Source organism: Clostridium sp. K04 (assembly GCF_019734375.1).
Classification (GTDB): domain Bacteria; phylum Bacillota; class Clostridia; order Clostridiales; family Clostridiaceae; genus Clostridium; species Clostridium saudiense.
On sequence record NZ_JAASHD010000003.1, the window covers coordinates 5879 to 63549 of the forward strand.

General features: G+C 28.3%; 53 protein-coding genes, 2 tRNA genes and 1 riboswitch (1 of these 56 cut by a window edge). Of the genes, 47 read left to right on the plus strand and 8 right to left on the minus strand.

All coding sequences use genetic code 11. The features are described 5' to 3' along the window. The 3 genes from HCG70_RS01805 to HCG70_RS01815 all read left to right on the plus strand — a co-directional run. Positions 1 to 258 (plus strand): hypothetical protein (locus HCG70_RS01805; RefSeq protein ID WP_221697427.1); only part of this gene is annotated, 258 nt, incomplete at its 5' end. A gap of 555 nt (positions 259 to 813) precedes the next feature. Further along, positions 814 to 2976 (plus strand): Tex family protein, encoded by a 2163-nt coding sequence (locus HCG70_RS01810; protein ID WP_042402469.1) that lies wholly within the window; start codon positions 814 to 816, stop codon positions 2974 to 2976. 52 nt (positions 2977 to 3028) lie between these two features. Beyond that, positions 3029 to 3143: riboswitch (FMN riboswitch) on the plus strand. Between the two features lie 180 nt (positions 3144 to 3323). Next, the gene (locus tag HCG70_RS01815) at positions 3324 to 3908 is read left to right on the plus strand and encodes an ECF transporter S component (RefSeq protein WP_042402466.1); all 585 of its coding nucleotides are present in this window, start codon (positions 3324 to 3326) and stop codon (positions 3906 to 3908) included. A gap of 22 nt (positions 3909 to 3930) precedes the next feature. Here HCG70_RS01815 and rimI read toward each other — a convergent pair whose 3' ends face one another. Genes rimI through tsaE form a run of 3 tightly spaced genes read right to left on the minus strand, consistent with a single transcriptional unit; the run spans position 3931 to position 5535 of the window. Beyond that, entirely contained in the window at positions 3931 to 4377 is a 447-nt protein-coding gene (gene rimI / locus HCG70_RS01820) for a ribosomal protein S18-alanine N-acetyltransferase (protein WP_042402464.1), read from the minus strand. Beyond that, a complete protein-coding gene (gene tsaB, locus HCG70_RS01825) occupies positions 4361 to 5077 on the minus strand; it encodes a tRNA (adenosine(37)-N6)-threonylcarbamoyltransferase complex dimerization subunit type 1 TsaB (protein ID WP_042402461.1) in 717 nt (238 codons plus the stop codon). Before tsaB ends, rimI begins: the two co-directional genes overlap by 17 nt. After that, positions 5074 to 5535, minus strand: a complete 462-nt coding sequence (tsaE, locus tag HCG70_RS01830; RefSeq protein WP_042402459.1) for a tRNA (adenosine(37)-N6)-threonylcarbamoyltransferase complex ATPase subunit type 1 TsaE — start codon at positions 5533 to 5535, stop codon at positions 5074 to 5076. The genes tsaB and tsaE overlap by 4 nt, the downstream gene beginning before the upstream one ends. Before the next feature lie 213 nt (positions 5536 to 5748). Between tsaE and HCG70_RS01835 the strand changes: the two genes are divergently transcribed. The 4 genes from HCG70_RS01835 (at position 5749) to licT (ending at position 9688) form a co-directional block, all read left to right on the plus strand. Next, positions 5749 to 5822, plus strand: a tRNA-Trp gene (locus HCG70_RS01835). A 167-nt stretch (positions 5823 to 5989) separates the two neighbouring features. Continuing rightward, entirely contained in the window at positions 5990 to 8200 is a 2211-nt protein-coding gene (gene recQ / locus HCG70_RS01840) for a DNA helicase RecQ (protein WP_042402457.1), read from the plus strand. A 225-nt stretch (positions 8201 to 8425) separates the two neighbouring features. Continuing rightward, positions 8426 to 8499, plus strand: a tRNA-Trp gene (locus HCG70_RS01845). A 325-nt stretch (positions 8500 to 8824) separates the two neighbouring features. Further along, positions 8825 to 9688: a BglG family transcription antiterminator LicT gene (gene licT, locus HCG70_RS01850; RefSeq protein ID WP_042402455.1), complete on the plus strand. Its 864-nt coding sequence runs from the start codon at positions 8825 to 8827 to the stop codon at positions 9686 to 9688. Positions 9689 to 9794: 106 nt separating this feature from the next. Here licT and HCG70_RS01855 read toward each other — a convergent pair whose 3' ends face one another. Further along, on the minus strand, positions 9795 to 10634 hold the full coding sequence (locus HCG70_RS01855; protein WP_221697428.1) for a phosphatase: 840 nt from the start codon (positions 10632 to 10634) through the stop codon (positions 9795 to 9797). Between the two features lie 183 nt (positions 10635 to 10817). Between HCG70_RS01855 and HCG70_RS01860 the strand changes: the two genes are divergently transcribed. The 9 genes from HCG70_RS01860 to rpsA all read left to right on the plus strand — a co-directional run bounded on the left by HCG70_RS01860 (position 10818) and on the right by rpsA (position 21134). Beyond that, a complete protein-coding gene (locus HCG70_RS01860; RefSeq protein WP_154820851.1) occupies positions 10818 to 11768 on the plus strand; it encodes a PD-(D/E)XK nuclease family protein in 951 nt (316 codons plus the stop codon). 55 nt (positions 11769 to 11823) lie between these two features. Then, positions 11824 to 12078 carry a hypothetical protein gene (locus HCG70_RS01865; RefSeq protein ID WP_042399836.1) on the plus strand — a complete coding sequence of 85 codons (255 nt, stop codon included), beginning with the start codon at positions 11824 to 11826 and terminating at the stop codon, positions 12076 to 12078. A gap of 146 nt (positions 12079 to 12224) precedes the next feature. Then, the gene (locus HCG70_RS01870) at positions 12225 to 12407 is read left to right on the plus strand and encodes an alpha/beta-type small acid-soluble spore protein (protein WP_042399833.1); all 183 of its coding nucleotides are present in this window, start codon (positions 12225 to 12227) and stop codon (positions 12405 to 12407) included. A gap of 214 nt (positions 12408 to 12621) precedes the next feature. Next, positions 12622 to 13755 carry a DNA repair exonuclease gene (locus tag HCG70_RS01875; protein ID WP_042399830.1) on the plus strand — a complete coding sequence of 378 codons (1134 nt, stop codon included), beginning with the start codon at positions 12622 to 12624 and terminating at the stop codon, positions 13753 to 13755. Further along, positions 13745 to 16450 (plus strand): ATP-binding protein, encoded by a 2706-nt coding sequence (locus tag HCG70_RS01880; RefSeq protein ID WP_221697429.1) that lies wholly within the window; start codon positions 13745 to 13747, stop codon positions 16448 to 16450. Before HCG70_RS01875 ends, HCG70_RS01880 begins: the two co-directional genes overlap by 11 nt. An 84-nt stretch (positions 16451 to 16534) precedes the next feature. Continuing rightward, the gene (locus tag HCG70_RS01885; RefSeq protein ID WP_221697430.1) at positions 16535 to 18331 is read left to right on the plus strand and encodes a MutS-related protein; all 1797 of its coding nucleotides are present in this window, start codon (positions 16535 to 16537) and stop codon (positions 18329 to 18331) included. Between the two features lie 19 nt (positions 18332 to 18350). Then, positions 18351 to 19256, plus strand: coding sequence for a 3'-5' exonuclease (locus HCG70_RS01890; protein WP_055292169.1), 906 nt, complete (start codon positions 18351 to 18353; stop codon positions 19254 to 19256). Positions 19257 to 19368: 112 nt separating this feature from the next. Continuing rightward, the gene (locus HCG70_RS01895) at positions 19369 to 19788 is read left to right on the plus strand and encodes a CBS domain-containing protein (RefSeq protein WP_042399821.1); all 420 of its coding nucleotides are present in this window, start codon (positions 19369 to 19371) and stop codon (positions 19786 to 19788) included. A 200-nt stretch (positions 19789 to 19988) separates the two neighbouring features. Next, on the plus strand, positions 19989 to 21134 hold the full coding sequence (gene rpsA / locus HCG70_RS01900) for a 30S ribosomal protein S1 (RefSeq protein ID WP_221697431.1): 1146 nt from the start codon (positions 19989 to 19991) through the stop codon (positions 21132 to 21134). Between the two features lie 124 nt (positions 21135 to 21258). Here the strand turns inward: rpsA and pyk are convergent, their stop codons facing one another. Then, positions 21259 to 22677 (minus strand): pyruvate kinase, encoded by a 1419-nt coding sequence (gene pyk, locus HCG70_RS01905; protein WP_042399818.1) that lies wholly within the window; start codon positions 22675 to 22677, stop codon positions 21259 to 21261. Between the two features lie 135 nt (positions 22678 to 22812). Here pyk and HCG70_RS01910 point away from each other — a divergent pair, with 135 nt between their 5' ends. The 26 genes from HCG70_RS01910 to HCG70_RS02035 all read left to right on the plus strand — a co-directional run bounded on the left by HCG70_RS01910 (position 22813) and on the right by HCG70_RS02035 (position 47964). Beyond that, on the plus strand, positions 22813 to 24264 hold the full coding sequence (locus HCG70_RS01910) for an aminoacyl-histidine dipeptidase (protein WP_055292167.1): 1452 nt from the start codon (positions 22813 to 22815) through the stop codon (positions 24262 to 24264). Positions 24265 to 24562: 298 nt separating this feature from the next. Continuing rightward, positions 24563 to 25360 (plus strand): SPOR domain-containing protein, encoded by a 798-nt coding sequence (locus HCG70_RS17630; RefSeq protein ID WP_221697432.1) that lies wholly within the window; start codon positions 24563 to 24565, stop codon positions 25358 to 25360. A 273-nt stretch (positions 25361 to 25633) separates the two neighbouring features. Continuing rightward, a complete protein-coding gene (locus HCG70_RS01920; RefSeq protein ID WP_042399811.1) occupies positions 25634 to 26200 on the plus strand; it encodes a Maf-like protein in 567 nt (188 codons plus the stop codon). 40 nt (positions 26201 to 26240) lie between these two features. After that, the gene (radC, locus tag HCG70_RS01925; protein ID WP_042399808.1) at positions 26241 to 26930 is read left to right on the plus strand and encodes a DNA repair protein RadC; all 690 of its coding nucleotides are present in this window, start codon (positions 26241 to 26243) and stop codon (positions 26928 to 26930) included. A gap of 17 nt (positions 26931 to 26947) precedes the next feature. Then, a complete protein-coding gene (locus tag HCG70_RS01930; RefSeq protein ID WP_042399805.1) occupies positions 26948 to 27967 on the plus strand; it encodes a rod shape-determining protein in 1020 nt (339 codons plus the stop codon). Continuing rightward, a complete protein-coding gene (gene mreC / locus HCG70_RS01935) occupies positions 27967 to 28809 on the plus strand; it encodes a rod shape-determining protein MreC (RefSeq protein WP_042399802.1) in 843 nt (280 codons plus the stop codon). Before HCG70_RS01930 ends, mreC begins: the two co-directional genes overlap by 1 nt. Positions 28810 to 28813: 4 nt before the next feature. Next, positions 28814 to 29302, plus strand: a complete 489-nt coding sequence (mreD, locus tag HCG70_RS01940) for a rod shape-determining protein MreD (RefSeq protein WP_042399799.1) — start codon at positions 28814 to 28816, stop codon at positions 29300 to 29302. Next, positions 29302 to 32268: a penicillin-binding transpeptidase domain-containing protein gene (locus tag HCG70_RS01945; protein ID WP_221697433.1), complete on the plus strand. Its 2967-nt coding sequence runs from the start codon at positions 29302 to 29304 to the stop codon at positions 32266 to 32268. The genes mreD and HCG70_RS01945 overlap by 1 nt, the downstream gene beginning before the upstream one ends. Positions 32269 to 32491: 223 nt before the next feature. Then, complete coding sequence (gene minC / locus HCG70_RS01950) at positions 32492 to 33142, plus strand: septum site-determining protein MinC (protein WP_042399791.1); 651 nt, start codon at positions 32492 to 32494, stop codon at positions 33140 to 33142. Positions 33143 to 33157: 15 nt separating this feature from the next. Continuing rightward, positions 33158 to 33955: a septum site-determining protein MinD gene (gene minD, locus HCG70_RS01955; RefSeq protein WP_042399788.1), complete on the plus strand. Its 798-nt coding sequence runs from the start codon at positions 33158 to 33160 to the stop codon at positions 33953 to 33955. Between the two features lie 14 nt (positions 33956 to 33969). After that, positions 33970 to 34239 (plus strand): cell division topological specificity factor MinE, encoded by a 270-nt coding sequence (minE, locus tag HCG70_RS01960; protein WP_042399785.1) that lies wholly within the window; start codon positions 33970 to 33972, stop codon positions 34237 to 34239. A gap of 433 nt (positions 34240 to 34672) precedes the next feature. After that, positions 34673 to 35809 (plus strand): rod shape-determining protein RodA, encoded by a 1137-nt coding sequence (gene rodA, locus HCG70_RS01965; RefSeq protein WP_042399782.1) that lies wholly within the window; start codon positions 34673 to 34675, stop codon positions 35807 to 35809. Between the two features lie 95 nt (positions 35810 to 35904). Continuing rightward, positions 35905 to 36297, plus strand: coding sequence for a hypothetical protein (locus tag HCG70_RS01970; protein WP_042399779.1), 393 nt, complete (start codon positions 35905 to 35907; stop codon positions 36295 to 36297). A gap of 211 nt (positions 36298 to 36508) precedes the next feature. After that, positions 36509 to 37372: a site-2 protease family protein gene (locus tag HCG70_RS01975; protein WP_221697434.1), complete on the plus strand. Its 864-nt coding sequence runs from the start codon at positions 36509 to 36511 to the stop codon at positions 37370 to 37372. Between the two features lie 165 nt (positions 37373 to 37537). Further along, the gene (locus HCG70_RS01980) at positions 37538 to 39397 is read left to right on the plus strand and encodes a TIGR03960 family B12-binding radical SAM protein (RefSeq protein WP_042399774.1); all 1860 of its coding nucleotides are present in this window, start codon (positions 37538 to 37540) and stop codon (positions 39395 to 39397) included. Further along, positions 39381 to 40082 (plus strand): TIGR03936 family radical SAM-associated protein, encoded by a 702-nt coding sequence (locus tag HCG70_RS01985; protein WP_042399856.1) that lies wholly within the window; start codon positions 39381 to 39383, stop codon positions 40080 to 40082. Before HCG70_RS01980 ends, HCG70_RS01985 begins: the two co-directional genes overlap by 17 nt. Positions 40083 to 40094: 12 nt before the next feature. Beyond that, positions 40095 to 41537, plus strand: a complete 1443-nt coding sequence (locus HCG70_RS01990) for a ribonuclease E/G (protein WP_195948571.1) — start codon at positions 40095 to 40097, stop codon at positions 41535 to 41537. Between the two features lie 133 nt (positions 41538 to 41670). After that, positions 41671 to 41982: a 50S ribosomal protein L21 gene (rplU, locus tag HCG70_RS01995; RefSeq protein WP_042399768.1), complete on the plus strand. Its 312-nt coding sequence runs from the start codon at positions 41671 to 41673 to the stop codon at positions 41980 to 41982. A 9-nt stretch (positions 41983 to 41991) separates the two neighbouring features. Continuing rightward, entirely contained in the window at positions 41992 to 42366 is a 375-nt protein-coding gene (locus HCG70_RS02000) for a ribosomal-processing cysteine protease Prp (RefSeq protein ID WP_042399765.1), read from the plus strand. A gap of 5 nt (positions 42367 to 42371) precedes the next feature. Next, entirely contained in the window at positions 42372 to 42671 is a 300-nt protein-coding gene (gene rpmA, locus HCG70_RS02005; protein ID WP_042399852.1) for a 50S ribosomal protein L27, read from the plus strand. Between the two features lie 156 nt (positions 42672 to 42827). Continuing rightward, positions 42828 to 44114 (plus strand): GTPase ObgE, encoded by a 1287-nt coding sequence (gene obgE, locus HCG70_RS02010; RefSeq protein WP_055276678.1) that lies wholly within the window; start codon positions 42828 to 42830, stop codon positions 44112 to 44114. Positions 44115 to 44125: 11 nt separating this feature from the next. Continuing rightward, the gene (gene yhbY, locus HCG70_RS02015) at positions 44126 to 44431 is read left to right on the plus strand and encodes a ribosome assembly RNA-binding protein YhbY (protein ID WP_042399757.1); all 306 of its coding nucleotides are present in this window, start codon (positions 44126 to 44128) and stop codon (positions 44429 to 44431) included. A gap of 2 nt (positions 44432 to 44433) precedes the next feature. Continuing rightward, positions 44434 to 45042 (plus strand): nicotinate-nucleotide adenylyltransferase, encoded by a 609-nt coding sequence (gene nadD / locus HCG70_RS02020; RefSeq protein ID WP_042399756.1) that lies wholly within the window; start codon positions 44434 to 44436, stop codon positions 45040 to 45042. A gap of 1 nt (position 45043) precedes the next feature. After that, positions 45044 to 45613, plus strand: a complete 570-nt coding sequence (gene yqeK / locus HCG70_RS02025) for a bis(5'-nucleosyl)-tetraphosphatase (symmetrical) YqeK (protein ID WP_042399754.1) — start codon at positions 45044 to 45046, stop codon at positions 45611 to 45613. Positions 45614 to 45653: 40 nt separating this feature from the next. Next, complete coding sequence (locus HCG70_RS02030; RefSeq protein WP_221697435.1) at positions 45654 to 46994, plus strand: LCP family protein; 1341 nt, start codon at positions 45654 to 45656, stop codon at positions 46992 to 46994. 67 nt (positions 46995 to 47061) lie between these two features. Continuing rightward, on the plus strand, positions 47062 to 47964 hold the full coding sequence (locus tag HCG70_RS02035; protein ID WP_042399752.1) for an RluA family pseudouridine synthase: 903 nt from the start codon (positions 47062 to 47064) through the stop codon (positions 47962 to 47964). Between the two features lie 64 nt (positions 47965 to 48028). Here HCG70_RS02035 and HCG70_RS02040 read toward each other — a convergent pair whose 3' ends face one another. Beyond that, the gene (locus HCG70_RS02040) at positions 48029 to 49339 is read right to left on the minus strand and encodes a D-alanyl-D-alanine carboxypeptidase (RefSeq protein ID WP_195955491.1); all 1311 of its coding nucleotides are present in this window, start codon (positions 49337 to 49339) and stop codon (positions 48029 to 48031) included. 140 nt (positions 49340 to 49479) lie between these two features. On the opposite strand from HCG70_RS02040, the gene HCG70_RS02045 reads away from it, so the two are divergent. From HCG70_RS02045 to rlmD, 4 genes are all read left to right on the plus strand, one after another. Continuing rightward, positions 49480 to 50190: a helix-hairpin-helix domain-containing protein gene (locus HCG70_RS02045; RefSeq protein ID WP_052330705.1), complete on the plus strand. Its 711-nt coding sequence runs from the start codon at positions 49480 to 49482 to the stop codon at positions 50188 to 50190. Between the two features lie 125 nt (positions 50191 to 50315). Next, positions 50316 to 50987, plus strand: a complete 672-nt coding sequence (locus HCG70_RS02050; protein WP_221697436.1) for a hypothetical protein — start codon at positions 50316 to 50318, stop codon at positions 50985 to 50987. Between the two features lie 43 nt (positions 50988 to 51030). Next, positions 51031 to 51438: a hypothetical protein gene (locus HCG70_RS02055; RefSeq protein ID WP_042399743.1), complete on the plus strand. Its 408-nt coding sequence runs from the start codon at positions 51031 to 51033 to the stop codon at positions 51436 to 51438. A 161-nt stretch (positions 51439 to 51599) separates the two neighbouring features. Beyond that, positions 51600 to 52967 carry a 23S rRNA (uracil(1939)-C(5))-methyltransferase RlmD gene (rlmD, locus tag HCG70_RS02060; protein WP_042399741.1) on the plus strand — a complete coding sequence of 456 codons (1368 nt, stop codon included), beginning with the start codon at positions 51600 to 51602 and terminating at the stop codon, positions 52965 to 52967. Between the two features lie 148 nt (positions 52968 to 53115). Here the strand turns inward: rlmD and HCG70_RS02065 are convergent, their stop codons facing one another. After that, a complete protein-coding gene (locus tag HCG70_RS02065; RefSeq protein WP_221697437.1) occupies positions 53116 to 55893 on the minus strand; it encodes an ABC transporter ATP-binding protein/permease in 2778 nt (925 codons plus the stop codon). 349 nt (positions 55894 to 56242) lie between these two features. Here HCG70_RS02065 and HCG70_RS02070 point away from each other — a divergent pair, with 349 nt between their 5' ends. Continuing rightward, positions 56243 to 57004, plus strand: coding sequence for a YwaF family protein (locus tag HCG70_RS02070; RefSeq protein WP_042399735.1), 762 nt, complete (start codon positions 56243 to 56245; stop codon positions 57002 to 57004). 124 nt (positions 57005 to 57128) lie between these two features. On the opposite strand, the gene HCG70_RS17750 is transcribed toward HCG70_RS02070, so the two are convergent. Further along, on the minus strand, positions 57129 to 57671 hold the 3' portion of the coding sequence (locus HCG70_RS17750; RefSeq protein ID WP_082423953.1) for a lysoplasmalogenase. The gene runs 141 nt beyond the window's last position; the window shows 543 of its 684 coding nt (coding positions 142-684); the start codon falls outside the window, past its right edge; its stop codon occupies positions 57129 to 57131.

Genomic DNA, 57671 nt, shown 5'->3' on the forward strand with positions numbered 1-57671 from the left:
TCCGACGTTAAGGAGGAGGAGTTTCTTTTGAGCATTCCAAATTTTAATTTGGCAAATCGAAGTTACTCATCCGACGTTAAGGAGGAGGAGTTTCTTTTGAGCATTCCAAATTTTAATTTGGCAAATCGAAGTTACTCATCCGACGTCGAGGAGGAGGAATTTCTTTTGAGCATTCCAAATTTTAATTTGGCAAACAAAATTTATTCATCCTATGTTAAATATGAAAAGTTTCCTTTTAGATTATTAACTTTTATTTAAATACTATATTCTAAATTTTAATGTAAGCAATAGAATGTTATTTTTATATGGAAATGTTTATGATAAGTTTATGTTTAATTTAAGCTTTATTTTGAATAAGCTCAAATAAGCATTGGAATAAAGAAAATAAAATACATATATATACAAATATGTTGAGCTGATCTTTTAATACGTAAAAAACTCCACCGATTATAACTGAAAATAATATAACACCACTAATAAACTTTAAAAAGTTAGATTTGCCAGTTAAGAGTTGTGTTGTAGCAGTAAATAATATAATTATTAGAGTTAAAAAAATAAATACATTTCTAAGGTTAGTTGAAAAGTCAATTACATAAAATTGATTTAGTGCTAAGAGTGTAATAAAAACTATAAGACAGATATTTAAGAAGCCATACAAAAATTTATTCAAGATAAATTCACCTCGCATAGTAAATGGTAATATTTTACAAATAAATTATACTATTCTATTAACATAATAGCAATAGTGTAAAATTATGTTATACTAATTAATAGAGTTATTTGTGTAAATAATATAATTTATAGGAGGCACTTATGGTAAATATAGAAGAAAGATTAGTTAAAGAGTTAGGAATAACTTTAAAACAAGTTCAAAATGTAATTAAATTATTAGATGAAGGAAATACGGTTCCTTTTATCTCTAGATATAGAAAAGAACAAACTGGCGGATTAAGTGATGATGTATTAAGAAAATTCTTCGAAAGATTAACATATTTAAGAAATTTAAAAGAAAGAAAAGAAGACGTTTTAAGGTTAATAGATGAGCAAGGAAAGCTTAATGATGATATAGTTAAAGCTTTAGAAAAAGCAGATACATTAACAGAGGTTGAAGATATTTATAGACCATACAAGCAAAAGAAGAGAACTAGAGCAACAATAGCATTAGAAAAAGGGTTAAAGCCATTAGCTGATTTGATTTTAGAAGGTAATTTTAAGGGAAATTTAAATGAAGAAGCAAGTAAATATATAAATGAAGAAAAGAAAGTACTTACTGAAGAAGAAGCTATAAATGGAGCATTAGACATAGTTGCAGAAGTAATTTCGGATGAAGCTGCTTTTAGAAAGTGGATAAGAGAGTTTGTAATGAGGGAAGGAAAAATTGAATCAAAGGGTTCAAGTGAAGAACCAACACCTTTTGAAATGTACTATGAATATAGTGAAGATGTAAATAAAATTCCTGCTCATAGAATATTGGCTATAAATAGGGGAGAGAAGGAGAAGGTCTTATCTGTTAAGATAGTAGCAAATGAAGATAAAATAATAACATATCTTCAAAATAGATTGCTAAAAAATAATGAAGTAACTGATGAATATTTAAAATTAGCAATAAAAGATTCATTTAAGAGATTGATTTATCCATCAATAGAAAGGGAAATTAGAAGTGAATTAACTGATAAAGGTGAAGAAGGAGCTATACTAATATTCAAAGAAAATTTAAAAGCATTACTTATGCAAGCACCTATTAAAGGTAAGGTAGTTATGGGTTATGATCCTGGATTTAGAACAGGTTGTAAGGTTGCAGTATTAGATCCAACAGGTAAGTTCTTAGAAAAAGCTACTGTATATCCAACTGTTCCTAAGAAAGATATAGAAGGAACTAAAAAACTATTAAAAGAGCTTATATATAAGCATAATGTTGATGTTATTTCTTTAGGAAATGGTACTGCATCAAGAGAATCAGAAGAAGTAATATCTGAAATGTTAACTGAAATTAAGAATGAAAGTGGAAAAGAGTTAGCTTATGTTATTGTTTCAGAAGCAGGAGCATCAGTTTATTCGGCATCTGAGCTTGCAGCTAAGGAATATCCAGATTTAGATGTAACTATAAGAGGAGCTATTTCTATAGGAAGAAGATTACAAGACCCTATGGCAGAGCTTGTTAAAATTGATCCAAAGGCTATTGGGGTTGGGCAATATCAACACGATGTTACACCTAAGAGATTAGATGAGTCATTAACAGGTGTAGTTGAAGATAGTGTTAATAAGGTAGGAGTTGATTTAAATACTGCAACACCGTCATTGTTAACTTATATTGCAGGAATTAATGCTTCTATAGCTAATAACATAGTTGCATATAGAGATGAAACTGGTGGATTTAAAAGCAGAAAAGAATTGTTAAAGGTAAAGAGATTAGGTCAAAAGGCATATGAACAATGTGCAGGATTCTTAAGAGTTATGGAAAGTAAAAATCCCTTAGATAACACAGCAGTTCATCCAGAATCATATGAAGCAGCTGAGAAATTAATAAATATTTTAGGATACTCTATGGATGACTTGAAAAATAAAAAATTAAGTGATATTGAAGATAGAGTAAAGGAAAAGGGATTAAAGAATTTAGAGTCAGAATTAGAAATTGGTGAATTAACACTAAAGGATATAATTAAAGAATTACAAAAACCTGGTAGAGACCCAAGAGAAGATATGCCAAAACCAATTTTAAAGACAGGGGTCATAGATTTAAAAGATTTACAGCCTGGAATGGAATTAATGGGTACAGTAAGAAATGTATCAGATTTTGGAGCTTTTGTTGATATTGGGGTTCACCAAGATGGATTAGTTCATAAGAGTCAAATGGCAAATAAATTTGTTAAGCATCCTTTAGATATAGTTAAGGTTGGAGATATAATTAAAGTTAAAATTATGGAAGTTGATGAAAAAAGAAAGAGAATTTCTTTAACTATGAAGGACGTTAAATAAAAGTATTGCAAAGTTCCATAATTAGTAATATAATGAAGTCAAAATAAATAATAAATATCTTCAGGGCAGGGTGTAATTCCCTACCGGCGGTATAGCCCGCGAGCAAGTTTTGCAGATTCGGTGTAACTCCGAAGCCGACAGTAAAGTCTGGATGAAAGAAGGTAAATAGTGATTTGAGTAATAACGATTTTTTTTGTTATATTTAATTATTGTTTTGTTTTTAATGCCCTGATGTAATTTTACATCAGGGTTTTTTGCATTAAATAATTAAATATTGGACAAACTAAAATAAGAATTATTTGAATAATCTATTGCCCCGAAGGATATCTTTTGGGAGGAGAAAATATATGAATTCATCAAAAAATTTAAACAAAATGGTTAAAATCTCTTTATTAGCTGCAATTGCTGTAGTGTTAATGTATTTTGATTTTCCAATAATACCTGCATTTCCATGGCTTAAAATTGATTTAAGTGAAGTGCCTGCATTAATGGGAGGCTTTGCTTATGGTCCGATAACTGGTGGAATAATAGTTATATTAAAGGTATTTTTAAGATTCTTAATAAAGGGGACAGAAACAGGATTTGTAGGAGAAACAGCAAATATTATAATTGGTCTTGCATTAGTTGTTCCTGCAGCTTGGTTATATAATAGAAATAAGAGTAAAAAGACCGCTATAGTAGGAATGGTTATAGGTGCATTAGTTATGCAAGTCCTAGGTATAGTTGCAAATGCATTTTTCTTATTACCTGCATATGGTATGAATTTAGAAGGAGCAGCTTTACTAAATTATATATTCTTAGGATTAGTACCTTTCAATGGTGTAAAAGCTTTAATAGTGTGTATAGCAACATATTTATTATATAAAAGAGTATCACGTGCGATATTTAAAGTTGATAGCAAGTTTGAAAGTAAGAAAAGAGAAGTAGCTTAATAATAAAAAGAGGATAGCATTGCTATCCTCTTTTCCACATTATAATGGCATCTTCACCATTATCAGAATAATAACCTTTTCTTAAACCTTCTTCTTTAAAATCAAATTTTTTATAAAGATTTTGAGCTGGTATATTTGAAGCTCTAACTTCTAAAGTAATATCTTCACAATTAAAAGTTTTGCACATTTCAAATAGTTTTATCAACAAATTTGATGCAATGCCTTGCTTCCTATATTTTGGGCTTACAGCAATATTTGTAATATCACCTTCGCCAGCAATTATCCACACACCAACAAATCCAATGACTTCTCCTGTTGATAAATCTTGTGCAATAACATATTTTGCTAATGGATTATTTAATTCATTACTAATAGAATCTAAGGTCCAAGGAATAGCAAAACATTCTTTACTTAACTCATATACACCGTTTATATGAGATTCATTCATAAGACTATAATCTATTTTCATTTTTCATAGCCAGCCTTTGCTCAAGTTCTCTTTCTGCTTGAGGTTTTTTAATATAAAGAGGAGCAGAATTCATATCATCAATATCTCCAGCTTTAATTTTTTCCATTCCAAGCTCACCTAAAGATGAAGCTCTTATGATACTTAAATGATTTGGAGCAAATTCACAATTGTTAACATTATTAATTAAGAATTCTTTATGTTTAAATACTCCATCACCAGTAAATATAACCTTTTCGCCTTTTTCATTTAATATATTAGCAAGTTCAGTTAAATCTAAAGCTGTACAGTCTAATATTTTTGTCAATTTTCCTTCTATATTTTTATAAAGACCAGTATAAACATTATCTCTTAATGCATCCATTACTGGACAAATTATACCATCAAAAGTTAATAAAGAATTAGCTAGTGCATCTAAACTAGAAATGGAAACGTACGGTTTATTAGATCCCATACTTAAACCTTTAATAGTAGCCATTCCGATTCTAAGTCCTGTAAATGAACCAGGGCCCTTAGAAACGACAAATCCATCAATTTCGTTTATATCAACTTCACAGTCTTTTAATAACATTTCTATTTTTTCCATTAATATAATAGAATGCTCTCTTTTGAAGTTTAATGTATATTCGCCTAAGATATACTCATCTTTAAGTAAAGCTACAGTAGTCACTAAAGATGAAGAATCTACGCTTAAAACTATCATATTTTTAGCTCCTTTATATAATCATATCTTTCTCCATATGGAGTTATAGTAATTGTTCTGTAATCTTCGCCCTTTTCTAAATCTTTTTCTATATAAATATGTAGAAAATCTTTTGGAAGTATTTCTTCAATATAATTAGCCCATTCAATAATTGAAACGGCATCTGAAAAAATGTAATCATCAAATCCAATTGCGTATATTTCATCAGGATCTGAAACTCTATAAACATCAAAATGATTCAATTTTAAACGACCAGAATCATATTCATTTACAATTGTAAAAGTTGGGCTTGTTATGTAATCAGTTATTTCTAAGCCTTTCGCAATTCCTTTTGTTATATGGGTTTTGCCAGTACCTAAATCCCCAGTTAAACAAACTATATCCCCAGGTTTTAATATTTTACCAAGTGATATACCAAGGTTTGTAGTTTCTTCAACACTATTAACAGAAAAAACCATGTTAAAATCCTCCCTTTTAGGTTAGTTAGGAGTTAGTAGTGATTAGTTATAAGCTAAATTAAATTTTAACTCTAAACTTTTAACTAGTAACTCTTAATAGTATTTGCTATTTTATATTTTATCCAAAAAGTACGAAAAAGAAAAGAATTATAAAAAAATAGTAGAAAAAATATTGATTTTATTAATAACATAATGTATAATAATTTTGTACTAAGGGGTATCGTATATCGGTAGTACAGTAGTCTCCAAAACTATTAGGCTAGGTTCGATTCCTAGTACCCCTGCCATAGAAGCTAGTAAGAATTTCTTGCTAGCTTTTTTTTATTATTTTTTTATAAAAAAGAGATAAAGCAAATTTGTGATATTACACAAAGAGAACAAATGTTTGAATAAGTTTAGTAGTAATGTTAATAATTAAGAAGAAAAATATTTTATTGAGTAGTAAGGAGAATTTATGGATAGAGCATTAGATATATTAAAACAATATTATGGATATAGTTCATTTAGAGAAGGGCAAGAAAATATAATAAGAGAAATACTAAATGGTAATGATGTTTTAACTATAATGCCAACTGGTGGGGGAAAATCTATTTGTTATCAAGTACCTGCAATGTTGTTAGATGGTATAACAATAGTAATTTCTCCATTAATCTCGCTTATGAAAGATCAAGTTGATAATATAAATAATTTAGGGATTAAGTCAGCATATATTAATTCTTCATTAAATAATATTGAAATAAATAATATTTTAGATGAAGCTGCAAAAAATGAAATAAAAATATTATATGTGGCACCAGAAAGATTAGAATCACATGTGTTTTTAGAACTTATAGCTAGTATTAATGTTTCAATGGTGGCTGTAGATGAAGCACATTGTGTATCGCAATGGGGGCACGATTTTAGAAGTAGTTATAGGAGAATTAGTAGGGTAGTTTCACTTTTGAGAAATAGACCTATAGTTGCAGCATTTACAGCAACAGCAACTGCTGAAGTTAGAGATGACATAATAAAATTATTAGAATTAAATAATCCTAAGATATTTATATCTGGTTTTGATAGAAAAAATCTTAAGATAATAATAGAAAAGGGTGTAAATAAGAAAAATTACATTTTAGACTATATAAATAGCAATAAGGATGAATCAGGTATAATTTATTGTTCTACTAGAAAAGAGGTTGATAGTTTATATGACTTATTAATTTCTAAAGGATTAGAAGTGGAAAAATATCATGCTGGATTAAATGATGAATATAGGAAAGAGGCTCAAGAAAGTTTTATTTATGATAAGGTAAATATAATAATTGCAACAAATGCTTTTGGTATGGGGATTGATAAACCAAATGTTAGATATGTAATACATTATAATATGCCTAAAAATATTGAGGGATATTACCAAGAAATAGGTAGAGCAGGGAGAGATGGAGAAGACAGTGAATGTATAATGCTATTTTCACCTGGAGATGTTCAAACTCAAAAATATATTATTGAAACTGCAACAGAAAATACTGTAAGAAAAGAAAATGAGCTTGAAAAACTTCAAACTATGATAAATTTAGTTTACACACAAGATTGTTATAGGAAATATATATTAAATTATTTTGGTGAACAATATGATGAAAGATGTAACAATTGTAGTAATTGTGAGGCACCTGGAGAGTTAGTTGATAAAAGTGTAGATGCGCAGAAAGTAATATCTTGTGTTTATAGAATGGGACAACGATTTGGAATTGGAATGGTTGTAGATGTTCTAAGAGGGTCTAAAAATAAGAAGGTATATGAATTGGGATTTGATGAATTATCTACTTATGGAATAGTGAAAAATTATACAAAAGATGCATTAACTGAATTTATAAATATGTTGATTTCACATGGATATTTAAATTATAAAGGAGAATATCCGGTTTTGAAATTAAATCAATTATCTATGGATATTGTAAAAGGTGAAAAGCAAGTATTTGTTAAGGAACAAGTAGTTAAGAAGATTAAAATAGAAGAGAATGAATTATTTATTATATTAAAAGAATTAAGAATGGAGATTTCAAGGGAAGAAAAGATACCTCCTTACATGGTATTTGGAGATTCAACTTTAAAGGAATTGAGCAATAGGATGCCAATAACGGATGAACAATTCTTAGATATAAGTGGAGTAGGTAATTCAAAGCTAAATAAATATGGTGATAAGTTCATGGCTAAGATTAAAGAATATATTGAAGAAAAAAATATAGAAGTTAATTGGAGTTTTAATAGGACTAAGAGCACTAATATATCATTTGATGAAGTTTTAGAAAATGATGATAACAAAAAATATAGTAAAACTAAAGAAGAGGGAGAAAAGAGAAAATCTCATGACATTACAGTTGATTATATTAAGTTAGGAAAATCGTTAAAAGAAATTGCTAAAGAAAGAAATCTAGCATTAACTACAATAATGGGGCATGTACAGCAATATATTTCTGAGGGTAATGAAATTAACTTTAAAATAAACTTAGAAGAGTTTTTCGATAATGATGAAGAAAAAATAATATTAAAGGCAATAGATGAAGTGGGATATAATAAATTAAAAGATATAAAAGAGATAGTACCATCAGAAATAACATATGATGCAATAAGAGCAGTAGTATTAAAAAAGGTAATTAGAGAAGTTACTAAAAATATTGTGAAATAATATTTTTAGTTAGTAATTAAAAATGAGTAGTGAGTAGTTAAGCAATAAATTTAGCTAAGCTAAATTTAGAAAAATATAAGAAACAAGAAACTCCGGTAGGAGTTTCATCCTTAACTATTAATTATTAACTATTAACTTTTTGTTATTACACGTAAAGTCTATAATAGTTAGTAATATTTTCAGTTGACAATAATTATATTGCCATGGTAAAATAGTCAATGTTGAAGGGGTATCGTATATCGGTAGTACAGTAGTCTCCAAAACTATTAGGCTAGGTTCGATTCCTAGTACCCCTGCCAAACTTAAAAAGACTTAGCATAAAATGCTAAGTCTTTTTTTACTTATTATAGAGATATTAAAGAAAATAAAGGGTATAATTGGGGGAATATTATTAGAAAATTAAATATAATAATAACAACTACTTTGTAAGTCGTAATCTTGGAGAAGGTAGTGAATTTATTATTGTATTGCCAATAAAACAAATATAATTTAAGAATTATTATAGTCAATTCATTTAATTGACAAGTAAATATTTAAAGTGTTAGAATACTAATATAATATGCCTAAATTAGGAGCAATCTTAGTTTAGGCTATTTTTTTAGTACCATAAGGAGAGTTTTATAAATGATAGTTGAAAAAGTTTTAAATAATAATGTTGTTGTTTCAATTGATCCTAAGACTAAAAAAGAAGTAATTCTTATGGGCAGTGGAATAGCATTTAATAAAAAGCCGGGGCAACAAATAGATGAAAAAAAAATAGAAAAGACATTTGTAGTAGATGACGAAAATTTAGGAAACAAAATTAAAAAGTTAATTAATCAAATTCCAGAAGGAATATTTGAAATTACTGATGAAATAATTACTCATGCCATAGTGGAACTTAATACAGTTTTAGATAAGCAAATTTATGTTTCATTAGCTGATCATATTGCATTTGCTGTAAAAAGATTTAGAAGTGGAATTATCATAAAAAATGAATTGTTAAATGAAGTAAGAAGAGTGCATAAAGCTGAATTTAAAGTTTCGTTGTGGGCAGTTGATTATATAAATGAAAAATTGGGGATTGAATTACCAGAGGATGAAGCAGGATTTATTGCATTACATTTTGTAAATGCAGGATATAGAGAAACAACCATGAAATCTATAACTTCAACTAAAATTATTAAAGATATATTAAATATAATTAAGTATAATTTTGCAATAGAATTAGATGAGGATGATTTAAATTATGATAGATTACTAACTCACTTGAAGTATTTTGCAAAACGTATCGTAAATAATAATCAAAATAATAGTACCGATTCCGATTTTATTAAAATGATTTCAACAACATATCCTGAAGCATATGAATGTGCAGTTAAAATAGGTGATTATATATTGAAAAATAATGATTACCATGTAAATGATGATGAGATAGTTTACTTAACTATGCATATACAGAGGGTTATTACTGTAGCACGTGAAAATAATATTAATATGGATAAATAAGAATTTAGTATGGCGGTAAGTTTAAAGTTAAGGAATAAATTAATCTAAATTGATATAAAAAGTTTTATCCTTAACTTTAAACTTACTACTTAAGAGGAAGAAGATCTTATGCCTCCTTAATCCATTCAGAATAAGGTGTTGAATAGTTGTCAGATTTATTTTTTTCAACATAATTATAAAAATCTTCTAAGAACTCTAATTGGGCAGAATTGTCATGAAGATTAACTCCACCAATATTATATTGATAACCTAATAATTGGTCTAATGATAAATTACTAGCATTTTTTAATGCTTGATACATAACCATGAATGATGTGGTTCTTCCTTCGCCAGCGTCACAGTGAAAGTGAAGGTGTAAATCATCGGGTTTATTCTTTATGAATTCTACAAATTCATCAACAATGGTAGGCGTTGGGGCACCGTTATCTTTTACAGCAAACCTTTTATATTGCATTCCTACATCAGTAACTACTGTAGATTCGTTACTAACGAAGTCAACAGTTAAATTCTCAATAAGAGCACCAGTACGTCTATAAAGTGGAACTGTGCTGCCAATCTTAATTTTGTTTAGCAAAGAGTTCTCTTTATTAATGGTTTCTTCTGTTGTAAAACCGTTATTTAAATCCTTATATCTATCAAAAAAACTTATAGCAAATTCATTTATCATTCCATGTGATTCTTGTCTTAAATCTACAATGCATATATTTTCTTTTGAAATAGAATCTTTTAAGTTTTTAGCTTGCTTCTTAGTAAATTGGGCACTTCCAGAAATATTTAAAGTAGGAATATCTCTAAATCTATCAGGAAGACCAACTTTAGAGTTACCATCACTAACAATTAATACTTCGTTTTTATTAGAAGAATTTAAAGGAAGAGCAGAAACTAAAGAACTGCATAAAAAAAATAAACCAATACAGCTGAGTAATTTAAAAGAAAAATTTTTCATAATTAACCTCCAATAATTAAATTTAATAATATTTTTTGTAAATCAAGAAAATTTATTCTGAATTAATGAAAACATAATTTATACTATAATTAAGAAAGTAAATTTTTATTTTATTAATTTAAGAAAATATATTTATATAATAATGTAAAAGTATTATTAAGTAATAAATAGGAGAATGAAAAAATGAGTGAAGGATATGAAGAGCGCAAATACCCAGAAAAATCTTGGTCTATTTCAAGAATGAAAACATTAGATTCTTGCCAAAGAGAATATTATTATACTTACTATGGAAGTCATAATGGATGGATTTTTAATAGTACAGATGAACAAAAGATAGCATGGAGATTAAAAAAATTAACTAACTTGTGGATGTGCTTTGGAGAAGTTGTTCATAAAAAAATTAGAGGAATAATTAATATATGCAAAAAAGATAAAAGTAAATTTATGAATGCAAATAGATTCAATGAAATTACATTGAATGAGTTAAGAGGGGTTATTAGAGAAAGTATTAATAAATATAAAACCAAGGAGTGGGATGAGTATCCTAGGGGTTATATGCTTCAAGAATATTATTATGGCGGTAAAATATCTAAGGAAACTGGAGATGAATTAAAAGAAAGATTGATTCAATGTGTTAATAGTTTTTATGTTTCAACAACTTTTGAAGAAATATTAAATAATGAAACTATAATTATCGAAAATGATGAAGATATATTTAGTAGTTTTAACCATGATAGCTTAAAGGTTTATTCAAAAATAGATTTACTATACAAAAGTCCTGATGGTTATTATGTAATTGTAGATTGGAAAACGGGAAAACCTTCTGAAGATGATAAAGAACAATTACTTGTTTATGCATGGTATGTAATGAAAAAATATGATATTCATTATTCACGAATTAAGGGGAGAGTTGAATATTTATTAGAAGGTCATTCTGAGGAAATTATATTTAAAAGCGAAGATATTGAGTATATAAAAGCAAAAGTTGATAATGATTTAAAAATTATAAATTATTATTTAGATGATATTAGTTTAAATAAGCCGAAAGAAAAAAGTGTTTTTGAAAAAACACAAAAGAGTTATAAATGTGGTCAATGTAAGTTTAGACTTTTATGTAAAAGCGATAATGATTAAAATATTGTAATTTGGATAGAACTTAAAATAAATTATTTTAATATGAGGTGAATCAATGAGTTTTGTTCAAATACAAGGAGTAATATTTTTTAGTATAATATTTTGTTCATTAATAGGTGGAAAGAAAGCATCGTTAATGGCAAGTTTAGTGTGGATAATTGAAACTTTTATAGTATATAAAATGAGTAAGGTTAATTATCTTCAAGTTATTGCCGTTTCATTATCATTTCAAATAGGAATGGTATTAGCTATTGTGCGTGATTTTATAGTTAAGAAAGTGAAAAAAGTTGGTAATAAGGAAAACAGTTAAAACAAATCCAAATTAATAAATTATAGGTATTATTTACTTGTAATATAAAAATTCATAGTGGTTAATATAATAGTGTAAACAAGATACGACTTAAATAAATTTAAGTTATGTTTACAAAATACCGGAAGCCAGAGGAGGAATTCATTATGTCAAAAGCATTAGTTCCAGAATCAAAACAAGGATTAAGCGCATTCAAAAATGAAGTTGCCGCAGAAATGGGTGTACCATTCACTGATTACAATGGTGATTTAACTTCAAGACAATGTGGTTCCGTTGGTGGTGAAATGGTTAAGAGAATGGTAGAACAATACGAAAGTGGATTAAAGTAGAAAACCACTAACGAGTACAAAGCTAACGAATTAGAGGAAACAATACTTCGAGAGGGTGAGTACTGTTATGGGTGAAATACCACCAGAAAATTAAACTATCATTCAAAAAAGAGAAGAGTTACATTAGAGTAGAAATTCTATGATAATGTGACTCTTTTCTTATGCCCATAAAAATGGTAAAATATGAACAGAAGTTCGCAAAGTGGGTGATAGTATGAAACAAGTTAAAATTTTACATTGTGCTGATTTGCATTTTGATACACCTTTTAAGGAGCTTACAAAAGAAGTTTCAGAAAATAGTAAAGAAGAACTATTAGAGGTATTTAAAAATATAATAGATTTAACCATAAAAGAAAATGTAGAGGTATTACTTATTGCAGGAGATGTTTTTGATAATTTAACAGTTAATAAGAATACCTTATTTTTTATAGCAAATGAACTAAAGAGAATAGAAAAGGTTAAAGTATTTATTTCACCAGGAAACCATGATCCTTATAATGAAAAATCATTTTATAAGATGGTCAATTGGCCAGATAATGTCTATATATTTAAAGGAGAACTTGAGTATAAAGAAGTTAGTGAATTAAATTTAGTAGTTTGGGGTGCTGGATTTAATGCTAGCTATGAGCATGAAAGCTTATTAAAAGAAATTAATGTAGATAGAAGTAAAATAAACATTATGGTTATCCATGGTGAGGTTGAAAAAGGAAATTCCAAAAATGAATATAATCCAATTTATTTAAATGAAATAGGAAAATCAGGTTTAGATTATATTGCAATAGGGCATAGACATAAATTTTCGGGAATCCTTAAAGAAGGAAACACTTATTATGCATATAGTGGTTGCCCTCAAGGACGGGGATTTGATGAAGAAGGAGAAAAGGGAGTAATTATTGGAGATGTATACTGTGGAGGAGTATCACTTTATTTTAAACCTATTTGTAAAAGAAAATATATAACTCGAGAAATAGATATTAGCGATATTAATACTTATGATGAATTGATATCAAAGATATTATCTGAGGTAAATTCAGAAGAGTTTAAGCAGAATTTTTATAAGATAATTTTAAAGGGGGAGATAAAAGAGCATTTTTCCTTAAATGAAAGGATATTGAGTGAAAAGATAAAGGGGAAATTTTACTATATAAAGATTGTTAATACTACGAGTATTGCAGTAGATTTAGATCAGGTAAGTCAGGATTATTCTGTAAAGGGTAAGTTTGTAGCTAAAATAATGAAAAAGATAGAAGAAGCAAGTAGTGATGATGAAAAAGATTTATTAAGGCTTGCATTAAAATTAGGAATTCAATGTCTCTCAGAAGAAGAGGTGAATTTAAATGATTATTAAAAATGTAAATATAATTGCTTTCGGTGGAATTAAAAATAAAAAAATAAATTTTAATAAGGGATTAAACTTAATATATGGAGAAAATGAAGCTGGTAAAAGCACTATTCAAGCATTCATAAAAGTTTGGTTGTATGGTTTTTCTTCTTATAAAGGTAAGGATTATAAGTTAAATGAAAGAATTAAATATACACCTAATAGTGGTGAAACTATTAGTGGTGAACTTAGTATATTACATGAAAATAAGGAGTATATAATACGAAGAACATTTGGAAGAACTAAAAAAGACGATGTTTCAATTATTATAGATGCTATTACTGGTGAAGAAATAAGCTTTATTAATAAAGATGAACCAGGAAGGTATTTTATAAATATAAATAGAGCTACATTTGTAAATACATTATTTATTGGACAATTAGCGGTAGCAGTTAAAAAGGATAAAGAAGAAGAGATATTAGATAAACTATCAAATTCAATAGGAACTGAAGAAGGACAAGTATCTGTAGATGTGGCATTTAATAAGCTAGATAAATATAAAAAGTCTATATCAAATGTAAGAAAGAATGGAAAGCTTGATTGTTTAAAAAATAAATATAGTGATTTACTTAGTGAAAGATATGAAGCTTATAAATTATCAAATCATAATATAGATAATGAAGAAAAATTAATTCAGTTAAATGAGGAAAAGAAAAACTTAAATAAAGAAGTTATTAATTTAGAAATATATAAAAAATACTTGAAAAAGACGAAAATAAAAAAAGAGTATCAGGAAATAGCAGAGTATTTTAAAAAGAAAGAAGATCTAAAAAATAAAGAAGTATCAATAAACAAATCATTAACCTTTAAAGATGAAATAATAAATTATAATTTTATAGAAAATCTTAAAGAAGAATATACTATGTATTTAAATTTATTAGATATAACTAAAGAAGAAGAGGAAAGGATTTCTATTAAAGAAGAGAAATTAATAGATTTAAAGGCTCCATTACGTAGTTATTATTATATGGAGAACTTACCTGAAAATATATTAAGTAATTTAGAAGCATTAAAAATAAAAAATGAGCTATTAAATGAAAAGGTTGAAATAAATAATTCAATAGAAAGTGAAATTAACTTTTTAAAAGTTAAGGAAAAAGAAGCTCAAAAGCTAATAGGTTCAGCAATAGAAATTAAAAATTTTAAGAGTGATATAGAAAAACTATTTGCAACATATGAAGATAAGCTTAAAAGTTTAAAATTCATAATGGAAAATAAAAATGAAGTTATTGTACAAAATACAAGGTTTTTAATTTTATTAGGGGTAGTATCATTAATAAGTATTATTTTAGGTATATTTATTAATAATCCTTTTGAGTTTATATTTTATACAATTGGTATAGTTATACTGGGATTCTTAGGTATTAACTTATATAGTAGTAAATTAGGATCAGAAAAAAACAAAACAACTTATCAATTAAATGAAAGTATTAGAAAAATTGAAGCTGAATTAAATAAATATTGTAATAAATTAAATGTTAGTAACTATACAGAATTATTAAAAAAATTAAAGGTTTATGATGATTATTTAAGCTTACAAGAAAAGATTAATAGTAAGATGAGTGAAAAATTAACTCAGAAGAAATTGCTATCATTGGATAAAGCTTTACGTGAGCATGAAGAAGTAAATAGTGAGATAGAAGAGTATTTAAGAATTTCATCATTAAATAGCTTAGAAAAATTAATTTCTGAGATTTATAAATATAAGGAGTTATCCAAAGGGTTTACTAATTTAGAAATTGAACTAAGCAATTTAAAGAATAGTTTAAATAGAACGAAGGAACAATTATTAATCAGAGAAGAAAAATTAAATAAAAGTTTAAGTTCCATAGGATTTAATAATGTAAATTTAGTTGATGTTGATGAAATTATTAAAGAATTAGAGAATAAGTTAAGAAAAAGAGATGAAATAAATAAAAGTCTTGCATCAGTTGAAGAAGCATATTCAGTATTAACAAGAGGAAAGGATATTGAAGCAATAAAGGAAGAGTTAAGTGATGTAATAAATATAAATTTTGATTATTCTTATGAAAATGAAGATGAAATAGATGATGTTATTAGAGAAAAGAATATAAGATTTGTAGAGGTTGAAAAGAAAATAAAAGATATAGAAAATGAAATAAAAAATAGATTTAATGGCAAGAGAGATATTCCAACTATTGAAGAAGAAATCAAAGAGGTTGAAAGTTATATAGCAGAATATGAGAATCAGCTTAAAGCTAGTAATATTACCAGTGAAATATTAAATGAAGTTTATAATGAGATAAGAGGAAGCTTTGGACCTATTCTTAATAAAAATGTTATGTATTCTTTTAAAGAATTGACTAATAACAAATACAATGATGTTATGGTATCAGATACCTATGAGATGAAGGTGAAAGCTGATAATAACATATTACCAGCAGAGATATTAAGTAATGGTGCAAATGATCAATTATATTTATCTTTAAGGCTAGCTTTTATAGAAATGATATTTAAGAATAAAAATGTCCCTATATATTTAGATGATGCATTTGTTCAATATGATGATATGCGTATAGAAAAGACTATTAAGTATTTAGTAAAAGAAAACTTTGAGCAATGTATTTTATTCACTTGTCAAAGAAGAGAAGAAAATATAGCTAGAAAAAATAGCATTGAACATAAATATATTAAGTTATAAGTAGTAATCAATAAATTATTATGGATTAAATGGGAAAAATAGTCTAAACTATTGATTATAGAATTATTTTAAGAGGTATCAAGAATGGGAAAAGCATTAAATTATTACAATGATAATATAAAAAGTGTTAAAGAAAAATTAGCAAAATTAGAGAAAAACCTGTTAGTTTTTTCAACATTAAGATTTATGATTGTTATTTTATGTATTGGAATGATGTATTATTTTTATAAACAAAATAGTATGGAGGCAGTTGGAGGTAGTTTTTTAATTTCCTTAATATTATTTATAATAGTTGCATTTTTCCATAATGAACGAATAAATTCTAAAAAAAGATTACTAGTTATATTAGAGTATAATGAAAAAGGGTTAAAGAGATTGGATAATACTTGGAAAGAATTTAGTGATATAGGTGAAGAATTTATTGATAGAAATCATAAATTTTCAAGTGATTTAGATATATTTGGTAAAAACTCCTTATTTCAATGGATTAATTTGACTAAGACTACATTTGGAAGAAAAAAACTTGCAAGTAAGATGATAATGAATTCGTTACCGACTAGGTATGAAATAGAAGAAGAGCAAGAAGCAATTAAAGAATTAGCTAACAAAAGAGAATTTTGTGAAAAGATTTATTTTGAAGCAAGTATAGAAAGTAAGAAAAAAGAAAAGCTTAAAGAATTATTAGATTGGGCTTCAAATGAAGAGAAAAATAATTTTACAGTTAAATATATATCGTATATATTTATTGCAATTACATGCATAATATTATTTTTAACTATCATTGGACGATTATCTATTTCCTATTTAATATTAGATTTAGTTATTAATTACTTAGTTATTAAATTGTTTACTAAAAAATTAAGTGATGTAATTGATATTTTTATAAATAATAAGAGAGAGATAGAAAAATACAGTAAATTGCTTTCAATTATACAAGATGAAAACTTTCAATCTAAAAAGCTATTGGATATTCAAAAAGATTTAGTAAGCTCAAATATTAATTGTAAGAATGAAATGAAAAAATTAAAAAATATTATTTCTTGGTTAGGGGATAGTACTTCAAATGCCTATTATTTATTAATAAATGTATTTTTTATGAGTGATATTTTTATTTTAAGTAATTTACAGGAGTGGAGAATTAAAAATGGATATAAGCTAGAAAAGTGGCTTGAAGACATGGGGGAAGTAGAAGCGCTTGTAAGTCTTTCTACAATATCATTTGAGCATGAAGAATGGACTTATCCAACTATTTCAGGAATTAATGAAATTGAAGCTATTGAATTAGCACATCCTTTATTAGGAGAAAGAGCAAAGGCTAATAATTTTAACCTTAAGGGAAGTGAGAAGGTTGCATTAATTACTGGATCAAACATGTCAGGAAAGAGTACTTTTTTAAGAACTATAGGGTTTAATATGGTACTTACTTATTTAGGATTACCTACTTTTTCAAAAGGATTTAAGTGCGGAATAAGCAATATTTATACTTGTATGAGAACTCAAGACAATTTAGATGAGAATATATCATCATTTTATGCTGAGATATTAAGAATAAAATTAGTTATAGAAGCGGCTAAAAATGGAGAAAAGGTATTTTTCTTATTAGATGAAATATTTAAAGGAACTAATTCACAAGATAGGCATGATGGTGCAAGGATTTTAATTGAACAGCTTGTAAAACTTCAAGGTGTAGGATTAGTATCAACACATGATTTAGAGTTATGTGATTTAGAAAATGAAAAAAGCTGGTTAGTTAATTATAATTTTAGAGAATATTATAAGAATAATAAAATAAATTTTGATTATGTGCTTAGAAGAGGTATGAGTGAAACTCAAAATGCAAAGCATTTAATGAAGTTAGCAGGTATTGATATAGAAGAGTAAAGAGAGTGGGGGAATAAGGGTGGCTTTTATAATAATTGATTTAGAGTTTAATAACCTAAGTGGTATACATAAATGTATACCGAATGTTTATAATGATAATCCAGGACTGAAAAATTTAGAATTAGATAATGAAATAATAGAAATAGGTGCAGTGAAGTTAGATGCACATATGCAGCCGTGTGAAGAACTAAAGGTATATATAAAACCATCTGTTATTCCAATTATAAATCCTAAAATTTTAGAAATAACTAAAATTAATATTAAGGATTTAGAAAATGGAGTAGGATTTGTTGAAGGTATTAATAAATTAAAGGAAATGGTTGATGAAGGAGATATTATTTGCTCATGGGCAAAAGATGATATTGCAGAAATAATAAGAAATGCAAATTACTATGGATATGATGATTTAAGTTGGATAGATAATTACTTAGATATTCAAGAGTATGTAACTAAAATACTTGGATATAGGAAATCATTAAGCTTAAAAAATGCTCTTAAAGCATTAAAAATAAAAGTAAATGAAGATTTATTACATGATGCTTTAAATGATTGCATTTATACAGCACATGTATTTAAAAATATGTATAATTCACGAGCAGTGAAAAATTATATAGTAGAAGATATTTTTAAAATGCCAGCTTTAGAGGTAAGATCATTAGAAGGGGTTGAATTAAATTACGAAAAGATAAATCAAATATGTCCAAAATGTAAAAAAAAGTTAGAAATTGATTATCCTTTTAGTATAGTTGGATGGAGATTTATATCATTAGGAACTTGTTCTAAGTGTAATAGCAGAGTTTTAGATGAACTTATAGTAAAGAAAAGCTTATGTGGTGAAGAAATTTATAAGGAAGTTGCTACTGTTATAGATGAATATGATTATTTAAGATATGAAAATAAGTTAAAAAATAAAGTTTATAATTAATTATGAATAAAATAAATAAATAAATTATTAAAAGTTTGATGTCATATAACATTTAGATTTTATATATGATAAAATGTAAGAGAAGTAAGATTTAAAGGAAAGGACAGAAGATATGAATATTGCATTTCTTTTAACTCCTAAAAGTGAGGTTATTTATGAATATATAGATGCAACCATGAGACAAGTAATTGAGAGAATGGAGCATCATGGTTACACGGCAATACCATTAATAGACAAGCAAGGAAAGTATGTAGGAACTTTAACTGAAGGTGATTTATTATGGAAGTTAAAAAATACAGCTAATCTTAATTTTAAAAATACTGAAAATGTTAAAGTAAGTGAAATAGCTATAAGAACAAAACATAAAAGTGTTTCGATTAATGCTGATGTTGAAAGTATTATTAGATTAGCAACTACTCAAAACTTTGTTCCAGTAGTTGATGATGAAGGCATATTTATTGGAATAATAAAAAGAAGTGACATAATAAATTATTGTTACAATGCCATTAAGAAAGAAAAGAAATTACTATAATATAAAAAATTAATATAATAAAGTGAGAATCGAAATTTTAAATATGCTCTCTTTATAGTAGACAGTTAGAATAAAAAAACTGTTATTATGAAGGGGGCATATTATATAATCAAAATGGCTTTTTTCTTGTTTTGCTTGTATAAAATTTACTGTTGACTTAAAATTAAATGTGAAAAGTTTTTACAAAGGAGTGATTAGTTATGTCAGTTGAATTAAATGAGAATTCAATGGGAGATCTTTTAAAAGAATTTGATGTAAAAAGAATTAATTCAGGAGATATATTAAAAGGTCAAATTATAGATGTTAATGATAAGGAAGCTACAGTTAATATTAATTATGCATTCGATGGTGTAATAGCTAAGGAAGAGTTAGTTATTGGAGATATTTCACCAGTTGATGTTGTTAAACCAGGTGATATATTAGATGTATACGTTATTTCACCAAATGATGGAGAAGGATATGTTCAACTTTCTAGATTAAGAGCACTTCAAATAACTGAAAAAGAAGATTTAAAGAAAGCTTTTGATAAAGAAGAAACTATAAAGGTTGTTATTAAAGAAGAGGTTAAAGGTGGATTAGTTGCTTACTATGGATCTATTAGAGTATTTATACCAGCTTCTTTAGCTTCAAGAGAAAGAATAGATCTTAAAACTTTATTAGGAAAAGAAATTGAAGTAAGATTAACAGAATTAGATTTAAGAAACAGAAAGGTTGTTGCTTCAAGAAGAATTTTAGAAGAAGAAGCTTACAATGCAAAGAAGAGAGAACTTTGGAAAAATGTTAAAAGTGGTGAAAAAAGAGAAGGTACAGTTAAGAAGATAATAAAGGCTGGTGCTATTGTAGATATTGGAGGAATAACTGGATTAATTCACATTAATGATTTAGCTTGGGAAAGAGTAAAAAGGGTTGAAGATGTAGTTAGTGAAGGCGATAAGGTTACAGTATTTGTAGGTGATGTAGATGCTGAACATGAAAGAGTTTCACTAATATTAAAAGATGTAGATAAAGAACCATGGAAGGTACATGCTGATAGTATAAAAGCTGGAGATGTATTAGAAGGTAAAGTAGTTAAGTTTATGTCTTTTGGTGCATTTGTAGAATTATTCCCAGGTGTTGAAGGGTTAGTCCACATCAATGAAATTACTGATGAAAATATAGCTAAACCTTCAGATGTTCTTGAAGTGGGACAAATGGTTAAAGTTAAGGTTCTTGATGTTAATAAAGAAAACAAGAGAATTTCTTTAAGTATTAAAGATGCTGTTGAAAGATCAAATGAATACTTACAATACAATGATAACGATGGTGATGTTACACTAGGAGATCTATTCAGCGGATTATTCAATTAATTACGGGTAAACGTGAAAAAGAAAAAGTAATGATATTATCTACAGGAGTTAGTATAATTTTCGTTAAGAATTTATATCCTCCCTTTCATAAAATCATTACTTTTTTCGTTATTCCATTAAGTATCTAAAGTTTTTCGATTTTAAGCATGTTGGTTCCACCAGTATAATTTGTTGGCATACCGGCAGCAACAATAATGTCATCACCTTTATCTGCTAAGTTCAATTCTGCTACAATCTTCTTTGATTCATTTAAAATGTCATCAGTAGTTGCAAATTCTTGACATAAGACTGGATAAACACCAAAATTTAAGCTTAATCCACGCATTACTTCCTCATGAGGAGTAATAGCTATTATAGGGCATTTTGGCTTATACTTAGAAACAAGTTTTGCTGTTGCGCCAGAGTTAGTTGCTGCAACAATTGCTTTAGCATTAAGAACATTAGAAGTTCTACAAGTAGAATAACTAATAGCTTCAGCAAAGTCATACATTGCAGGTTCTTTTAAACGTTGATTTAAATAATTATAATCTAAATGAAGTTCAGTTTCTTTAGCTATTTTAGACATAGTATTAGCTGCTTCGATTGGATATTGTCCGCTAGCACTTTCACCACTTAACATAATTGCATCCGTTCCATCAAAAATAGCATTACAAATATCGCAAGCCTCAGCTCTAGTAGGTAAAGAGTTTCTTATCATTGAATCAAGCATTTGAGTTGCTGTAATTACTATTTTTCCAGCTTCATTACATTTCTTTATGATTTTCTTTTGAATAATAGGAACTTTTTCTATTGGAATTTCAACACCCATGTCACCTCTAGCAACCATTATTCCATCAGCTACTTCTAAAATAGAATCAATGTTATTTACACCTTCTTGACTTTCTATTTTAGCTATAATTTGAATATTTTTACCGTTATTTTTGTTAAGAAGGTCTCTTATTTCTTTAATATCTGAAGCTTTTCTAATAAAAGAGGCTGCTACAAAATCTACGCCCATCTTACATCCAAAAACTAAGTCATCTTTATCTTTTTCAGTTACAGAAGGTAAATTAATACTAACATTAGGAACATTAACCCCTTTATGATTTTTGATAACTCCATCGTTTAATACTTTACATATTATATCTTTTCCGTTTATATCAATAATTTCAAAGTTAATTAATCCATCATCGACTAGTATAGTTCCTCCAATATTTACATCCTTATATAATTCGGAATATGAGATAGAACATTCTTGTGTATTACCTGTTATTTCTGTACCACATTTGAAGGCAAATATTTGATTTGCCTTTAATTCAACTCCATCATTTATAAAATTATGAGTTCTTATTTTAGGTCCTTTAATATCAAGCATTATTGCAGTAGGAGTATTGAGATTAGTTCTTATTTTCTTTATTAAGTCTATTTTTTCTTTATGAGTTTCATGTGTTCCGTGAGAAAAGTTTAATCTAGCCACATTCATACCAATTTTAATAAATTGTGTTAATGTTTCTTCATTATCACTTGCTGGTCCAATTGTGAAAATCATTTTAGTTTTTTGCATAAAAACACCTCACTTTATCAAAAATAAAAATTATAAAATAATAAAATAATAAAATATATTTGTTCTATATAGATTATGTTGCACTAATTGATATATAATTATTTTAACATAATTAAACAGTAAGGAGACGTAAAAATGAAGATTTTACAAAATTTAGAACCAAAAGCGGTTTTTCAATATTTTGAAGAGATTTCTAATATTCCAAGAGGATCAGGAAATGAAAAAGGAATAAGTGATTACTTGTTGAATTTTGGTAAAGAATTAGGTCTTGAAAGCATACAAGATGAAGCATTAAATGTTATTATAAAGAAACCAGGTACGCCAGGATACGAGAATGCACCAACAGTAATTATTCAAGGTCATATGGATATGGTGTGTGAAAAAAATAATGGGGTAGAGCATGATTTTGAAAAAGATCCATTAAAATTAAGAATAGTTGATGATTATATATATGCAACAGATACTACATTAGGAGCAGACAATGGGATAGCAGTAGCTTATGCAATGGCTATATTAGCTTCAAATGACATTCCACATCCGCCAATAGAAGTATTATTAACTACAGATGAAGAAACAGGAATGTCAGGTGCAATGGCAATAAAAAAAGAAAATTTACAAGGAAAGATTTTAATCAATCTTGATAATGAAGAAGAAGGATATCTTTTAGTTAGTTGTGCAGGAGGAGTAAGAAGCACAGCTACTTTAAAAGTAGATGAGCAAGAGATTGGTAGTAAAAAATTAATAAAAATTAATATATCAGGGTTAAAAGGCGGTCACTCTGGTATGGATATAATTAAGGAAAGAGGAAATTCTAATAAAATATTAGGAAGAGTACTTAAAGGATTATTAAGAGAAGTGAAATTTAATCTTGTTAGTTTAAATGGAGGATCTAAAAATAATGCTATACCTAGAGAAGCAGAAGCAATAATAGCTGTTAATCCTAATGATGAGAATACTGCAATAGAAGTAATAAATAATTGGAATAATATTATTGAAAATGAGTTAAGAGCACAAGATCCAGGATTAAAAATTGAAGCATCAATAACTGATATTAAAACATGCAAAGAGTTTACTGATGAAAGTACAAAGAAAGTTGTAGATTTATTATACATTTATCCAAATGGTATTAATAGTAAGAGTACAGAAATTGAAGGATTAGTAGAAAGTTCAACTAATTTAGGAGTACTAACTACAAAAGATGGAGTGGTAGAATTTGATTCAGCAATTAGAAGTTCAATTCCTTCATTAAAAGAAGAAATAGTTTTAAGAAGTAAGACTATAGTAGAACTTTTAGGTGGAAAATTTGAAACTACATCTGATTATCCAGGATGGGAATATGATCCTAATTCAAAAGTTAGAGATATATGCCAAAAGGTTCATAAAGATATGTATGGAAAAGAAGCAAAAATTGTTGCTATCCATGCAGGGGTTGAATGTGGATTGTTTAATGAAAAACTTGGAAATTTAGATATGATAAGTTTTGGACCAAATCTTTATGATGTACATACTCCAGATGAACATATGAGTATTTCATCAGTTAAAAATTGTTATGAATATTTATTAGGAATATTAAAAGAAATAAGATAATAAAAAATCATTAGATTTCTATTTAAAAAATTTCTATTTTAAAATCTATTTTAATGAAGGCTTGTTAATTATAAGGTGTCTATTTGGCACAGTATAGTTAACTAGGCCTTTATTTTTTATTATTATGAAAAAATATTTTTAGTACAGTATAAGTAAAAGATTGAATTTAAACAATTTAATTTACAAACTAGTATGGGAATTAAAAGTTTTTTGTTATGTATATATAAGATAAATAATGAATATATTGTAATGTAATAAGTAAAAGTTTAAGAAAGTTAGAGATGGGGTGGATGAGAAAGTGAGGTATACAAGGTATAACTATAAGAAAACTAAAAAAAATAGTGGACTTGCAAAAACTATATTATCATTTTTAGCTATGAGTGTATTTGTTGTAATTGTTGGGATAATGCTTGCTAATATAATTATTCATTTTTTACCATTAAATGATGCTAGTGAAACTCAAGCAAATTCTGAAGCGGTAAATCAAAGTGAAAATATTGATAATAGCGAAGCTGAAAATGCAGCTGATAACAGTGAAGATGTTCAAGCTAGTAGTGCAGTTGATAATAGTACAGAAGGTCAAGAAAATGTACAAGGAAGTATAAATACAAGTTTTATGGCAATTCAATGTGGGTATTTTGCTAATGAGGATAACGCAAAAGAGGCATATAACAAAATAGCGAATGGATATGGAGCCTTTATATATAATGAGTCAGATAAGTTTAAAGTGTTAGCTGGAGTATATACAACAGCAGAAGGACAATCAATAATGGATACTTTAACTAGTAGTGGTATAGATTGTGCTAAAGTATCATTTGATTTAAATTCAAATGATAAAGTACAAAGTCAAATTGCAGGAATTTATAATGGATACTTAAATATATTAGATACAGCATTTAAGGATAATGTAAAATCAGTATATACATCTGATTTTAAGAGTTGGGTTAAAGGACTTGATGTAATAAGTGAAGGTGATAAGAATGATGTATTAACTGAATTAAAAAATCATGTTAATGATATGGCAGCTGAAATAAAGAAAGAAGATGTAGCAAACGAAATGCAATATTTATACAAAATTTTATTGAGTTTTAGTTAATTAAAAAAATAATGACATTAAATATCAATAATTGTAAAAAAATTAAGAAAATCTTAAGGGAATATATATAATATTCTACAAAAAATTCATATATAAAAAGAGGAAAGTGCTTGTTTGAACATCTATTAAGTGATAAACTATATTAGAAAAAAGATAGGTGGCAAGTGTTTTACCTCTTTTTTTATTATGTTTAAATTAAATTTTAAAGTCAAGTGTAAGACTAGCGTTTAATTGGGAATAATAAATAATAAATAACTGTAGGATGTGATATGTTTGAAGTTTATATTAGCATCTGCTTCAGATCGTAGGAAAGAATTATTATCAAGGATAATAAGTGATTTTGAAGTAAAGATTAGTGACTTTGATGAGGGGACAGTAGAGGTTAGTAAAGACATTGAAAAATATGTTAAAACACTCGCAGAAGGAAAAGCTAAATCAGTAGCATTAAATTGTACTAATGATTCTATAATAATAGGGGCAGATACAATTGTTGTTATAGATGATAATATACTTGGAAAACCGAAGGATAAAGATGATGCATTTAGGATGCTTAAATTATTAAGTAATAATGTTCATAGGGTTTATTCAGGTGTTACAGTTATTAACAATGAAAAGCAAGTAATGAAAAGTGAATGTCTTTACACAGAAGTTTATTTTTCAGAGCTTTCAGATGAGGAAATATGGAGATACATAGACACAGGAGAATGTTTAGATAAAGCAGGAGCTTATGGAATTCAAGGATATGGTGGCGTATTTGTTGAAAAAATAAATGGTTGTTACTATAACGTAGTTGGATTGCCATTAAACTTGTTAAACAAGATGATAAAGAATGTTTTATAATTAGGGGGAATGGGTATATTATTACTTATAAGGAGTATTTATGACGAATAATATTAGAGTAAATGATATACCATTAAATGAGAGACCTATGGAGAAGTTACTTCAATTTGGAGTTGATACTTTATCTAATGAGGAGCTTTTAGCTATATTATTAAGAACAGGTACAAAAGGTGAAAATGTCATAGCTTTAAGCAGTAGATTACTTGCTGAGCTTGATGGATTAGACGGACTTTTAAATGTAAGTTATGAGGAAGCAAGTAAAATTAAAGGTATTAAAAAAGTGAAAGCTTGCCAAATAATTGCCATGATGGAGTTAGTTAATAGGATTAGAACTTTTAAATCTCAAAAAGAGATGATTAAAATTTCATCACCAAAGGATATTGCATCATTATTAATTAATGAAATGGTTAATTTAAAGCAAGAAGTATTTAAGTTAATTTTATTAAATACAAAAAATATTGTGATAGGAACTAAAGACATATTTAAGGGAACATTGAACTCATCTATAGTTCATCCAAGAGAAGTTTTTAAAGAAGCAATTCAAAGGGGAAGTGCAAATGTAATAGTTTGTCACAATCATCCATCAGGAGATCCCAGTCCTAGTAAGGAAGATATTGATATCACCATTAGATTAAAGGAATGCGGAAATATTATAGGAATTGGATTGTTAGATCATATCATAATTGGTAATAATAAATATGTTAGTTTAAAAGAAAAAGGAATTATATAATCGAAAGGGGAATTCATATGGGATTTTTCAGTAGTAATAAAGACATGGGAATAGATTTAGGAACAGCTAATACACTTGTTTTCGTAAAGGGGAAAGGAATAGTATTAAGCGAACCTTCAGTTGTAGCGATAAATAGTAATACAAGAAAACCATTAGCGGTTGGGCAAGAAGCAAAGCTTATGATAGGTAGAACACCAGGTAACATTGTAGCAATAAGACCACTTAAAGATGGTGTAATTGCAGATTTTGAGGTTGCACAAACTATGCTTAAAAAGTTAATTGAAAAAGTAACAAGCAAAAGTGCGTTTACAAGCCCAAGAATTATAGTATGTTATCCATCTGGTGTTACTGAAGTTGAAAGAAGAGCTATAGAAGAAGCAGCTAAATTTGCAGGAGCAAGAGATGTAGTTTTAATGGAAGAACCAATGGCAGCAGCAATTGGGGCAGGACTTCCAGTTGGAGAGCCAACAGGTAGCATGATTGTTGATATTGGTGGTGGAACTACAGAAGTTGCTATTATTTCTTTAGGAGGAATAGTAACGAGCAAATCATTAAGAGTTGCTGGAGATGAATTAGATCAGGCAATAATAGCTTATGTTAAAAAAGAATTTAGCTTAATGATAGGGGAAAGAACTGCTGAACAAATTAAGATGGAATTAGGTTCAGCTTATAAGATTGATGAAGAAAATGCCTCAATGGATATTAAAGGAAGAGATATGATAACAGGACTTCCAAAGATAGTAACAATAACTGAGGATCAAATAAGAGAAGCATTAAAAGAACCAGTTTATGCAATTATTGAGTCTATTAAAACTACTTTAGAAAAGACTCCACCTGAATTATCTGCGGATATAATGGAAAAGGGAATAATGCTAGCTGGTGGAGGAGCTTTATTAAAAGGATTAGATAAATTAATAAACCACGAAACAAATATGCCTGTTCACATTGCTGAAACACCATTAGATTGCGTTGTTTTAGGTGCAGGTAAAGCACTAGATAATTTTGATGAATTAAGTAAAACTCAAAGAGGTCAATAATGAAACCTTTTAAAAACAAACTGGCAGTAACTATAGTGGTACTGTCAGTTGCCTTTTTGGGAATAATTGTATTAAGTATAAAGGGTAATTCAAATATTATATCTAGTGGTGTTGGTGGTGTTATTAGTCCATTACAAAAGATTGTTTATACAGTAAATGAAAAAGTAAAAGGTTCTTTTGACTTTTTTATTAATTTTTCTAATGTAAAAAAAGAAAATGAAGAACTTACAGCAAAAAATGCTGAACTTGAAAATAAATTAATAGAATACGAAAGAATGAAAGATGAAAATACAAGATTAAGAGAAATGTTCGATTATTCACAAAATAATGCCAATTATGATTATTTAGGATGTAATATTATTGGCTATAGTGGAGGAAATATATCTAATGGATATATAATCGATAAAGGAACAAAAGATGGCGTTGAAAAGGACATGGTGGTAATAACACCTGCTGGTTTAGTTGGAAAAGTAACAAAGGCATCTTCAAGTTTTGCTATTGTTCAAACTATTTTAAATGAAAATATTGCAGTAGCAGCTATGGTTGAAAGTACTGATGAAACAACTGGGATTCTACAAGGTATAACAGATAGTAAAAATAAAAATTTAACAGAACTATCTAATATTCCAATTGAGTCTGCAATTAAAGAAGGAGATAAAATATTAACTTCTGGATTAGGGGAAATGTATCCTAAGGAAATTAGAATTGGAGAAGTTATTTCAGTAGAAGTAGATAATGTGGGGATTATGAAAAGAGCTGTAGTTAAACCATATGTGGACTTCAATAAGCTTGAAGAATTGTTTGTTGTTGTTCCAAAAGAAAAGGTTGATATTGGAGAATAGAACTATGAAGAGGATATATTTAATAATTATATTAGTGTTATTATTGATTATAGATAATACTTTATTACCTAGTTATTCAATTGCAGGTGCCTTTCCAAGTCTTTTATTTGTATTTGCTATGGCATATTCAGTTATTAGAGGTAAAAATGAAGCACTTTTTATTGGAATAGTAAGTGGATTTCTTCAGGATTTATTTTTCTTTTCAGGATTTGGAGTTAATTTATTTTTAAACACTTTATTATGCCTTTTATGTGCTAAAATTGGAGAAAGTATATTTAAAGAAAATAGAATTGTTCCAATTTTAATAGCGTTATTTATTTCTACTTTAAAGGTTTTAGGGGTAGTTATAATATTTAAATTATTTGCTATAAGTATTGATATGAAAGTTGCTTTATTATCGGCAGTATTAAATACTATTTGTATGATGCTTTTCTATAGATTTATTTTAAATATGCTAGATAAATATTTAGATAGAAATACATGGAGGTTTTAATGATAGTAAATAAACCTAAAAAAAAGAAAAAGAATTCTAGATACTCTGTTTTATATATAATTATGTTTATAATTATGGGCACTATAGTAGCAAAGTTATTATATTTACAAGTTTATAAGCATGATGATTATAAAGAAAAGGCTGATGTAAGTTCAACTAAATTTCTTTCTGAGGAAGCACCAAGAGGAAATATTTATGATTCTGATGGAAACGTAATAGCGACTAACAAACAAACATATGCATTAACATATATGGAAACAGTTGAATCAACCAAGGCTTTTTACAAAACTATGGACAAGATATTTGAAATTTTGGAAGAAAATGGAGAAGAATTCCAGGATGATTTAGCACTTAAGGTTGATGAAAATGGCAAAATATATTTTCAGTTTAAGGCAGATAGTGAGTCGGCTAAAAGAACATTAGAAATAAGATTTAAACGTGATAGAGGGTTAAATGAAGATATAGAAAAGAAACTTTTTGAGGATCAAGAGGGAGATTATACAGATGATCAAATAAATGAAGTTAACGATAGGCTTATGGAAATCTCGGCAGAAGACACATTCTATTATCTTGTAAAATCATATGATTTATATAAATTGTTATTACCAGATGGATATACAACAGATCAAGCTAGTGAACTAGCAAAGAAGTATAAAAATGCTACTGGTAAGGAAGTTTTAGATGATTTATTAAAAGAATATTCAATTCAAGATATTAGAAGATACATTGTTATAAAAGATGCTATAAAGATGGGAAGTTTTAGTGGGTACTCTAATATTACTATAGCAAATAATATTAATAGAGATACTGCATTTATAGTATATCAACAATTAAATGATTTGCCAGGTATTAATGTTACATTAAAACCAGTTAGATATTATCCATATGGAACGTTAGCATCAGCTGTAGTTGGATATGTTTCTACTATTAGTAGTTCTCAAAGTGAAAGTTATGAACTAAGGGGATATGATGTATCAACTGACTTAATTGGTGTATCTGGAATAGAATCAGCTTTTGAAGATCAATTAAAAGGTACAAAAGGCGGAACTACTGTAAAAGTAAATTCTCAAGGAAGAACAACAGAAGAACTATTTAAATTAGAGTCTTATCAAGGAAATAATATTCATTTAACAATAGATAAGGATGTTCAATATGCAGCTCAAGCAGCATTAGAAGATCAGATACTTACATTACAGTCAGAAGGTTTAGCAAGTGCAAATAGAGGGGCTGTAGTTGCGATAGAAGTTAATACTGGAAGGGTAATTGCAATGGCAAGTTATCCATATTTTGACCCTAATGATTTTGCAATTCCAAGTGAATTAACTACAGAGAAATATAATGAATACTTTAATCCGGATTATGAGAGCTTCGGAACACAACATATTCAAAGTACTGGAGCGACTGGAACGCTAGATGAGCTTTTCCCAGTTAATGATGATGGAGTAAGAACTGATAAGTATGATTTATATCCAAGATCAATGCTTAATTATGCAACACAAGGATTTGTACCACCTGGATCAACATTTAAGCCATTAACAGCTGTAGCAGGATTAATGGATGGAGCAATAAGTGAAACAGATACTGTTAATGACGTTGGTATTTGGAGTAGTGAGTATACAGGTAGTCAAACACTTGAAAACTTCCAAAAGACAGGTCATGGAATTACAGATGTTAGAAAAGCGCTCGAAGTTTCTTCGAATTATTTCTTTTATGAAACTGCAATTAGATTATATATAAAAAATGGTGCAGATGTTAATGCACTTGATTCTATTGCTCGTTATGCATGGAGATTTGGACTAGGGGCAGAACAAGGGAAAAGTGCCTCAACTGGAATTCAAATTTATGAAAACTTTGGGCAAACATATAATTTTGTTTCATGGAGAAAGAGTTTATCAGAAAATGCAAAATATACTATAGTACCAGCGCTTGAAGCAGGTAATTATGAAAACTCTTATTTCTTTGTACCTTTTGATATAAAGGATATTAGTACTGATTCAGATGAATTAAAAACATTAAAAACTAATTTGAAAAATAATATTAAAGAAACTTTATTAAAGGTTGGAACTAATGAGCAAGTTAGTGGGCAAACAGAATATGCCAATAGCATAATTGATACAGTTAAAGAAATAATGAATGTATCAGATAGATATAAAGAAAATTTAGCTAATGCAGGTTTAGAGTATTCTGAAAAAGTTGTTAATGAACAGGCTAAAATAGTATCAAATGCAATTTCTTATTTTATTGTTAACCAAAGTTCTGAAATAAGATCTCCAATAAATATAGTTCAAGATGGTATTGGGCAAAGTATGAATGCATTTACACCATTACAAATGGCAAATTATGTTGCGACTTTAGCTAATGGTGGAACAAGATATAAGGTATCGATAGTTGATAAAATAACATCACCTGATGGAGAAGTTATTCAAGAATACACTCCTGAGGTATTAGATCAAATAGATATTCCGGCAGATGTTCTACAAGCTATAAAAGAAGGGATGAGAAGAGTTAATACATCACCTTCAAATGCAACTAACTATGCATTATTTGCTAATTTCCCTATAGAAGTTGCAGGTAAAACTGGTACAGCTGACTTTGGTACACAAGAACAATATGATTACCAAGGAAGAAAGGCATATGCAAACTATATTAGTTTTGCACCAATGGATAATCCTAAAATTGCAATATTCTCTACTATTTATGATGGTAATAGAGGAGCTAATAGTGCATTTGTTCATAAAGCTATATATGAAGCTTATTTTAAGGATGAATTATTACAAATTAATCCAAATTACGCATCTACATCAGCAACGTTCCAAAAATATGTTGTTGGAGCTCCAGCAGATAAAAAACAAGGAGCTGAAGCTGATAAAGAAGCTACAAATGAGGGTACACAGGATTTAGGTACTACTGAAGGAAGTAGTCAAGAATTAAATATACCTGTTGAGAGTGGAACTGGTGCGGACTAAAAGGGAACCTTTAAAGAGGTTCTCTTTTTTATGTAAAATTTATTATTTTAATTTATTTTCTTTACTTAAAAGATTACATATTTTAAAATAAATAATATGTATTGGAAAAATAAGTGATATTTTGCAGAAAAATTACAAAGGTTTGAAGCATTTTATGTTTTTAATTGTTGTTATATGATATAATTAATATTAAATTGAGTTATTAATTGGTGGAGGATTGCCAATGAAGGATGATAGAATACAAATAAAAGGGAACAAAGATGGTGTAAATATTACTATTGATACAGAAAAGTTTATAGGCTTTGATGATATGCTCGAAGTATTAGTATCTAGCTTGTCAATTAATAAAGGTTTTTATAAAAATTCAATATTAAAAATCACAGCTAATTTTAAACATATTAGTAACTCTGATATAAGCAAATTAAAAGATGAATTATTTCAAAAAATAAATATAAAGGATTGTGTTTTTGATGATATTAGTAAAGTAAAGAAGGAAACTAATAATATTAAAGTTTTTAATGGGGTTCATGAAGGAAAAACTAAATTTATCAAGAAAACAATAAGGAGTGGACAATCGGTTGATTATCCTGGCAATATTATTATAATAGGAGATATAAATAATGGTGCAGAGGTCTCAGCAGGAGGCAATATTATAGTTCTTGGAAGTATAAAGGGGCATGTTAAAGCTGGAACTGGTGGAAATAAAAAATCTATAATAGCTGCATTTTCAATGCAACCTGAGTTAATGCAAATATCAGATATACTTACTGTACCGCCAGATGATGGTATTAAGCCATCTTATCCAGAAGTTGCAAAAATAAAAGATGGTTACATAGTAGTAGAGCCATACTTACCAAATAAATATATTTACTAAAGTGGAGGGATTGACATGGGAATTTCGATAGTTGTTACATCAGGTAAAGGTGGTGTTGGAAAGACTACAACAACTGCAAACTTAGGAACAGCATTAGCTGCGTTAGGAAAAAGGGTAGTAGTTGTAGATGGAGATACAGGGCTTAGAAACCTTGATGTATTAATGGGATTAGAAAATAGAATAGTATATACAATTATTGATGTAATTGAAAACAGATGTAGATTAAAGCAAGCGTTAATTAAAGATAAAAGGTATCCTAATCTTTGTCTTTTACCAACAGCTCAGACAAAAGATAAAGATGATATTAGAGCGCAAGATATGTTTGATTTAGTTAATAAATTAAAGGAAGAGTTTGATTATGTATTAATAGACTCCCCAGCTGGAATCGAACAAGGTTTTGAAAACTCAGTTGTAGGTGCTGATAAAGCTATTGTAGTTGTAAATCCAGAAATTACATCAGTAAGAGATGCTGATAGAGTAATTGGTAAATTAGATGCAAAAGGATTAGAAGATCATGCAGTAATAGTTAATAGATTAAATTACGAAATGACAAAAAGGGGAGATATGCTTGATGTTTCAGATATTATAGAAACCTTATCAGTTAAGCTTTTAGGAGTAGTTCCAGATGATAGAAGCATAACTGTTTCTACTAATAAAGGTGAACCTATAGTTTTAGATGATAAAGCTCAATCTGGCCAAGCGTTTAGAAATATTGCTAAGAGAATCACAGGGGAAGAAGTTCCACTACTTAAGTTAGGTTCTGAATCTACCGGAATATTTTCAGCAATAAAAAGAATGTTTAAGAAAAATTAGGGGGATTGGTCATTATGGATTTTTTAAGGGTATTTTCTAATAAGACTACACCAAAAGAAGTTGCTAAAGATAGATTGAGATTAATACTAATTCATGATAGAGGCGATATAGCTCCGGAAACTTTAGAGAAGATTAGATATGAAATATTAGAGGTTATTTCTAAGTATATAGAAATAGATGCTAATGATGTTGAGATTTCGTTAAATAGAAGTGAGGACGTTGAAGGTGAAGGCGGACCTGCACTAATTGCCAATATTCCTATAAAGAATGTAAGAGGAAGATAAAAAATAGGTGTATTAAAATTATAATGTTAACACAAAATGTATAAAGATTTAATCAGATGACAAGCTTATTAAGTGACAAGTGACAGATTAAGGTTTGGAACACCTTGGGGTGTTTTTGCAAATTCAGATTAAGCTGAATTTATTCATTAATTTGCAACTTGTTAGTTGAAATTTGTTACTATGCTTATTGTTGTGTTAACATTATTTTTTGATGCATTTTTTTATTTTAAAATATTAAGAATTCATAGATTAAATTAGAATACATATACTATCATAGATTAAATTAGAATACATATACTATTTTTATATTTAACATTAAAGTAAATTAATTCTTAAAACTTTATGAATTTTATATGGAACAGTATAATTCTTTATGGAGAAAAAAGAGGAAATAAGATATAATAAGTGGGTATAAATTCTAGGAGGTAAAGTTATGATACCTTTATCAAAGTTTAAAATGAGTTTGAAAGAACTGAAAAGGGTAGATAAGTGGATGCTAATATCGATAATATTAATAACGATGTTTGGCATAGTTAATATATATTTAGCAAAGAAAACATCTGCTGGGGGAATGCTATTTCCTGTGAAGCAAAGCATTTTCTTTGTGGCATCATTAGTTTTATTATATTTTGTTGTAGCAATAGACTATTCAATTATTAAGGCATTTACACCAATATTTTATTGGGCATCAATAGCATTATTAGTATTAGTATTATTAATAGGATCAACAATTAATGGGGCTCAAGGATGGATAAGGTTAGGGCCATTATCTTTCCAGCCGGCAGAGCTTGCAAAAATTGGGACAATAATGATGATGGGTAAAAAGTTAGATGATATGGAAGGAGAAATAAATAATTTTAAAAATTTCTGTATATTAGCTTTTTATGCAATAATACCTGCAGGACTTATTGTTATTCAACCTGATATGGGTATGACGATGGTATTATTCTTTATGGTTTTAGGAGTGTTCTTTATTGGCGGTCTAGATAATAGAATAATATTAGGTGGTCTAGGGGCACTAATATTAGGAATAGTTCTAGTATGGAATTCAGGATTAATTCAAGATTATCAAAAGAGAAGAATTACATCATTTCAGAACCCAGAAGCAGATTCATCAGATTCAGGATATCATTTGAGACAATCTCTTATAGCAGTTGGATCAGGTGGATTTTTTGGAAGCTTGAATTCGTTAGCTAATGATGGAACTGGAGGGTATTCATCACAATATGTTCCAGAAATTCAAACAGACTTTATATTTACTCAAGTTTGTGAGCAATGGGGAACTTTTGGCGCAATTTGTTTATTAACTCTATATGGAATATTGATTTCAAGGATGATTAATATAGCACGGGATTCTAAAGATATTTTTGGTAGAATTATAGCAACGGGGATGGTAGCATACTTCTTATTTGCAATATGGCAAAATATAGGTATGACTATAGGGTTAATGCCTATAACGGGAATAACTCTTCCATTAGTTAGTTATGGAGGAAGTTCGCTATTAACTACAATATTATCATTAGGACTAGTTATAAATGTAGGAATGAGAAAAACAAAACTTAATTTTTAGATATCAGGATATGCAATATGTTGTAACACAATATATTGCATATTTTTTTTAGTTGTAAAATATAATTTAATAATCAATTTTTTAGGGAGGTAGAAATGGGAAATTATAATTCGCAATATAAAAATTACTATCAAGGTTTACAAAATAAAAATGTAAAGAAAAATAATTCACCAGTATACACAAGGAATTCATTTGAAGAACTATATGGATATAACAATAATAAAAGAAAAAAGAAAGAGTTCTTTTCAAGTATGTCTAATGTTTTTATTTATCAATTAGTTGTAGTTATTTTTATGTTGATGGCAAGCTTTTATTTGAAATATGCACCAGGTCAAACAGGGGCATATGAAAATGTAAAAGCAGTAATTAATGATACAACTTATAGCCAAGTTGAACAAGAAGTAGAAAGCTTTGATTTGTCAAAAATAGTTAATAAAATAAGTAATTACATAAAAACAAGTTTAGGTGGGGATAAGGTTGATTTTTAATGTTTATCAAATGGTTAGTTGGTATAATACTCCCACTTGTTTAGGTTGGATATAATAATGGACGGGACAATAGACTAGGGGTGCTTGGGGTATAATGAATTCTAAAATTAAGGAAAGTTTAAAACTTTGTCTTAAGATAAGAATTCAGTTTATGCAATTGTATTAAGGAGGTTGATGTTTTACTAATGGTTTGACTAAGAAGGAGAGGTAAATGGATAGATGGAAAAGAAGTGTTTTAGCAGAATTCATAGTATTTTTTATACTTTTAAGCTTTAACAATTCAATTATTTTAGCATTTATAAGTATACTTGCTCATGAAGGAATGCATATATTAGTGGCAAAAAGAAAAGGCTGTAAGTTTAATGATATTCAGATTCATATATATGGAACAAGTGCTCAGTTTGCTAATATAGATGAATTAAATAAAAAAGAAAAACTACAAATTTATTTATCAGGTCCTTTTGCTAACTTTATAATTATATGTATATTTTGGTGTATTGGTTTTGCAAGTAATAATATATTGATAGATAAAATGATTAATATTAATATAAGTTTATTATTTTTTAATTTACTTCCTGCTTATCCACTAGATGGGGCAAGAGTATTAGAAATATTATTGTCTCAAAAGATATTGTATAGACGAGCTAATTATATAATTTCTAAAATAAGTTATACGATAGGAGTTATATTATTAGTTATTTTTATAATTGTATTTGCATATAGTGGCGTAATAAATGTAAGTATACTTATTGCTTCAATTGCTATATGTTTAATTACAAGAAGTGAAGAAAAATCTGCCATGTATATATTGATGGGAAATATATTTGTGAAAAGAAATAAATTGTTGAGAAATAAATATATTGAAAACAAAAGTATATCAGTTTACTACAAGCAAGGACTTGCAAATGTTATGTCAATGGTAGATAAAAATAGATTTAATATATTTTATGTATTAGATGATGATTTAAAGGTAGTATTTATTATGAATGAAGACGAATTAATAGAGGCGTTAAAGTTGTATGGTAATATTACTTTAGAGGAATACTTTGGTTTAAGAAATAAGGATGGGTATTAGTTTACTTTTTAATAATGATTATGCTAGAATAGCAGTTAGATAGTTAGAAGTTAAGATTTAAGAGTTAAAAGTTAGTAGTAGTGAGAAATTCGGCTTAAGCTGAATTTTTTCATTAACTACTAACTTAAAACTATTAACTATTAACTTAATTAAAGGAGGGTACCTATGAATAAGATAACTGATGATATTTTATGTAAAGTAGAAAAACCATCAAGATATGTTGGTGGAGAATTAAATCAAGTTATAAAAAATCCTGAAAATGTTAATATAAGATTTGCTTTTTGTTTCCCAGATGTATATGAAGTTGGTATGTCGCATTTAGGAACAAGAATTTTATATCATACTATAAATGAAAGAAAAGATACATATTGCGAAAGAGTTTTTGCACCATGGCCAGATATGGAAACATTAATGAGAGAAAATGACATAAAGTTATTTACTCTAGAAACTAAAACACCATTAGATAAGTTTGATATGTTAGGCTTTACTCTTCAATATGAAATGAGTTATACAAACATATTAAATATGCTTGATATGTCAGGAATAACTATTAGGGCTAGCGAAAGAGGAGAAGAAGAGCCAATAATTATGGCTGGAGGTCCTTGTGCTTATAATCCAGAACCTTTATATGATGTTGTAGATTTCTTCGAAATTGGTGAAGGTGAAGAAATGATGAACGATGTCTTAGAGGTATATGCAAAACATAAAGCTAATGGAAAAGTTAATAAGAAGGAGTTCTTAAGAGAAATATCAAAAATTGGTGGTATTTATGTACCTTCATTATATGATGTAACTTACAATGAAGATGGTACTATAAAAGAATTTACTCCTAAATATGAAGATGTTCCTGCAAAAGTTAAGAAAAGAATAGTTAATAACTTTGATGCTGTATCATTCCCAGATGAAATGATTGTTCCATATACTGATATAGTTCACGACAGGGTTGTTTTAGAAACAGCTAGAGGATGTACAAATGGATGTAGATTCTGCCAAGCTGGTATGATTTACAGACCAGTTAGAGAAAAGACTACAAATACTTTATTAGAACAAGCAAGAAAGGCTCTTAAGGCTACTGGATATGATGAAGTATCATTAGCTTCATTAAGTATTTGTGATTATTCAAATATTCAAAACTTAATATCTAGTTTAGTTATGGAGCACGAAGCTAAAAAAGTTGGTATAGCATTACCATCTATTAGAGTTGATGCTTTCTCTGTTGATTTAATTAAAGAAATTCAAAAAGTTAGAAAAACAGGTTTAACTTTTGCTCCAGAAGCAGGGTCTCAAAGAATGAGAGACATAATAAATAAGGGGTTAACTGAAGAGAGAATTTTAGAAGCAGCAAAAAGTGCTTTTGAATCAGGTTGGAGTACTATTAAGTTATACTTCATATTAGGACTTCCTTATGAAACTACTGAAGATGCGGCAGGAATTGGTGAGTTAGCAGAAAAGATGGCTGATGTTTATTTTGGCATTCCAAAGGATGTTAGAAATAAGGGATTAAAGATTACGGTAAGTACATCTATATTAGTTCCAAAGCCATTTACTCCATTCCAATGGGCTCCAATGGCTAGACCAGAAATAGTAGATGAAAGAATTAAAGCTGTTAGAGGTGCTATTAAATCAAGAAGTATAGTTTATAACTATCATGAACAAGAAACTTCATTTATGGAAGCTGTATTTGCAAGAGGAGATAGAAGAACTTGTGATGTTTTAATTAAAGCATTTGAAAAAGGTGCTAAATTTGATGGATGGTCAGAATACTTCAATATGGAAATATGGAAAGAAGCTATGGAAGAATGTAATTTAGATGCTGATTTCTATGTATATAGAGAAAGAGGATATGATGAAGTGCTTCCTTGGGATTTCATAGATATTGGAGTTAATAGAAAATATCTTGAAAGAGAAAATGAAAAGGCTAAGAGAGCAGAGCTTACAAGAAATTGTTTAGAAGGATGTACTGGATGCGGAATAAATGTAAACTTTAAAGAAGGGAAGTGTTTTGAAGGTGCGATACGTAATTAAATTTACTAAAGGTGCTGATATTAAGTTTATTGGACACTTAGATTTAATGAGAACTATTCAAAGAATAATAAAAAGATCAGGATTACCTGTTGAGTATTCAAAAGGATTTAATCCACATATGGCATTATCTATAGCGCAACCACTTTCAGTTGGAGTTTATTCAGATGGTGAGTATTTAGATTTAGTTTTAACAGAATCTCTAGGAGTAGGAGAAGTAATAGAAAAGTTAAATGAAAGTGCTCCTCCTACAATTAAGTTTTTACATGCAACACCAGTTGAAATAATAGAAAATGTTAAGAGATTGCCTCAAGCAATGGCACTTTTAGATGGAGCTAGATATACAATTAAGGTAAAACTTAATGGAACTTCTAAAGTAGAAGAAGAAATGGGTAAAACTCTTAATGAATCTAAATGGGAAATTGTAAAGAAAACTAAAAAAGGTGAAAAGCTTACTGATATAAAACCGCTAGTTAAAGAGTTTAAGTACTGGGTAAAAGATAATGAGTTAATTTTAAATACTTTAATAGCAACAGGAAGTAGAGAAAATCTTTCGGCTGATCTTTTAGTTACTTATTTAAAAGGAAAGGTATCAGAAATTAACCCTGATTCTTTCGTCAATATTAAAAGAGAAGAGATGTATATTTTAAAAAATAATAAATATGTTCCTTTATATAAGGGAATTTAAGGTAGTTTTAATATGAGAGAAATTTTTGTTGAGAAGAGAGAAGAATTAATTAGAATAGCAGTAAAAGAAAATGGTGAATTGGTAGAATGCCTCGTTGAAGAGGAAACTAATGAACCGCAAATTGGAGAGATTTATAAGGCTAGAGTCAAGAATATAATTCCAGGAATTAACTCAATATTTTTAGATATTGGATTAGATAAAGAAGCCTACATGTATTATAGTGAAGAACTTAAAAGGGTTGGAATTAAGAAGGGTCAAGAAATTTTAGTAGAAGTTTTAAAGGAACCTTTAGGTAATAAAGGTGCTAAAGTTAGCAATAAAGTTAATATACTTGGTAGATATATTGTTTTAACTATGGGAGTAGAAGGAATTACTATATCTAAAAGGATTTCTGACTTAGAAGAAAGACAAAGACTAATAAATCTTACTAAACCTATTAAAGGTGTAGAAATAGTTTTTAGAACAGAATCAAAAGCTGCAACTAATGAGGAATTGCTAAGTGAATTAAATTCATTATTAGAAAAAAAAGAAGAGATGGAAAAGAAGCTTAGATACTCAACAACTATTGGAAAAATAAAATCAAATAGCATGATAATTAGGTTTTTTGAAGAATTAGATGATAGAAAAACTAGTATAACAGCTGATGATGATGAATTTTTTGAAAATATTAAGGGATTAACTAAAGGAAATAATAATTTTGAATTTAAATTTTATGAAGGTAAAAGAACATTATTTGATTATAGTGGAATAGAAAAGGAAATACTTAAACTAAGACATAAAAAAGTGAATTTACAATGTGGTGGATATATTGTTATTGATAAAACGGAAGCAATGTATGTTATAGATGTAAATAGTGGGAAAAATATCAAGGGAAGAGATTTTAATAAGACTATAATGCAAACTAATTTAGAAGCAGCTAAGGAAGTTGGAAGACAAATTAGATTGAGAAATTTAAGTGGTATCATAGTAGTTGATTTTATTGATATGAGAGATGAAAATCAAAAAGTGCCCGTTATAAAAGCATTAAAAAAATCTCTAGAAGCTGATAAAGGTAATGTTAAAGTATTTCCGTTTACTGAACTTGATTTAATTCAAATTAGTAGAAAAAGAAAAGGAAAATCTATTTATGAATATCTAGAAGAGCCTTGTAGAAAATGTAAAAGTAATGGATTCCTTTTAAAATTATCATATATTGAAAATCTTATTAGAAATGAAATAATAAAATGCTCTAATGAAAATTCAATAAAGGATTTTTACATAGAGATTGATAAGAATTATGAAGATGACATCAAAGAGGATATAGTTAAATTTTTAAAAAATATTGATGGATTAGATAAAGAGGTTTATTTGAATTTTGTGTATGATATAGAGGGGTACAGGGTTGAGCCACTTATATTTGTATCACAAAAAGAAAATTACCAAAAGTACAAAATTAAAACAATTGAAAAAGTATAATAAATTTCTTTACAAAATGTAACTTTATATGATAAAATGTCATTTGTAAACCGCACATAACGGGTTTTTTAAAAACAAAGTTAAATCTTTGTACCTACATTGGCGAGACCGTTTAAGAGGAGGTGTTTTTAGAATGTACGCAGTATTATTAACTGGAGGAAAACAATACAGAGTTCAAGAAGGAGACGTAATATACGTTGAAAAATTAAACGCTGAAGTTGACTCTACAATCGAATTAACAGAAGTTTTAGCTGTTTCTAACGGAGAAACTTTAACTGTTGGTGCACCAGTAGTTGAAGGAGCTAAAGTTGTTGCTAAGGTAGCAGCTCAAGGTAAGGCTAAGAAGATCACTGTTTTCAAGTATAAGCCTAAGAAGGACTACAGAAAGAAGACTGGTCACAGACAACCTTACACTAAATTAGTAATCGAAAAAATCGAAGCTTAATTTTAAGATATGATTAAGATTATTATATTTAAACAAAAAGATATATCGCTTGGATTTAAGATTGAAGGTCATGCTTTATCTAGAGAAGAAATAGAAAGCACTACAGGTGATGCATATGACATGATTTGTAATAGTGTTTCGGTTTTATCTCAAAGTGCTGTAATAGGCATGCAGGAAGTTTTAAAGCTACCAGTAAAGTATGAAATAAATGATGGATTTTTATCACTGAATTTACATAATCTTAATGATGAAGATATTGAACGAGGACAGATATTACTTTTAACCTTTGAAAAAAGTTTAGAAAGTTTAATTATGTCCCTTGACGCTAGTTTTGGTAAAAATAGACGGAATAAATATATAAAAATAAAATTCGAGGAGGTGTAATGAGTATGTTAATGATGAACCTTCAATTATTTGCCCACAAAAAAGGGGTAGGTAGTTCAAAGAATGGTAGAGACTCTGAATCTAAAAGATTAGGTGCTAAGGCTGCTGACGGAGAATTCGTTTTAGCTGGAAACATCCTTTACAGACAAAGAGGAACTAAGATTCACCCAGGTCTAAACGTAGGTAAGGGTGGAGATGACACTTTATTTGCTAAAGAAGACGGAATCGTAAGATTTGAAAGAATGGGAAGAGACAAGAAGAAAGTTTCTGTTTACCCAGTAAGCGTTGAAGAAATAGCTGAATAATTATATTTATATAGGTAAAAGCACCCGTAAGGGTGCTTTTATTCTTGTAATAGATATATAATTTATATATACTATTATAAAATATATATGTTATGGAATAATAAAAATAGATTATTATGTTTAACATTAAAAAAAGTTACAAGGAGGAAAGTAACTATGTTTATAGATAGAGCCAAGATATTAGTTAGATCAGGTGCTGGTGGAAATGGAGCAGTTACATTTAGAAGAGAAAAGTATGTTCCACTTGGAGGACCAGATGGTGGAGATGGAGGAAAAGGTGGAAGCGTTATATTCACTGTTGATACAGGATTAACAACACTTTTAGATTTCAAATATAAGAAAAAGTTTATAGCTGAATCTGGAGGAAATGGATCAGGTTCAAAATGTTATGGTAAGGACGGAGAAGACTTATACATAAGAGTTCCAATGGGAACTATTGTTAGAGATTTCGAAAGTAATAAGGTTATTGCTGACCTTTCACATAAAGATGACACATATGTTATTGCTAGAGGTGGAAAAGGTGGTAAAGGAAACTGCAAGTTCTGTACACCAACAAGACAGGCACCACATTTCGCAGAACCAGGTATGCCAGCAGAAGAAAGAGTATTAACTCTTGAATTAAAATTACTTGCTGACGTTGGATTAGTTGGATTCCCTAATGTAGGTAAGTCAACATTACTTTCAACTGTTACAGCTGCTAAGCCAAAGATAGCAAACTATCACTTTACAACTTTAAAGCCAAATTTAGGTGTTGTTAAAGCTGAAGGAATAAATTCATTTGTTATGGCTGATATTCCAGGAATAATTGAAGGTGCTGCTGAAGGTGTTGGATTAGGACTTGATTTCTTAAGACATATTGAAAGAACTAGATTATTAATTCATGTAGTTGATATTTCAGGTGTTGAGGGAAGAGATGCTTTTGAAGATTTCGTTACTATTAATGAAGAACTTAAGAAGTATTCTGTAAAGCTTTGGGATAGACCACAAATAGTTGTAGCTAATAAAGCAGATATGCTTTATGATGAATCAGTTTTTGAGGACTTCAAGAAGAAAGTAAATGAATTAGGATTCGATAAAGTATTTAAAATGTCTGCAGCTACAAAATCTGGTGTTGAAGAAGTTATCAAAGAAGCTGGTAAGATGTTAACAGAAATTCCAGTAATGGATTTAGAAATTCCAGATGAAGAAAGATATGTTGAGCAAGAAAAGAGATTCACATATGAAATTAACGTTGAAGAAGGTGAAGAGTACAACACTTACGTTGTTACTGGATCATTCGTTGATAGATTACTTGCATCTGTAAATATTCATGATGCAGATTCATTAAGATACTTCCATAAGGTACTTAATAATAAGGGAGTATTACAACAAATTAGAGAGATGGGCGTACAAGATGGAGACATGGTTAGATTAAATGACTTCGAATTCGAGTACATTTTATAGGAGGAAATTTTATGATAACAGGAAAGCAAAGAGCTTACTTAAGAGGACTTGCAAACACTATGAGTCCAATATTCCAAATTGGAAAGAATGGTGTTGAAGAAACATTCTTAAGACAATTAAAAGAAGCATTAGAAGCTAGAGAGCTTATTAAAATAAAAGTTTTAGAAAACAGTGGTTTAGCAGCTAGAGAAGTCTCAGATGAAATATGCAAAGCTATTGGATGTGAAGGTGTTCAAGCGATAGGAAGTAAGATTGTATTATATAAGAAATCTGAAAAGAAACCTAAAATAGAATTACCACAAGGAAAAAATAACTAATTATGAAACGATATGGTATGATGGGGGGAACATTTAATCCCATACATTTAGCACATTTATATATAGCATATGAAGCCAAAGAAGTTTTAGAGTTAGATAAAGTCATATTTATGGTAGCTGGTAATCCACCACATAAAAAAGAAAGTCCGGTAATAGACTCTAAGTATAGAAATGATATGGTTAAAAAAGCTATAGAAGGTTATGAAGGCTTTGAAATTAGTGATTATGAAATAAAGAAGAATGGGTATAGTTATACTTATGAAACTTTACAGTATTTGAAAAGTTTAGATGATGTTAGCGAAGTATTTTTTATTGCAGGTGCAGATTCATTAATGGATATAGAAAAGTGGAGAAATACTGATTTAGTATTAAAAAATTGCACTTTTGTTGCTTTTAATAGAGGAGAATATAATAAAGATATTTTAGAATTGCAAAAATCTAAATTAGAGGAAAAATACAATGCTAAAATAATATTACTTGATGTAGCCAATATAGATATTTCTTCATCAATGATTAGAGAAAGAATAGCTGAAGGAAGAAGGGTAGACTTTTTCTTACCAGAAGGAGTAATGAAGTATATAAGTGAAAATAATTTATATAGGAGAGAGTAAAATGTGGGGAGTAGATGAAATAAAAGATTATTTAAAAGATAATTTAAAACCATCTAGATATGGTCATACCTTAGGGGTAGTAAAAACTGCTGTTGAGCTTGCGAATATTTATAATGAAGATGTTCGAAAGGCTGAAATAGCTGCACTTTGCCATGACGCAGCAAAAAATATGAGTAGTGAGGAAATGCTAAAAATAATTAAAGATGAAAATATTTTATTATCAGTAGATGAAAAAAATACTAAAGAATTATGGCATTCAATAATTGCACCTATTTTGGGAAGAAAAATTTTTGAAATAGATGATGAAGAAATATTAAGTGCAATGAGATGGCATACTACTGGAAAAGAGAATATGAGTAAACTTGAAAAGATAATATATTTAGCTGACTTAATTGAACCTTCAAGAAAATTTGAAGGAGTAGAAGAGATTAGAGATATTTCTCGCAAGAACTTAGATGAAGCCATGTTAAAAGCATTAACTCATACAACTATGTATTTATTAAACCAGGGCTGTGCAGTAGATATAAATTCTGTTAAAGCAAGAAATTATTTATTGTATAATAATAAGTAAATACAATTATAGATTTAGTTTATAAGGTGAGGGATGGGTAATGGTAGGAAATAAAAAAAGTGAGAAACATAATGCCAGGAAGGGATCGAGGCAATTAAGTCCAAGAGAAGAGCTTGAAATTAAACAAAGACTTAAGAGAAAAGAGAAAAAGTCAACTATTATAAAGAGAGCAATTACAGCTTTTATTTTAACAATAGTTGTGCTTGTTGCATTAGTTGGAGTATATTTATTTTCATTTATTTCATCGCTTAATAACAATGATATTATATCTGCAGTTAAGCCAAGTTCAAATGAAACAGTGAATATATTATTACTGGGGATGGATATAGGAGATGCAGAAAATACTTCAAATTCATCAGCAAGAAGAACTGATACTATGATGATGATTAACTATAACCCGCGTACAGATAATATAAACGTTGTTTCAATACCTAGGGACACATTAATAGAGGTAGAGAATGCAACAGATGGTAAAGGAAATAAAATTCCTTATTGGAAGATAAATGCTGCCTATGTTTTAGGTGGGGAAGAAGAAGTTATAGAACAAGTTCAAAATCTTTTAGATGTAAAAATTAATTATTTAGTTGAAATAGATTATGCGGCTTTTAGAAATTTAATTGATGCTATTGGCGGAGTTGAAATGTATATAGATAGAGATATGTATTATGATGATGATGCACAGGATTTACATATACATTTTAATGCTGGTGAAACAGTATTATTAGATGGGCAAAAGGCAGAAGAATATTTTAGATGGAGAAAAAATAATGATGGAACTGGACTTGCAGAAGGTGATTTAGGGAGAATTAAAAATCAACAGGCATTTATAGCTAAAGTAATTGAAAAATGCACTAGTCCAGAAATTATAACACAGATTCCAAGTATTCTTAAGGCTGTTAAAGAAAATATAGTAACTAATATGTCTGGTAGTGATATGATTTACTATGGATTGAAGATGGTAAAAAATGAAGGGATTTCTATGAATACTTTACAAGGTGATAATGAAAGAATTTATGGACAAGATTTCCTAGTTATGAATCCATCATATAATCAAAGTTTATTAGAATCATTAAAGATAACAAGTGAAGCTAATAAGAGTGCAAACAGAAGTGGTTATTCTATAATGGTTTTAAATGCTACTAGGGTAAATGGATTAGCAGGCAATTTAAGTATAGAATTAGAGAATCTAGGATACACAAATGTTAGCGTAGGAAATTACGATAAATCGAAAGAATCTAAGATATTATCTAATGATAAAGAGCTTAAAAAGCTATTAAGTGAGGATACAGGAATTAATGATCTTTCTAAAAATAAAGAAGAAGAATACGAAAACTATGATGCTATAATTATTATTGGAGAAGATTATTTAACATTTAATTAATTAACTTAAAGTTAGTAAGAGTGATATAATAACTTTAAGTTTAACTCTTAACTTTAGGGAGGAAAACATGAGTACTTTAGAGAAGTGTGTAGATAAGGCTTTTGATGGAATAAAGATAAGAGAATACTTAAAAGAAGAGATGGGGTTATCATCAAGGCTTATTAGGGGTGCTGCTTTAGATAAAAGAATATTAGTAAATAATAATCCAGTTAAAATGAATTATGTATTAAAGGCTGATGATAATATTTTGATTAATCTTAAAAAGAAAGAAAGTCAAAATATAGAGCCAGAAAAAATAGAGATAGAAATAGTATATGAAGATAGCGATATTATTGTGGTGAATAAAAGACCTAATATGGTAGTTCATCCTACTAAGCGTTATCAATCAGGAACATTAGCAAATGCATTGTTATATTATTTTAAAGAAACTAACCAAGACTGTATTGTAAGACTTGTTAGTAGGCTTGATATGGATACATCTGGGTTAATAATAATTGCTAAAAATCAGTATGCTCATATGGAGTTATCAAAAGATATGCAACAAAATGGAATAGAAAAAAGATATTTAGCATTAGTCCATGGGCATATGGAGCAAATGGAGGGAACTATAGATAAGCCAATTTATAGGCCTGAAATTGAAGGAAATATGAGAAGAGTTGTAGATGAAAGAGGACAAAGGAGTATAACTCATTATAAAGTAGTAGAAAGATTAAAAAATGCTGATTTAGTTGAGTGTTTATTAGAAACAGGTAGAACACATCAAATAAGGGTTCATTTAAGTCATCTAGGACATCCTATTTATGGAGATACTTTATATGGAATTGAGGAAGATGCTCAGTTAATTTCAAGACAGGCACTTCATGCATATGGATTAAACTTTAAATCACCTAGAACAAAAGAATATCTTCAATTGAGAGCCGATTTACCTGAAGATATAAGAGCACTTTTAGAAAATCTAAGAGAGAGTTAAGAAAAAATTATAATATAAATAATTATTTCAATAAAAGAGTCTGCCTTAAAGGCAAACTCTTTTATTAAAAATTATGTTTATTTCTTATATAAGAACGTCTTGCTAAAAATCTTTTTCTTCTCTTTCTTTTACGTATTGAAAGAATAATGATAATTATAATAATTATTAAAATAATACCTGTTATTACTCCAGGAATAAAATACTTATTATTAGTAATAGAATTAACAGTATTTTTAACCGCTACTTCAGCTGTATATTTTCTAGATTCACCACTATCTAATTTTATATCACATATCTTATTGCCATTAATTAAAAGTGAAGCATTAAATAGTGTTTCACCTTTTTTTATAGATGTTTTACTTAAATCTTTATTTTCATAAGTAACTGATAAGTTAATATTATCGATATTTTCTCCATTTGCAAGATTGAAGGTATAATAAACATCATCAGCAGCAAGTAATGGAATAGTAGTTGAATCATCTATTTGATAATCATCTAATTTATCACCAGTTGTTACTATTTTTTCTGTTTTAAAGTTTTCAAATCCCCAATCAAATAATTGGCCAACTCCAGTATATAGACCATCTTTATCAGTAGCATTTAAAAATGCACCTACTATTTCTTGATCATCCTTAACTGCAACTGCAGCATATGAATGATTTGCAGCTACTGTATATCCAGTTTTTCCTGTATAAGCATATTTATAAGTATATGCTGAATTTTCTTTTAATAAAGGATTATGATTTGAAGCCCACTTTTCATTTCCATTTGAATAAGGATGATTTTCGTAAAAATATGATGGTGTTTGTGAAATCCTAACAAAGTCTGGATTTTGAGAAGCATACCTCATTATTAAAGCTAAATCATGAGCCGTTGTTAAATGTCCGTCTTCTGTTAACCCACTTGGATTTTTAAAGGAGGTATTTGTTGCTCCTAATTCTTTAGCTTTTTCATTCATAAGCTTGGCAAATTCCTCAATTGAACCTGCGACATGTTCTGCAATTGCTTCTGCACAATCATTTCCTGATTCTAATAACAATCCATAAAGTAATTCTTCAATTGTATAAACTTCGCCTTGTTCTATCCCTATGGAAGAGCCATCAGCTTTGGGTGGATTTTCTCCTATAGTAACTTGATCTGTAAGATTACATTTTTCTAATGCTATTATTGCTGTCATTACTTTTGTGGTTGATGCAGGCATATATTGAACATCAGAATTTTTTTCATATAGTACTTGACCAGTTTTTGCATCCATAAGATATACTCCTTCAGAGCATATATTAGGAAAGGCAAAGGTGTTTACTGAAGTAATATTTAACAACAAAATTGCTGAGAAAAATACTAAAGCAAACGTTTTGAATAATCTTTTCTTCATTTTTCTCTCCCTATATTTCATAGTTTACTTATTTAGTTTATCAAAAAAGGTGAAATAATTCCATATATATATTTATATAATAAGTTTATATATGGAATTTGTGTTAATAATTATAATGAGATTAATAAGTAGGTGAATAAATGGATAATATGAAAGAGAAATTAAAGAATATATTTAAAGAGAAAAAAACAATAGGTTTAACAGTAGTATTAATATTACTTCTTATAGTTTCATTAATGACATATGGAAAGAATAAAAGTAATGTTTTTAAAGATGAATATATGAATAATATTTTTATTGAGGAAAATGATAATTATAATGAAGAGCAAAAAACTAATAGTAGTAAAGATGAAATATTTAAAGAAGATTCAAGTTTAATAATTAATAATACCAATATTAATCAACAAGTAGGAAATATAATTGTAGTAGAAATTAAAGGTGAGGTCATTAATCCTGATGTATATAGTTTAAATGAAGGAAGTATAATTAAAGATTTAATAGAAGCAGCTGGAGGATTAACAAATGAAGCTGATATTTCTAATATAAATAGGGCAAAGGAAATAAACAATCATGAGCTTATAGTAATTAGAAATATTAATGATTCAGTTAGTAATGAGAACATAGAAATTAATGAAATTCAAGAAATAGAAATTGATGATGGTAAAATTAATATTAATACAGCTGATTTAAATAGACTTAAAGATATTCCAGGTATAGGTGATGTAAAAGCTAATTCTATTATTATGTATAGAGAAGAGAATGGTGGATTTAAAACAATAGATGAATTGAAAAATGTTGATGGAATAGGAGAAAAAACTTTTGAAAAAATAAAAAATAATATAAAAATATAATTCTTAATGTGAATTTTAAATAAATATGTTAATAAACACATTTAAATGAAAGGGTATTAATGTTATAATTAATAGGATTTAGGAAAGCATAATATTATGCTAATAAAGATATAGGGGGAAACAACATGAAGAGAAATGTAATAGCTTTAGCATTATGTACAGTTTTAGCTATTAGTGTTGTAGGATGCTCAAGTAATAATACAGAAAATAAAAATATAGCAAGTGATAATTCAAAAATAGCAATTGAAGATACTGATATTTTGTCAGGAACATGGTCAGAAGATTATAGTAGAGACGAAGTAAAGTCATTATTTGATAAAGCATTAGCAAGTGTTGAATCAACAGCAAAAGGATATTCATTAGAATATGAGGTAACTGAAAATGAAATAAAAGAAGAAAATGGTGAGTCAACTAATGATACATATGTATATTTAGATATTCCAGAAGCAGAGAGATTAGAAAGTATGTATTTTGGATTTAAACAATATGGGTCTGATTTAGCAAGTGGAAAATTAGAAATGAAGATGGGTTATAATTTAGAGAGAAAAACTATATTAGAAGGACAAAAGTTTGAATTTGAAAACTTATCTTTAGCTGCATTTTCACAAGCTTTTACAGGGAATTATGAAAGGGATTATACTGAATTAGATAAGCAAATATATGACATAATTAAAAATGGAACTGGAGATGAAATACAAACAATTGAAAACAATCTTGATGGTTTAAAAGAAACAATAACCATAACAGATGACTTTTTGTTCTATAAATTAGAAAGTAGAGTATATAACTTTAAGTAAATAATAAGCTTTAATTATAAATATAAGTCCTATGGAGGTAGAAATGGTGAATAACAATGAAGAAAAGTTAAATAAGGGTGAAGGCCAAGTTGATGATAAAGATATAACTTTATCAGGTGAAGAATTAGAAGAGGCTGAAGTTTATTTAGCTGAAGAAGAAGTAGCAGAAGCTAAAGAATTTATTAGAGACGAAGAAATTAAAAGTGATGGCAAGTTATTACACTATACTAAAGTTATATTAAGTGGAGTATTAGATCAAATATTTGTAATGCTATTAGCAATGCTTATTTTTGGAATATTTGGTTTAGTAATAAGATTATTTGGGTATAAAATTGCTATGAGAGAAGAAGTATTTTTAATTACGTATATTATAAGTAATATATTCTATTACCCAGTAATGCAAGAGTTTTTACACGGAAAAACTTTAGGAAAGAAATTTATCTTCAGATAATATGTGATACACCTCTATATAATTATAGAGGTGTTTTTCTTTTAGTTTTAAGGTATAATATTAAAAGCTAGAGTTAAGATATAATATTATATTTAAATATTATTGAATAACTTAATAGGAAGTTTAAAAAGATAATTAAAATATAAAGATTGGAGTACAAGATGAAAAGAGGAAGTCAGTTAACATTAAAGATAAATAGCTTAGAATTCCCATCAACAGGAATATCAGAGTGTGAAGGAAAGAAGATTTATGTAAAAGGAGCTTTTCCAGGCCAAACAGTAAAAGCAACAGTTAAGAAAAAGAGAGATGAATATGCTGAAGCAAAGCTTGTAGAGGTTATTGAAAGAGCTGAATATGAAATACCAGCACCATGTCCTCACTTTGGAGTATGTGGAGGATGTAGCTCACAAAATTTAACTTATGAAAAGCAATTAGAGTTTTTAAGTGATGAAATATGCGAACTTTTTGAGGCTAGAGATTTACCAATGGGAATGTATCTTGGAGTAAAAGGTAGCGAAAATTGCTGGGAATATAGAAATAAGATGGAATTCACTTTTGGTGATTTAGAAAAAGGCGGAGAGCTTACTTTAGGAATGCATATGAAAGGTAAGTCTTTTGGTGTATTAACTGTTGATAGCTGTATGATAGTTGATGAAGATTTTAGAACTGTTCTTAAAACAACTGTAGATTACTTTAGAAAAACTGGATTACCTTATTATAGAGTAATGAAAAGAGAAGGTTACTTAAGACATTTAGTTATTAGAAAAGCCACTAATACTGGTGAACTTATGGTTAACTTAGTAACTACAACTCAAGTTGATTTTGATTTAACTGAATATACTGAATTACTTAAATCTCAAAATTATAAAGGGGAATTAGTATCTGTTTTACATACTGAAAATAACTCTTTATCAGATGCAGTTATACCTGAAAAGGTAAATGTGTTATTTGGAAGAGATTACATAGTTGAAACTTTACTTGGTCTTAAGTTTAAGATATCTCCATTCTCATTCTTCCAAACTAATTCTAAGGGAGCTGAATCTCTTTATAGTTTAGTTAGAGATTTTATGGGAGATGGTGAAAATAAAGTTGTATTTGACCTTTATTGTGGAACTGGTACTATTGGTCAAATAGCAGCACCTAATGCTAAGAAGGTTGTTGGACTTGAGCTTATTGAAGAGGCTGTTGAAGCTGCAAGAGAAAATGCTAAGCTTAATGGATTAAATAATTGTACATTTATAGCAGGTGATGTTGCTGAAACTATTAAGAAAGTTAAGGATAAACCAGATATAATTATCCTAGATCCACCAAGAAGCGGTGTTTCTCCAAAGGCACTTGATTATGTAATTAGATTTAATGCACCTGAAATTATATATGTTTCTTGTAACCCTAAGACTATGGTTGAAAACTTAGATGTATTATTAGCTCATGGATATACTGTTGATAAGAGTACAGTTAAGGATATGTTCCCAAATACACCTCACGCTGAGACAGTTGTTAGGCTTACGAAGAGCGGAGCGATGAAGTAAGACTTCTATTACTGTCCATGCAAAGGATGTTCAAGAGACTATAGTCGAGTGGAAGCAACCTACTGCTTGAGACTGTAGTTAGATTAATTAAGAAATAGTTATCAAGAAAAAAGGCCTTATTATTAAGGCCTTTTTGTGTTTAAGTAGATTATTCAGTTCTAAGAGCTGTAACAGGATCCTTTTTAGCAGCCTTTTTAGCTGGAACAAATCCACCTATAATAGTAAGAATCATGCTAAGTATAATTAATCCTATTGCACTTGATAGTGGCAATGAGGCATTAATAGTATCTAAATTTAATACAGAGTGAATAATAGAATTAATAGGAATTAATAATAATGCAGAAATTCCTACACCTAGTAAGCCTGAACAAAGTCCAATAATAAATGTCTCGGCATTAAATACTTGAGAAATATTATGTTTTGATGCTCCAATAGCACGTAAAATACCAATTTCTTTAGTACGTTCCATAACAGAGATAAATGTAATAATTCCAATCATAATTGATGAAACAATAAGAGAAACAGCAACGAATGCAATTAATACATATGAAATAACATCAATTATAGTAGTTATAGAAGATAATAATATTCCAATATAATCAGTATAACTAATTTGATCTTCTTCATTTGCAGTTGAATTATAGTCTTCGATACAATCAGAAATAGCTTCTTTATTTTCAAAGCTATCTGTATAAATACTAATAGATGATGGTGCATCTAAGCTTACTACACCAAAAGTAGTCATGTTATCATCATAACTTCCAGTAGAAATATATGCATCGTAAATTTTAAGTAGTGTATCATCATCAGGTGACTTTAAGTATTCATCTAACATTGCTGCAAGTTGCTCTTCGCTCATAGTTGATATATCTGGTGTTCCGGCTTGCATTGATGTTGATATTCCTTCATCTTCAACATTACAAGTAGATTGCATAGAGTACATCATAGTTTTAAATAAATTTGCTTTATCAGAAACACCAAGTCCTTCTAAGTATTTCTTTGCATCAGCTATTTTTTCGTCATCACTAGAAGGAGAAAATTCCATTCCATTTAACACATTAATAGTTGAGCTTTCTTTTTGAGCCTTAACTACTTCACTATTATCTGTATATTCAATAATATAATCAGTAAGAGCTTTTGTATATCCAATGGCACTAGTAATAGATGCATTTTTAGCATCTTCTTTTGGACGAACTACACCTGTTATTTTTAATTTTATAGCATTGTCCAATAATTTTTCCATTTCATTTACATTATCTTTTATTGATGTAAAAGTACCATTACCATTTGAAATATAAGTATCACAGTCAGGAATCATATAGAATTCTTGATTACATATATCTTCGTATTTCCAACTTTTGCTTTCAAGTTTTATTTCCTCACCATTTTCGATTTTAGTCATTAATTCTTTATATTCAGCACTTGGTAAAATACCTAATTGATAAAGTGTAGTAGCAGAAATTTCATTGTTTTGATCTAGGGTAAGTATAACTTCGTCATAAGCAGTAGGCCAATCACCGTATAATAAGTCATAGCTATCCTTAATAGCGTCACTTACTGATGCACCGTCTTTACCAGGAAGCAATTCTTTAAAGTTATTTGAACTAGATGAAAATCCACTTATTTTAGATATAGGCATTGATGACATAGCAGATATTCCTGTCATTGTAGTTGAAGAAGAATTTTTATCTGTAAGTGTACTTCCATCTGTATTTACAAAAGTTCCTTCTGAATCCTTTGTGTATACACCAAATTTAGTATCATAAGAATATATAATACCATTTTCACCTACATATTGGTTTATTTCACTATCAGGATTATCCAAATACTTTTTAAATTCAGTTAAGTTATTTTCAGTAAAGCTACTTGTCATAGTAGAAGCCATTTCAATACCAGAACCATTTGAATAAATTGCATTTAAATCATGATTGACGTCACTAGGTTTTCCAGGGGTAGGTCCTCCTGAAGACATTATACTGCTAATATCGATTGTTTCAGCTTCAATAGATATAGGATATGATGTCATAGTATCCTTTTGAATATTATCAATATAGGTATTTACACCATTGCTCAGTGATAATATTAAAGCAATTCCAATAATACCTATAGAACCTGCAAAGGCTGTTAAAAGTGTTCTTCCCTTTTTAGTCTTTAAGTTATTAAAGCTTAAAGATAAGGCAGTTAACAATGACATTGACGCTTTTCCCATATTTTCATGTTTTGGTGGAGCCATATTCTTAATATCTATCTCATATGGATTAGAGTCGCTTATGATATGTCCATCTTTTACCTTAACAATACGATTAGCATATTCTTCTGCTAATTCTGGGTTATGGGTTACCATAACAACTAGTCTATCTTTAGCAACCTCTTTTAATAAATCCATAACTTGAATACTAGTTTCACTATCAAGTGCCCCTGTTGGTTCATCGGCTAGTAATATTTCTGGATCATTTACTAATGCTCTTGCAATAGCAACACGTTGCATTTGACCTCCAGACATTTGATTAGGTTTTTTATGAAGTTGTTTTCCAAGTCCTACTTTTTCTAGAGCTTCTATTGCACGTTTTTTTCTTTCGGCTTTAGATATGCCAGAGATAGTTAAAGCTAATTCAACATTTGAAAGCACAGTTTGATGAGGAATCAAGTTATAGCTTTGGAATACAAAACCAATAGTATGATTTCTATAAGAATCCCAATCCCTATCTTTATATTTTTTTGTTGAAATGCCATTAATAATTAAATCACCACTATCATAACGGTCAAGGCCCCCAATAATATTTAATAATGTGGTTTTTCCAGAGCCACTAGGACCTAAGATAGCTACGAACTCACTATCTCTAAGATTTAAAGATACTTCATTAAGTGCAGTTTGTACTAAATCGCCAGTAATATACTTTTTACTTATTTTCTGAATTTGAAGCATTTTTTTGTTCACTCCTTACTATAGATTTGAAATAATAATACTTGCTTTGGCAATATTATGTATTTTACACTACTTTTATAAATTGAAAGTAAACTAATTAGTGGTAGATTAAAAAATATTATTTATTTTAAAATAGAAATAAAAAAGAAGTGGCTGTATCAGATTGAATTGATAAATTCAGTATGATATAGCCACTTTTAATAGTTATTTTTAAATTCTAATTTTTAATTTATTATACCCACTATTATTTGTCTGCATAAAATAATAGTGGTGAGTTTTTGTATTTTTTATGATTTAAACAAGTTAAGAGTTTAATTTTAAAGTAAATATGAAAGTGAGTGTCTGTATAATGGATATATTTAATCAATTTTGGGTACCAAGAAAAATATATAAGCCTTGCGGAATGTTTACAGAAGGACACATGATATTATTATTAATTAGTGTATGTGTACTTACTTTTTTATTGATTATTTCAATAAAAATAACGGTAGAAAAAATTGATATATTGACAAAAGTATTTGCAGTTAGTTTAACTTTCTTAGAAGGAATAAAGATATTTTTTAATTTTTATTGGGGATATACAAAGGTTAATTATTGGTTCCCAATATCATTTTGTTCAATATTTATATATGCTTTATGGATGAGTGGATTTACTAATGGGTATTTAAAGAAATTAGGAGATTCTTTTATTACAGGAGTAACAGTGGTTGCTGGAGGTGCATATTTATTATTTCCATCTACTTCGTTAACTGCATATCCAATAGGCCATTATTTATGTATTTATAGTATGTTGTTTCATACATTAATGATTTATATGGGAGTATTATATTTAAGAAAAAAACAAATAAATCTAAATTGGAAGACATTTAAAAAGTTTATTGTGATTTATTTATTTTTTTCTGTAATTTCTATTTTTATTAATAATATAACTGGAAGTAATTTAATGATGTTATCTTCACCAGCTAATATTCCAGTAAAATTACTTCATACTTTATATGGAGTTAATAGATGGGCATATACAGGAGTAGTATTTTTAGTATATTTATTTGTACCATATTGGTTAACTTCGTTTGTAGTAAAGCAATTAAGTATAAGAAAGAAAACAAGTTAATAATAGTTTGAAAAGGGGAAATATGGAATTTTACTAGGAATAAACATAGAGTTAAGAAGTAATTAAAAAATTACTTCCTAACTCTATGTTTATATGTGTATTATTTATGAGATAAAAGGTTGAGCTATATATATAAAATGCTTAGAGCAATTAGAAATTGTCCAACATAATAACAGAGTAGATTTAGTCTACTAATTGACTTTGGACAATTTTTATAAAACATTACAAATGATAATAAATAATCGGAAGCTATAAATAGAATTGTACCAACAATGATAAGGGATAAGGCTAATGTATTTGTAGAAGTAAGAGAAATTAAAGAAATAGACTTACAGACCATAAAGCTAATTAAAAAGCCATAAACTGTGCATGGAATAATTAAGTTGCGAAAATCTATTTTTTTATTGTATTTAAGAGATGCAATGATAATAAAAGTTAAAAAAATAGCAAAAATAATATCTCTGATATGAAATGTAGATAAATTAATAAAGCAAATTGAGTAAAAAATATGAGTAACAGAAAAGCTAATTATACCCAACATAAATAAAATATAATTAAATTTAGGTTCAGATTTTTTTATTCCAAGAAAAATATCTCCTAGGAAAGAAAAGAGTAATCCTATAAAAATAAGATAGAAGTAAGTTAAATTAACTGGATTATTTAAATA

Bases quoted from the DNA above. Each gene is read 5' to 3' on its own strand.
- HCG70_RS01815 (WP_042402466.1), top strand. From the start codon at position 3,324: ATGAATTCATCAAAAAATTTAAACAAAATGGTTAAAATCTCTTTATTA.
- yqeK (WP_042399754.1), top strand. From the start codon at position 45,044: ATGTGGGGAGTAGATGAAATAAAAGATTATTTAAAAGATAATTTAAAA.
- minE (WP_042399785.1), top strand. From the start codon at position 33,970: ATGGATTTTTTAAGGGTATTTTCTAATAAGACTACACCAAAAGAAGTT.
- HCG70_RS02030 (WP_221697435.1), top strand. From the start codon at position 45,654: ATGGTAGGAAATAAAAAAAGTGAGAAACATAATGCCAGGAAGGGATCG.
- HCG70_RS01870 (WP_042399833.1), top strand. From the start codon at position 12,225: ATGTCAAAAGCATTAGTTCCAGAATCAAAACAAGGATTAAGCGCATTC.
- HCG70_RS01975 (WP_221697434.1), top strand. From the start codon at position 36,509: ATGGATAGATGGAAAAGAAGTGTTTTAGCAGAATTCATAGTATTTTTT.
- HCG70_RS01990 (WP_195948571.1), top strand. From the start codon at position 40,095: ATGAGAGAAATTTTTGTTGAGAAGAGAGAAGAATTAATTAGAATAGCA.
- tsaB (WP_042402461.1), bottom strand. From the start codon at position 5,077: ATGATAGTTTTAAGCGTAGATTCTTCATCTTTAGTGACTACTGTAGCT.
- HCG70_RS02070 (WP_042399735.1), top strand. From the start codon at position 56,243: ATGGATATATTTAATCAATTTTGGGTACCAAGAAAAATATATAAGCCT.
- rpsA (WP_221697431.1), top strand. From the start codon at position 19,989: ATGTCAGTTGAATTAAATGAGAATTCAATGGGAGATCTTTTAAAAGAA.
- HCG70_RS01895 (WP_042399821.1), top strand. From the start codon at position 19,369: ATGAATATTGCATTTCTTTTAACTCCTAAAAGTGAGGTTATTTATGAA.
- HCG70_RS01855 (WP_221697428.1), bottom strand. From the start codon at position 10,634: ATGAAAAATTTTTCTTTTAAATTACTCAGCTGTATTGGTTTATTTTTT.
- HCG70_RS02000 (WP_042399765.1), top strand. From the start codon at position 41,992: ATGATTAAGATTATTATATTTAAACAAAAAGATATATCGCTTGGATTT.
- HCG70_RS01875 (WP_042399830.1), top strand. From the start codon at position 12,622: ATGAAACAAGTTAAAATTTTACATTGTGCTGATTTGCATTTTGATACA.
- HCG70_RS02040 (WP_195955491.1), bottom strand. From the start codon at position 49,339: ATGAAGAAAAGATTATTCAAAACGTTTGCTTTAGTATTTTTCTCAGCA.
- HCG70_RS02055 (WP_042399743.1), top strand. From the start codon at position 51,031: ATGGTGAATAACAATGAAGAAAAGTTAAATAAGGGTGAAGGCCAAGTT.
- rlmD (WP_042399741.1), top strand. From the start codon at position 51,600: ATGAAAAGAGGAAGTCAGTTAACATTAAAGATAAATAGCTTAGAATTC.
- rimI (WP_042402464.1), bottom strand. From the start codon at position 4,377: ATGAAAATAGATTATAGTCTTATGAATGAATCTCATATAAACGGTGTA.
- HCG70_RS01970 (WP_042399779.1), top strand. From the start codon at position 35,905: ATGGGAAATTATAATTCGCAATATAAAAATTACTATCAAGGTTTACAA.
- HCG70_RS01980 (WP_042399774.1), top strand. From the start codon at position 37,538: ATGAATAAGATAACTGATGATATTTTATGTAAAGTAGAAAAACCATCA.
- licT (WP_042402455.1), top strand. From the start codon at position 8,825: ATGATAGTTGAAAAAGTTTTAAATAATAATGTTGTTGTTTCAATTGAT.
- HCG70_RS01880 (WP_221697429.1), top strand. From the start codon at position 13,745: ATGATTATTAAAAATGTAAATATAATTGCTTTCGGTGGAATTAAAAAT.
- HCG70_RS02050 (WP_221697436.1), top strand. From the start codon at position 50,316: ATGAAGAGAAATGTAATAGCTTTAGCATTATGTACAGTTTTAGCTATT.
- minC (WP_042399791.1), top strand. From the start codon at position 32,492: ATGAAGGATGATAGAATACAAATAAAAGGGAACAAAGATGGTGTAAAT.
- HCG70_RS01945 (WP_221697433.1), top strand. From the start codon at position 29,302: ATGATAGTAAATAAACCTAAAAAAAAGAAAAAGAATTCTAGATACTCT.
- HCG70_RS01930 (WP_042399805.1), top strand. From the start codon at position 26,948: ATGGGATTTTTCAGTAGTAATAAAGACATGGGAATAGATTTAGGAACA.
- HCG70_RS01810 (WP_042402469.1), top strand. From the start codon at position 814: ATGGTAAATATAGAAGAAAGATTAGTTAAAGAGTTAGGAATAACTTTA.
- pyk (WP_042399818.1), bottom strand. From the start codon at position 22,677: ATGCAAAAAACTAAAATGATTTTCACAATTGGACCAGCAAGTGATAAT.
- HCG70_RS01865 (WP_042399836.1), top strand. From the start codon at position 11,824: ATGAGTTTTGTTCAAATACAAGGAGTAATATTTTTTAGTATAATATTT.
- obgE (WP_055276678.1), top strand. From the start codon at position 42,828: ATGTTTATAGATAGAGCCAAGATATTAGTTAGATCAGGTGCTGGTGGA.
- rpmA (WP_042399852.1), top strand. From the start codon at position 42,372: ATGTTAATGATGAACCTTCAATTATTTGCCCACAAAAAAGGGGTAGGT.
- rplU (WP_042399768.1), top strand. From the start codon at position 41,671: ATGTACGCAGTATTATTAACTGGAGGAAAACAATACAGAGTTCAAGAA.
- yhbY (WP_042399757.1), top strand. From the start codon at position 44,126: ATGATAACAGGAAAGCAAAGAGCTTACTTAAGAGGACTTGCAAACACT.
- recQ (WP_042402457.1), top strand. From the start codon at position 5,990: ATGGATAGAGCATTAGATATATTAAAACAATATTATGGATATAGTTCA.
- HCG70_RS02045 (WP_052330705.1), top strand. From the start codon at position 49,480: ATGGATAATATGAAAGAGAAATTAAAGAATATATTTAAAGAGAAAAAA.
- HCG70_RS02065 (WP_221697437.1), bottom strand. From the start codon at position 55,893: ATGCTTCAAATTCAGAAAATAAGTAAAAAGTATATTACTGGCGATTTA.
- minD (WP_042399788.1), top strand. From the start codon at position 33,158: ATGGGAATTTCGATAGTTGTTACATCAGGTAAAGGTGGTGTTGGAAAG.
- mreC (WP_042399802.1), top strand. From the start codon at position 27,967: ATGAAACCTTTTAAAAACAAACTGGCAGTAACTATAGTGGTACTGTCA.
- mreD (WP_042399799.1), top strand. From the start codon at position 28,814: ATGAAGAGGATATATTTAATAATTATATTAGTGTTATTATTGATTATA.
- tsaE (WP_042402459.1), bottom strand. From the start codon at position 5,535: ATGGTTTTTTCTGTTAATAGTGTTGAAGAAACTACAAACCTTGGTATA.
- HCG70_RS01885 (WP_221697430.1), top strand. From the start codon at position 16,535: ATGGGAAAAGCATTAAATTATTACAATGATAATATAAAAAGTGTTAAA.
- HCG70_RS01910 (WP_055292167.1), top strand. From the start codon at position 22,813: ATGAAGATTTTACAAAATTTAGAACCAAAAGCGGTTTTTCAATATTTT.
- radC (WP_042399808.1), top strand. From the start codon at position 26,241: ATGACGAATAATATTAGAGTAAATGATATACCATTAAATGAGAGACCT.
- rodA (WP_042399782.1), top strand. From the start codon at position 34,673: ATGATACCTTTATCAAAGTTTAAAATGAGTTTGAAAGAACTGAAAAGG.
- HCG70_RS02035 (WP_042399752.1), top strand. From the start codon at position 47,062: ATGAGTACTTTAGAGAAGTGTGTAGATAAGGCTTTTGATGGAATAAAG.
- HCG70_RS01860 (WP_154820851.1), top strand. From the start codon at position 10,818: ATGAGTGAAGGATATGAAGAGCGCAAATACCCAGAAAAATCTTGGTCT.
- nadD (WP_042399756.1), top strand. From the start codon at position 44,434: ATGAAACGATATGGTATGATGGGGGGAACATTTAATCCCATACATTTA.